At 64.1% G+C, this 57,547-nt stretch carries 50 protein-coding genes (2 of these 50 cut by a window edge); 28 read left to right on the top strand and 22 right to left on the bottom strand.

Features of this window, described 5'->3' with window-relative positions; translation table 11 throughout:
* Positions 1-652: the 5' portion of an Hsp33 family molecular chaperone HslO gene (hslO, locus tag AC1RMG_RS30495; protein WP_011058661.1), read on the bottom strand. Its footprint begins 251 nt before the window's first position; only the first 652 of its 903 coding nucleotides appear in the window; its start codon is at positions 650-652; its stop codon lies off the left edge, out of view.
* A gap of 98 nt (positions 653-750) precedes the next feature.
* Between hslO and AC1RMG_RS30490 the strand changes: the two genes are divergently transcribed.
* The gene (locus AC1RMG_RS30490) at positions 751-1,563 is read left to right on the top strand and encodes a phosphatase PAP2 family protein (protein ID WP_011058660.1); all 813 of its coding nucleotides are present in this window, start codon (positions 751-753) and stop codon (positions 1,561-1,563) included.
* Positions 1,564-1,601: 38 nt separating this feature from the next.
* Here AC1RMG_RS30490 and AC1RMG_RS30485 read toward each other — a convergent pair whose 3' ends face one another.
* Entirely contained in the window at positions 1,602-2,006 is a 405-nt protein-coding gene (locus AC1RMG_RS30485) for an RNA-binding S4 domain-containing protein (protein ID WP_011058659.1), read from the bottom strand.
* 115 nt (positions 2,007-2,121) lie between these two features.
* Between AC1RMG_RS30485 and rimA the strand changes: the two genes are divergently transcribed.
* From rimA to rimK, 3 genes are read left to right on the top strand one after another with little or no spacing between them, the layout of a single operon-like run.
* On the top strand, positions 2,122-2,901 hold the full coding sequence (gene rimA, locus AC1RMG_RS30480; RefSeq protein WP_401021919.1) for a S6 modification regulatory phosphodiesterase RimA: 780 nt from the start codon (positions 2,122-2,124) through the stop codon (positions 2,899-2,901).
* A gap of 16 nt (positions 2,902-2,917) precedes the next feature.
* Positions 2,918-3,400: a retropepsin-like aspartic endopeptidase RimB gene (rimB, locus tag AC1RMG_RS30475; protein WP_007931742.1), complete on the top strand. Its 483-nt coding sequence runs from the start codon at positions 2,918-2,920 to the stop codon at positions 3,398-3,400.
* Positions 3,397-4,302, top strand: a complete 906-nt coding sequence (rimK, locus tag AC1RMG_RS30470) for a 30S ribosomal protein S6--L-glutamate ligase (RefSeq protein WP_007931744.1) — start codon at positions 3,397-3,399, stop codon at positions 4,300-4,302. Before rimB ends, rimK begins: the two co-directional genes overlap by 4 nt.
* A 75-nt stretch (positions 4,303-4,377) precedes the next feature.
* On the opposite strand, the gene AC1RMG_RS30465 is transcribed toward rimK, so the two are convergent.
* Both AC1RMG_RS30465 and ompR read right to left on the bottom strand, forming a co-directional pair.
* Positions 4,378-5,691, bottom strand: a complete 1,314-nt coding sequence (locus AC1RMG_RS30465) for an ATP-binding protein (protein ID WP_011058657.1) — start codon at positions 5,689-5,691, stop codon at positions 4,378-4,380.
* A 105-nt stretch (positions 5,692-5,796) separates the two neighbouring features.
* Positions 5,797-6,537 carry an osmolarity response regulator transcription factor OmpR gene (ompR, locus tag AC1RMG_RS30460; RefSeq protein ID WP_011058656.1) on the bottom strand — a complete coding sequence of 247 codons (741 nt, stop codon included), beginning with the start codon at positions 6,535-6,537 and terminating at the stop codon, positions 5,797-5,799.
* 359 nt (positions 6,538-6,896) lie between these two features.
* Here ompR and AC1RMG_RS30455 point away from each other — a divergent pair, with 359 nt between their 5' ends.
* From AC1RMG_RS30455 to tauD, 7 genes are all read left to right on the top strand, one after another.
* Entirely contained in the window at positions 6,897-9,221 is a 2,325-nt protein-coding gene (locus AC1RMG_RS30455) for a Tex family protein (protein WP_011058655.1), read from the top strand.
* The gene (locus tag AC1RMG_RS30450) at positions 9,221-9,604 is read left to right on the top strand and encodes a PaaI family thioesterase (protein WP_011058654.1); all 384 of its coding nucleotides are present in this window, start codon (positions 9,221-9,223) and stop codon (positions 9,602-9,604) included. Before AC1RMG_RS30455 ends, AC1RMG_RS30450 begins: the two co-directional genes overlap by 1 nt.
* 215 nt (positions 9,605-9,819) lie before the next feature.
* Positions 9,820-11,403: a glutamate--cysteine ligase gene (gene gshA, locus AC1RMG_RS30445; protein WP_026020196.1), complete on the top strand. Its 1,584-nt coding sequence runs from the start codon at positions 9,820-9,822 to the stop codon at positions 11,401-11,403.
* A gap of 173 nt (positions 11,404-11,576) precedes the next feature.
* Positions 11,577-12,554, top strand: coding sequence for a taurine ABC transporter substrate-binding protein (gene tauA / locus AC1RMG_RS30440; RefSeq protein ID WP_011058652.1), 978 nt, complete (start codon positions 11,577-11,579; stop codon positions 12,552-12,554).
* A gap of 27 nt (positions 12,555-12,581) precedes the next feature.
* The gene (gene tauB / locus AC1RMG_RS30435) at positions 12,582-13,376 is read left to right on the top strand and encodes a taurine ABC transporter ATP-binding subunit (RefSeq protein ID WP_011058651.1); all 795 of its coding nucleotides are present in this window, start codon (positions 12,582-12,584) and stop codon (positions 13,374-13,376) included.
* Positions 13,373-14,212, top strand: coding sequence for a taurine ABC transporter permease TauC (tauC, locus tag AC1RMG_RS30430; RefSeq protein ID WP_041115196.1), 840 nt, complete (start codon positions 13,373-13,375; stop codon positions 14,210-14,212). The genes tauB and tauC overlap by 4 nt, the downstream gene beginning before the upstream one ends.
* Positions 14,213-14,336: 124 nt before the next feature.
* Entirely contained in the window at positions 14,337-15,176 is an 840-nt protein-coding gene (gene tauD, locus AC1RMG_RS30425) for a taurine dioxygenase (RefSeq protein WP_493170921.1), read from the top strand.
* A gap of 57 nt (positions 15,177-15,233) precedes the next feature.
* Here the strand turns inward: tauD and lpdA are convergent, their stop codons facing one another.
* The 8 genes from lpdA to AC1RMG_RS30385 all read right to left on the bottom strand — a co-directional run bounded on the left by lpdA (position 15,234) and on the right by AC1RMG_RS30385 (position 23,929).
* Positions 15,234-16,688 carry a dihydrolipoyl dehydrogenase gene (gene lpdA / locus AC1RMG_RS30420; protein ID WP_123431243.1) on the bottom strand — a complete coding sequence of 485 codons (1,455 nt, stop codon included), beginning with the start codon at positions 16,686-16,688 and terminating at the stop codon, positions 15,234-15,236.
* Complete coding sequence (locus AC1RMG_RS30415; protein WP_169892889.1) at positions 16,685-17,446, bottom strand: alpha/beta hydrolase; 762 nt, start codon at positions 17,444-17,446, stop codon at positions 16,685-16,687. Before AC1RMG_RS30415 ends, lpdA begins: the two co-directional genes overlap by 4 nt.
* 202 nt (positions 17,447-17,648) lie before the next feature.
* Positions 17,649-17,846 (bottom strand): rubredoxin, encoded by a 198-nt coding sequence (locus AC1RMG_RS30410; protein WP_011058646.1) that lies wholly within the window; start codon positions 17,844-17,846, stop codon positions 17,649-17,651.
* Positions 17,847-17,883: 37 nt separating this feature from the next.
* A complete protein-coding gene (locus AC1RMG_RS30405; protein WP_015633761.1) occupies positions 17,884-19,863 on the bottom strand; it encodes an alpha/beta fold hydrolase in 1,980 nt (659 codons plus the stop codon).
* Between the two features lie 18 nt (positions 19,864-19,881).
* The gene (locus tag AC1RMG_RS30400) at positions 19,882-20,202 is read right to left on the bottom strand and encodes an acyl carrier protein (protein ID WP_011058644.1); all 321 of its coding nucleotides are present in this window, start codon (positions 20,200-20,202) and stop codon (positions 19,882-19,884) included.
* A gap of 52 nt (positions 20,203-20,254) precedes the next feature.
* A complete protein-coding gene (locus AC1RMG_RS30395) occupies positions 20,255-21,211 on the bottom strand; it encodes an acyl-CoA desaturase (protein WP_015633760.1) in 957 nt (318 codons plus the stop codon).
* Between the two features lie 31 nt (positions 21,212-21,242).
* Positions 21,243-22,151, bottom strand: coding sequence for an acyl-CoA desaturase (locus AC1RMG_RS30390; protein WP_493170919.1), 909 nt, complete (start codon positions 22,149-22,151; stop codon positions 21,243-21,245).
* Positions 22,148-23,929 carry a fatty acyl-AMP ligase gene (locus AC1RMG_RS30385; RefSeq protein WP_493170917.1) on the bottom strand — a complete coding sequence of 594 codons (1,782 nt, stop codon included), beginning with the start codon at positions 23,927-23,929 and terminating at the stop codon, positions 22,148-22,150. Before AC1RMG_RS30385 ends, AC1RMG_RS30390 begins: the two co-directional genes overlap by 4 nt.
* Before the next feature lie 371 nt (positions 23,930-24,300).
* On the opposite strand from AC1RMG_RS30385, the gene AC1RMG_RS30380 reads away from it, so the two are divergent.
* Positions 24,301-25,347 (top strand): GlxA family transcriptional regulator, encoded by a 1,047-nt coding sequence (locus AC1RMG_RS30380; RefSeq protein WP_011058640.1) that lies wholly within the window; start codon positions 24,301-24,303, stop codon positions 25,345-25,347.
* A gap of 14 nt (positions 25,348-25,361) precedes the next feature.
* Here AC1RMG_RS30380 and AC1RMG_RS30375 read toward each other — a convergent pair whose 3' ends face one another.
* The gene (locus AC1RMG_RS30375; protein WP_011058639.1) at positions 25,362-26,957 is read right to left on the bottom strand and encodes a DHA2 family efflux MFS transporter permease subunit; all 1,596 of its coding nucleotides are present in this window, start codon (positions 26,955-26,957) and stop codon (positions 25,362-25,364) included.
* Positions 26,958-27,034: 77 nt separating this feature from the next.
* Here AC1RMG_RS30375 and AC1RMG_RS30370 point away from each other — a divergent pair, with 77 nt between their 5' ends.
* Complete coding sequence (locus tag AC1RMG_RS30370; protein WP_125062550.1) at positions 27,035-28,222, top strand: HlyD family secretion protein; 1,188 nt, start codon at positions 27,035-27,037, stop codon at positions 28,220-28,222.
* A gap of 95 nt (positions 28,223-28,317) precedes the next feature.
* Here AC1RMG_RS30370 and mgrA read toward each other — a convergent pair whose 3' ends face one another.
* The 3 genes from mgrA to AC1RMG_RS30355 form a co-directional block, all read right to left on the bottom strand.
* Positions 28,318-29,355: an L-glyceraldehyde 3-phosphate reductase gene (mgrA, locus tag AC1RMG_RS30365; protein WP_493170915.1), complete on the bottom strand. Its 1,038-nt coding sequence runs from the start codon at positions 29,353-29,355 to the stop codon at positions 28,318-28,320.
* A gap of 149 nt (positions 29,356-29,504) precedes the next feature.
* Positions 29,505-30,833, bottom strand: a complete 1,329-nt coding sequence (locus AC1RMG_RS30360) for an LLM class flavin-dependent oxidoreductase (protein WP_370058418.1) — start codon at positions 30,831-30,833, stop codon at positions 29,505-29,507.
* A gap of 143 nt (positions 30,834-30,976) precedes the next feature.
* On the bottom strand, positions 30,977-33,235 hold the full coding sequence (locus AC1RMG_RS30355; protein ID WP_493170913.1) for a TonB-dependent receptor: 2,259 nt from the start codon (positions 33,233-33,235) through the stop codon (positions 30,977-30,979).
* Positions 33,236-33,440: 205 nt separating this feature from the next.
* On the opposite strand from AC1RMG_RS30355, the gene AC1RMG_RS30350 reads away from it, so the two are divergent.
* Entirely contained in the window at positions 33,441-34,487 is a 1,047-nt protein-coding gene (locus AC1RMG_RS30350) for a LacI family DNA-binding transcriptional regulator (protein WP_011058634.1), read from the top strand.
* 139 nt (positions 34,488-34,626) lie between these two features.
* Here AC1RMG_RS30350 and AC1RMG_RS30345 read toward each other — a convergent pair whose 3' ends face one another.
* The gene (locus AC1RMG_RS30345) at positions 34,627-35,517 is read right to left on the bottom strand and encodes a LysR family transcriptional regulator (RefSeq protein ID WP_011058633.1); all 891 of its coding nucleotides are present in this window, start codon (positions 35,515-35,517) and stop codon (positions 34,627-34,629) included.
* A gap of 132 nt (positions 35,518-35,649) precedes the next feature.
* On the opposite strand from AC1RMG_RS30345, the gene AC1RMG_RS30340 reads away from it, so the two are divergent.
* On the top strand, positions 35,650-36,390 hold the full coding sequence (locus tag AC1RMG_RS30340; protein ID WP_019094920.1) for an SDR family oxidoreductase: 741 nt from the start codon (positions 35,650-35,652) through the stop codon (positions 36,388-36,390).
* 52 nt (positions 36,391-36,442) lie between these two features.
* Positions 36,443-36,700: a hypothetical protein gene (locus AC1RMG_RS30335; protein WP_015633747.1), complete on the top strand. Its 258-nt coding sequence runs from the start codon at positions 36,443-36,445 to the stop codon at positions 36,698-36,700.
* Between the two features lie 9 nt (positions 36,701-36,709).
* On the opposite strand, the gene betT is transcribed toward AC1RMG_RS30335, so the two are convergent.
* A complete protein-coding gene (gene betT / locus AC1RMG_RS30330) occupies positions 36,710-38,671 on the bottom strand; it encodes a choline transporter BetT (RefSeq protein WP_161466434.1) in 1,962 nt (653 codons plus the stop codon).
* 493 nt (positions 38,672-39,164) lie between these two features.
* The gene (epsC, locus tag AC1RMG_RS30325) at positions 39,165-40,091 is read right to left on the bottom strand and encodes a serine O-acetyltransferase EpsC (protein ID WP_011058630.1); all 927 of its coding nucleotides are present in this window, start codon (positions 40,089-40,091) and stop codon (positions 39,165-39,167) included.
* Between the two features lie 189 nt (positions 40,092-40,280).
* On the opposite strand from epsC, the gene AC1RMG_RS30320 reads away from it, so the two are divergent.
* From AC1RMG_RS30320 to AC1RMG_RS30270, 11 genes are all read left to right on the top strand, one after another.
* Positions 40,281-41,276, top strand: coding sequence for a D-cysteine desulfhydrase (locus AC1RMG_RS30320; protein ID WP_011058629.1), 996 nt, complete (start codon positions 40,281-40,283; stop codon positions 41,274-41,276).
* A 379-nt stretch (positions 41,277-41,655) separates the two neighbouring features.
* On the top strand, positions 41,656-42,453 hold the full coding sequence (tcyJ, locus tag AC1RMG_RS30315; RefSeq protein ID WP_011058628.1) for a cystine ABC transporter substrate-binding protein: 798 nt from the start codon (positions 41,656-41,658) through the stop codon (positions 42,451-42,453).
* Positions 42,453-43,118: a cystine ABC transporter permease gene (gene tcyL, locus AC1RMG_RS30310; RefSeq protein ID WP_011058627.1), complete on the top strand. Its 666-nt coding sequence runs from the start codon at positions 42,453-42,455 to the stop codon at positions 43,116-43,118. Before tcyJ ends, tcyL begins: the two co-directional genes overlap by 1 nt.
* Positions 43,119-43,122: 4 nt before the next feature.
* Positions 43,123-43,884, top strand: a complete 762-nt coding sequence (gene tcyN / locus AC1RMG_RS30305) for an L-cystine ABC transporter ATP-binding protein TcyN (RefSeq protein WP_493170911.1) — start codon at positions 43,123-43,125, stop codon at positions 43,882-43,884.
* Positions 43,885-44,371: 487 nt separating this feature from the next.
* A complete protein-coding gene (locus AC1RMG_RS30300; protein ID WP_011058625.1) occupies positions 44,372-45,613 on the top strand; it encodes an SfnB family sulfur acquisition oxidoreductase in 1,242 nt (413 codons plus the stop codon).
* Between the two features lie 39 nt (positions 45,614-45,652).
* Positions 45,653-46,852, top strand: a complete 1,200-nt coding sequence (locus AC1RMG_RS30295) for an SfnB family sulfur acquisition oxidoreductase (protein ID WP_103290581.1) — start codon at positions 45,653-45,655, stop codon at positions 46,850-46,852.
* Complete coding sequence (locus AC1RMG_RS30290) at positions 46,852-48,219, top strand: LLM class flavin-dependent oxidoreductase (RefSeq protein ID WP_015633741.1); 1,368 nt, start codon at positions 46,852-46,854, stop codon at positions 48,217-48,219. Before AC1RMG_RS30295 ends, AC1RMG_RS30290 begins: the two co-directional genes overlap by 1 nt.
* A gap of 112 nt (positions 48,220-48,331) precedes the next feature.
* Positions 48,332-49,141, top strand: coding sequence for a MetQ/NlpA family ABC transporter substrate-binding protein (locus tag AC1RMG_RS30285; protein ID WP_161466426.1), 810 nt, complete (start codon positions 48,332-48,334; stop codon positions 49,139-49,141).
* Position 49,142: 1 nt separating this feature from the next.
* Positions 49,143-50,267: a methionine ABC transporter ATP-binding protein gene (locus AC1RMG_RS30280; RefSeq protein WP_019095354.1), complete on the top strand. Its 1,125-nt coding sequence runs from the start codon at positions 49,143-49,145 to the stop codon at positions 50,265-50,267.
* Complete coding sequence (locus AC1RMG_RS30275) at positions 50,257-50,901, top strand: methionine ABC transporter permease (RefSeq protein ID WP_011058620.1); 645 nt, start codon at positions 50,257-50,259, stop codon at positions 50,899-50,901. Before AC1RMG_RS30280 ends, AC1RMG_RS30275 begins: the two co-directional genes overlap by 11 nt.
* A 152-nt stretch (positions 50,902-51,053) precedes the next feature.
* Positions 51,054-51,680, top strand: a complete 627-nt coding sequence (locus tag AC1RMG_RS30270) for a class I SAM-dependent methyltransferase (RefSeq protein ID WP_493170908.1) — start codon at positions 51,054-51,056, stop codon at positions 51,678-51,680.
* Positions 51,681-51,710: 30 nt separating this feature from the next.
* Here AC1RMG_RS30270 and AC1RMG_RS30265 read toward each other — a convergent pair whose 3' ends face one another.
* From AC1RMG_RS30265 to AC1RMG_RS30255, 3 genes are read right to left on the bottom strand one after another with little or no spacing between them, the layout of a single operon-like run.
* Entirely contained in the window at positions 51,711-54,797 is a 3,087-nt protein-coding gene (locus tag AC1RMG_RS30265) for an efflux RND transporter permease subunit (RefSeq protein ID WP_011058618.1), read from the bottom strand.
* A complete protein-coding gene (locus AC1RMG_RS30260) occupies positions 54,794-55,864 on the bottom strand; it encodes an efflux RND transporter periplasmic adaptor subunit (RefSeq protein WP_315869373.1) in 1,071 nt (356 codons plus the stop codon). The genes AC1RMG_RS30265 and AC1RMG_RS30260 overlap by 4 nt, the downstream gene beginning before the upstream one ends.
* A complete protein-coding gene (locus tag AC1RMG_RS30255) occupies positions 55,861-56,955 on the bottom strand; it encodes an efflux RND transporter periplasmic adaptor subunit (RefSeq protein ID WP_011058616.1) in 1,095 nt (364 codons plus the stop codon). Before AC1RMG_RS30255 ends, AC1RMG_RS30260 begins: the two co-directional genes overlap by 4 nt.
* A gap of 274 nt (positions 56,956-57,229) precedes the next feature.
* Here AC1RMG_RS30255 and AC1RMG_RS30250 point away from each other — a divergent pair, with 274 nt between their 5' ends.
* On the top strand, positions 57,230-57,547 hold the 5' end (the start) of the coding sequence (locus AC1RMG_RS30250) for an AAA family ATPase (RefSeq protein WP_493170906.1). 879 nt of this gene lie beyond the right edge of the window; 318 of the gene's 1,197 nt are visible here — the first part of the coding sequence; it begins with the start codon at positions 57,230-57,232; the stop codon falls past the right edge of the window.

Raw genomic sequence — 57,547 nt, 5'->3', positions numbered from 1 at the left:
ACAGGCGGTGGAGCACGGTTTCGTTGTCCAGGCTCAGCAGCTCATCGGCGGTCAGGGTGCTGGCCAGGGCGGTGAGGTGCTGCCAGCTGGCGTCACGCTCTTCCTGATCACGCAGGCGGTCGGCGGGCAGTTGTTGCAGGAGCAGGCCACGGGCGCTGCGGCCGTCGGCATAGAGCCAGAAACGGGTGCCGGTCTGTTGCGACATGACGAAGTAGTTGGTGAAGCATTCCGCCAGGTTGGTGCCGTCCAGGTCGACGATGCCCTGGTAGCGCTGGCCATTGGTCGGGTCCACGGTCAGGGCCAGGACGCCGTTGGGCATCAGGTCGGCGAGGGTGGCATCAGGGGCGATCTGCTCCGCGTCGTAACGGGCCAGGCCACGGATCTCGCGCTCGCTGGAGCACTCGATCATCAGCAGCGGCACCGGGCCTTCGGAGCGGGCCTGGAGAATCAGCAAGCCATCGAATTTCAGGGTGCCGACCAGCAACGATGCCGCCGCCATCAGTTCGCCAAGCAGCTGTGCAACCGGCTCGGGATAGGGGTGTTTGGCGAGGACTTCCGCGTAACTGCGCTCCAGCGCCACCAGCTCGCCGCGGGTGTCGCTCTCATCGAAGATGAAGCGTTGAGTGAAGTCGGTATCCGGCAAATCAGTCATAGGTCTGGGTATCTGAATGATGACAAAAAGGTGACAAGCACCGAAAATTGCGGCTTTGCACCATGAGGGTGCAGTTTTGCGGTGATTGGAGATATTTTATGAACAATCCGGGTTTGTTCCAAGCAAGGTGGAACCTCGGCAAGCTGGTTCTGTGCAATTTACTCCCTTTGGCCCTGCTGGGTTTCTGGTTGTGGCCCACCGGGCAGGCGCTCTGCACGGTCTTCGACGAATGGCTGTTCCACCACCTCAACGCCCCTCTGGCAAGCAACTCGACCTGGCTGCATATCTGGGCCGTGGCCAGCCTGCGGCCGTTCGATATCGTGGTGGGGCTGATCATGCTCGGCCTGCTGATTCGCGGTGACTGGGTGTTCAAGGCGGTGGACGTGCGCCGTGCCTTCTTCGGCTTTCTATCGATCCTGATTCTGATGGTGGTGATTCGCGCGCTGTTTTCCAAGCTGGTGGCCGTCATGAACTGGCAGCACAACAGCCCGTCCATGGTGCTGGAAGGCGCCGTGCACATGAGCGACTACTTCCCGGGCTGGGAAAAGACCTGGGAACTCAAGGACCGCTCCAGCCAGAGCTTCCCGGGCGACCACGCTTCGGTGCTGCTGATCTGGGGCCTGTTCATGGGGATCTTCAGCCGCAGCATCGGCCAGTTCCTGATCGTCTGGGGCCTGACCCTGCTGTTCATGATGCCGCGCCTGGTGGCAGGCGCCCACTGGGGCCAGGACGACTACATCGGCGGTGTGCTGCTGGCGGTGCTGGCCCTGGGCTGGGGCTACTACACCCCGTACGCGGCGCGGATGTCGAACTTCCTGCTGCGCCTGACCCACCCGCTGTTCAACCTGTTGAGCCGGATGCCCGTGCTCTCGCGCATGAGCGTGGTGCGCGCCAGCAGCCTGCTGCGCTAAGCAGCCCCGTAGGAGCCGGCTTGCCGGCTCCTACGGTTTCATTCGTGGTTGCTGCCGTGGAACTTGAACAGGTCCCGGCGCTGTTTCTTGCTCGGTTTACCGTCGGTGCTCACTCCTAGGGCACCAGCCTTGCGCTGGGCCGCAGCGGCTTCGCGCTTGGCGATGCTGGCCTCGGTTTCCGCATACAGAGCCTGCGCTTCAGGAGCGCCACGGCGGACGATAGAAAGGGCCTGGACCACCACGGTACGTTCGTCGAAGCCGGCGCGAATCTGGTATTCATCGCCTACCCGCGGCTCCTTGCCCGGTTTGCAGCGCTCGCCCCGGTGATGCACCTTGCCGCTTTCAATCGCTGTCTTGGCCAGGGCACGAGTCTTGTAGAAGCGCGCTGCCCACAGCCATTTATCCAGACGAACCTTGTCCTCTTCTTCCTGCTTGTGCGCCACTGGAATTCCCCTCGCTGAAAAATGTCGCAACTTTACCGCCTGCAAGCGGGCTCTCATAAACCCTGCCGCTCACCTAAAATAACCCAGGTTGCGCCCTGATACGCGAGGAGTCCCCGTGACTGACTTCCCCACTTCCCTGACCTCGCCCGGCAACCGTTGCGAAGGTTGCCAGCAAAGCCAGCCACTGGGCTTCGATTTTTCCTTCGCCTACCAGCCCATAGTCGATCTGCGGGACCACTCGGTCTTCGCCCATGAAGCCCTGGTGCGCGGGGTCAATGGCGAAGGGGCGGGAACGGTGCTGGGCCAGGTCAATGACAGCAATCGCTACCGTTTCGACCAGCGCTGCCGGACCCAGGCAATCACCCTCGCCGCCCAGTTGGGTATGCAAAGCCACCTGTCGATCAACTTCATGCCCAACGCCGTGTACCGGCCGGAACTGTGCATCCGCAGCACCCTGGAGGCGGCCCGGGCCCAGCGTTTTCCCCTGGACCGGCTGATTTTCGAAACCCTGGAAAGCCAGCACGTAGATAACTATCGCCATTTGACCAATATTCTGCGTGAATACCGCGAATTCGGCTTCAAGACCGCCATCGACGACTTCGGCTCGGGGTACTCGGGGCTGAACCTGCTGGCGGATTTCCAACCCGACCTGATCAAGCTCGACATGGCGCTGGTGCGCGATGTGGACCAGGATCGCGTACGCCAGGCGATCATCCGCGCGATTGTCACAATGTGTGCGGAGTTGGGGGTTACAGTCATCGCCGAAGGTATTGAAAGCGCCGGTGAACGGGACTTTCTCAGCGACTGTGGAATTTATCTGATGCAGGGCTACTGGTTCGCCAAGCCTGCATTCAAAGCCCTGGCCGAGGTTCCGGCCGCGGCCTGGGACAGCTAATTGCGGATTTTCCTTATTGAAGACTTTTGACCATTTGACCGTTGTCGGTCTGCGCGAGTGGGTGGCGCTCCCGGATCTGGGCGTGGCCGGCCTGCGCGCCAAGATCGACACCGGGGCCAGCACCTCCAGCCTGCATGCCACCGAGATCGAGCCCTTCGAGCGCGACGGTGAGCAGTGGGTGCGCTTCAATGCCCACCTGGGCAGTGTGGTGCAGTTGCGTCACCGGCGCTGCGAAGCACCGCTGGTGGCGATGAAAACCATTAAAAGCTCCAACGGCCAGGCCCAGGTGCGCTACGTGATCAGCACCACCCTGGCCCTGGGCGATCGGGTGTGGCGGGTGGAGTTCACCCTCGCCTGCCGCAAGGCCATGCGCTATCGCCTGCTGCTGGGTTCCAAGGCTCTGATCGACGGCCAACTGGTGGTCAATCCGGGCATCAAGTACGTACAAGACAAACCGGTGTTCCCGGTATCCACTACCTCTGCCACAGGTGTTGCATGAAGATCGCTGTGCTGTCGCGTAACCCGCGTCTGTATTCCACTCGTCGTCTGGTCGAGGCCGGCACCGAGCGTGGCCATGAAATGGTGGTGGTCGATACCCTGCGGGCCTACATGAACATCGCCAGTCACAAGCCGCAGATCCACTACCGCGGCAAGCCCCTGGAAGGCTTCGATGCGGTGATCCCGCGGATCGGTGCCTCGGTGACCTTCTATGGCTGCGCGGTGCTGCGCCAGTTCGAAATGATGGGGGTGTTCCCCCTCAACGAATCGGTGGCCATCGCCCGCTCCCGGGACAAGCTGCGCTCGCTGCAGTTGCTGTCGCGGCGTGGCATCGGCCTGCCGGTGACCGGCTTCGCCCATTCCCCGGACGACATTCCCGACCTGATCGAGATGGTCAACGGCGCGCCATTGGTGATCAAGGTGCTGGAAGGCACCCAGGGCATCGGCGTGGTGCTGTGTGAAACCGCCACGGCGGCGGAATCGGTGATCGAGGCCTTCATGGGCCTGAAGCAGAACATCATGGTCCAGGAGTACATCAAGGAGGCCGGCGGCGCCGACATCCGCTGCTTCGTGGTGGGGGACAAGGTGATCGCGGCAATGAAACGCCAGGCCAAGCCGGGGGAGTTTCGCTCCAACCTGCATCGCGGCGGCAGCGCCAGCCTGATCAAGATCACCCCGGAAGAACGCATGACTGCGCTGCGGGCGGCCAAGGTCATGGGCCTGAGCGTGGCAGGGGTGGATATCCTGCGTTCCAATCACGGGCCGCTGGTGATGGAAGTCAATTCCTCGCCGGGCCTGGAAGGCATCGAGACCACCACCGGCAAGAACGTGGCGGGAATCATCATCGAGCACATCGAGAAGAACGGCGGGCCGAACATGACCCGGACCAAGGGCAAGGGCTAGGGATCGCGTGGCCGGCCTTGCGCTGGCAAGCCAGCTCCTACGGGCTATGTGCTGCCTGCAGGAGCGAAGCCCTGATCAATCCGCATCACGGGGCAGCAGCAAGCCCAGCGGCAGGCGTACCCGCGCTTCCAGGCCACCATCGGGGCGGTTGCGCAGTTCGACATTGCCACCGTGCATGGCGGCAATCCGCTTGACGATGGCCAGCCCCAGCCCGGTGCCCTTGCCGCCCCGGGCACGGTCGCCACGGGTGAAGGGGTTGAAGATCGCTTCCAGTTCCGAAGGATCGATCCCCGCGCCACGGTCCATCACGCTGAGCACCACATAGGGCGCATTGGTGTCACCGGACACATAGGCCGCCACTTCCACTTCCGTACCCGCATGATTCAGGGCGTTACCGATCAGGTTGTTGAGCAGACGCTTCATCGACACCCGGCGCAGCGGGAACGGCTGGATCGGCTCCAGGCGCAGGTGCACCCGTTCTTCGTTCTGGTTGTAGGGCGCCGCCACTTCCTGCACCAGATCGCCCAGGTCCACCTCTTCCACCGACTCGTCGCGCCCATCGCGAATGAAGGCCAGGAACTGGTCGAGAATGGCGTCCATGTCCTCGATATCCCGCACCATGTCGTCGGTCAGGTCAGTGTGATCGCCCATCAATTCCAGGGACAGGCGCAGCCGGGTCAGCGGCGTGCGCAGGTCGTGGGACACCCCGGCCAGCATCAACTCCCGTTCTCGCCCTGCCTGTTCCACGTCCTCGGCCATCTGGTTGAACGCGCGGTAGACCTCGGTCATCTCGCTGGGCGTATCGCTGATGGGCAGGCGCACGCTGCGCCCCTGGCCCAGTTGCCGGGCGGCATACACCAGGCGCTTGAGGGGCTGGTTGAGTTGGCTGACGAAAATCCAGGCCGAGGCGGTGGACAAGAGGCCAATGGCCAGGAACCAGCCCAGCACGCTCCAGATCTTCTGCCCCCGCAGCGGGTGGGGGTACAGCGGCACCTTGAGCCAGCCGTCCCCCAGGCTCGGCGCCCGCACCCAGAGCGCCGGCGGCGCATGCATGCGCAGGCGCACTTCGGTGTCGGCGCCCAGTTCGGCCTGCATCTGCCGCTGGTAGATCTCGCTGTAGGGCCAATGCTGCTCGCCGGCCGGTACGCCGCTGCCCACCACCTTGATCAGGCCGGCAGCCTCGGCGATCTGGTCACGGTTGGATTCATCGGCGGCCCAGTAGGCGCGCAGGGTCAGGGCCACGCCGTGGCTGTACTGCCGGTCCACCAGCACGTCCTCGTTCATCAACAGATAAACCAGGGTCAATGCCTTGGAAAACAGCACCACGATCAGCACCAGCCACAGGGTGCGGGAGAAGAAACTCTGGGGGAACCACAGCGGGGTTTTCATAACAGCCACTACACACTTTGCAGGAGCGACTCGCGCTCGCACCGTTGCGGAATGCGAACGCCCGGGTCGTTACCGGCCCGGGCGTTGGCTCCTACAAATCAATGATCACTTGGTCGCGGTGCCATCCGGCACAAAGACATAACCCACGCCCCAGACGGTCTGGATGTAGCGCGGCTTGGAAGGATCGGGCTCGATCATCCGACGCAGGCGGGAGATCTGCACGTCAATGGAACGCTCCAGGGCGTCCCATTCGCGACCACGGGCCAGGTTCATCAACTTGTCCCGGGTCAGCGGCTGGCGGGCGTTCATCACCAGCGCCTTGAGCACCGCGAATTCACCGGTGGTGAGCATGTGCACTTCATTGCCGCGCTTGAGCTCGCGGGTGGCCAGGGACAACTCGTAGTCGCCGAAGGTCACGCTTTCGTCTTCGCTGCCCGGCGCACCCGGCACCGGGGCGGACTGGCGACGCAATACGGCCTTGACCCGCGCCATCAGCTCGTCGGGGTTGAACGGCTTGGCCAGGTAATCGTCGGCGCCCAGTTCCAGGCCCTTGATGCGGCTCAGCTCGTCGCCCTTGGCGGTGAGCATGATGATCGGAATCTGGTTGTTCGCGCTGCGCAGGCGGCGGCATGCGGTCAAGCCGTCTTCGCCGGGCAGCATCAGGTCGAGTACCACCAGGTTGAACACTTCGCGACCCAGCAGGCGGTCCATTTGCTCGGTGTTCGGTACTGCGCGGGCACGGTAGCCCTTGCTGACGAAGAAACGCTCCAGCAGGCTGCTCAGCCCCGGGTCGTCGTCAACAATAAGAATTTTTTCGCCTTCAGCAGTTTGTACAGTGCTGCTCATTGGATGCTCCTCTAATCTCGGTGCGCATTATGGCGTAGCTGCCGTTATACGCACCGAGTGCATTGTTAGCAGATTTTTCCTCTATCGCCAGCAAACCCGCTGTCGGCCTGAGGCTGGCGATCACCCCGCAACGGCTAACGCTGGGTATAATGCGCCGCCTTTTGTGTTGGGCAATATCTGATCAGTACGCCTGCGGCCGGTTTATTTTTTTACCCGGGCCGGCAGTATTTTTTCGATTTCACGGGTCAACAGGCAGCCTTTTGATCCAGGTGGCGGCGCGTGCCAGGCCGCTCAACCAGACTCGCCGGGCCTTATTTTCGTGCCCGCGGGCCTGCTTTCACAATTTGTCAGGTGGTTTTATGGACAGCATCAACAGCCGCATTGCCGAGGAACTCGGCGTACGCCCACAACAGGTCGAAGCGGCCGTCGCTCTATTGGATGAAGGCTCCACCGTGCCCTTCATCGCCCGCTACCGGAAAGAAGTCACCGGCAGCCTCGATGACACCCAGCTGCGTCATCTGGAAGAGCGCCTGCGCTACCTGCGAGAACTCGACGAACGGCGGATCAGCATCCTGGCCAGCATCGAAGAGCAAGGCAAGCTGACCCCGGAGCTGGCACGCGACATCAAGCTGGCCGACACCAAGACCCGCCTCGAAGACCTTTACCTGCCTTATAAGCAGAAGCGCCGCACCAAGGGCCAGATCGCCCTGGAAGCCGGCCTCGGCGAACTGGCCGACGGCCTGTTCAACGACCCGAACCTGGCTCCGGAAACCGAAGCCGCACGCTTCGTCGACGCCGAAAAAGGCGTGGCCGACGTCAAGGCCGCCCTGGAAGGCGCCAAGTACATCCTGATGGAGCGCTTCGCCGAAGACGCCAGCCTGCTGGAAAAGCTGCGCAATTTCCTCAAGCAGGAAGCGACCATCAGCGCCCGCGTGATCGCCGGCAAGGAAGAGGAAGGCGCCAAGTTCCGCGACTACTTCGAACACGATGAACCACTCAAAAGCATGCCATCGCACCGCGCCCTGGCAATTTTCCGTGGCCGCAACGAAGGCATTCTCAGCTCCGCGCTGAAAGTCGGTGACGAACTGCCGGGCACCATGCACCCGTGCGAAGGCATGATCGGCCAGCAATTCGGCATCCAGAACCAGAACCGCCCGGCCGACAAATGGCTCGGCGAAGTGGTGCGCTGGACCTGGAAGGTCAAGCTCTACACCCACCTGGAAACAGACCTGCTGGGCGAACTGCGCGATGGCGCGGAAACCGAGGCGATCAACGTCTTCGCCCACAACCTGCACGACCTGCTGCTGGCCGCTCCGGCCGGCCCGCGCGCCACCCTGGGCCTGGACCCGGGCCTGCGCACCGGCTGCAAGGTGGCGGTGGTGGATGCCACCGGCAAGCTGCTGGACCACGCCACCGTCTACCCCCATGTGCCGCATAACAAGTGGGACCAGACCCTGGGCATTCTGGCTGCCCTGTGCGCCAAGCACTCGGTGGACCTGATCGCCATCGGCAACGGCACCGCCAGCCGGGAAACCGACAAGCTGGCGGCCGAGCTGATCAAGAAATACCCGGCCATGAAGATGACCAAGGTCATGGTCTCCGAAGCCGGTGCATCGGTGTACTCGGCCTCGGAGCTGGCGGCCAAGGAATTCCCGGACCTGGACGTATCGATCCGTGGCGCGGTGTCCATCGCCCGCCGCCTGCAGGATCCACTGGCCGAGCTGGTGAAGATCGACCCCAAGTCCATCGGTGTCGGCCAGTACCAGCACGATGTCTCGCAACTGAAACTGGCCCGTGGCCTGGACGCGGTGGTGGAAGACTGCGTGAACGCCGTGGGCGTCGACGTCAACACCGCCTCCGTGGCCCTGCTGGCGCGGATCTCCGGCCTCAACGCGACCCTGGCGCAGAACATCGTCAGCCACCGCGACGAACACGGTGCCTTCAAGACCCGCGCCGCGCTGAAAAAAGTCGCCCGCCTGGGTGAAAAGACCTTCGAACAGGCCGCCGGCTTCCTGCGTGTGATGAACGGCGACAACCCGCTGGACGCTTCCGCAGTGCACCCGGAAGCCTACCCGCTGGTACAACGCATCGCTGCCGACACCGGCCGCGACATCCGCTCGCTGATCGGCGACAGCGGCTTCCTCAAGCGCCTGGACCCGAAAAAGTTCACCGACGAAACCTTCGGCCTGCCCACCGTCACCGACATCCTCCAGGAACTGGACAAGCCCGGCCGCGACCCGCGCCCCGAGTTCAAGACCGCCGAGTTCCAGGACGGTGTCGAAGACCTCAAGGACCTGCAACTGGGGATGATCCTCGAAGGCGTGGTGACCAACGTCACCAATTTCGGGGCCTTCGTCGACATCGGCGTGCACCAGGACGGCCTGGTGCACATTTCGGCGCTGTCGGAGAAGTTCATCAAGGACCCACGCGAAGCGGTGAAGGCCGGTGACGTGGTGAAAGTGAAGGTCATGGAAGTCGATATCCCGCGCAAACGCGTCGGCCTGTCGATGCGCATGGGCGACACCCCGGGCGAGAAGATCGACGGTGCCCGTGGCTCCCGCCCCGGCTCGGCGCCACGCTCCTCCCAGGGCAATGCACCGCGCAAGGAGAGTGCCGCGCCCGCCCCGAGCAACAACGCCATGGCCTCGCTGTTCGCCAACGCCAAGCAGTTGAAGAAACGCTGATGCAGATCCCTGCCGGCCTGACCGAAAGCGCCTTCAGCCAATTGCTCGGCTGCCGTCTGCAACGCCTGGAAACCGGCGAAGCGGACGTCGCCCTGGAGCTGACCCCGCAACTGCGCAATCGCGGGCAGAAGCTGCACGGCGGGGCGATCTTCAGCCTGGTGGACATTGCCATGGGGCTGGCCTGCTCCAGCACCCACGGCTTCGACCAGCAGAGCGCCACCATCGAGTGCAAGATCAACTACATCCGCGCCGTGGCCGAGGGCGAGGTGCTGTGCCGGGCCAAGGTGATCCACCCCGGCCGCCGCACCCTGGTGGTGGAAGCGGATGTGATCCAGGGCGACAAACTGGTCGCAAAAGCACAAGGCACCTTCGCGGTCCTATAGCTCCCTGTCATGTATTTGGGTTAATTTCGGCGCTGCAAAAGCGGCGTCGGAGTTTTCTGCCCGCGCTAAAGCCAGATTCAGGGATGAAGGATTGGCGTTTTCAGGCGAGTCGGCTTGACTCAAAAACCAGGCGAAAACGCCAGTTTTAACTTCACCCTTGTAGACCGTCCTGCCCACCCCCATATTGGGGCGACTGACGCGTGAAGGAATCCAACTTGAGCGAACTTCTCAACCGCCGCCTGGCTCTGCTCGGCGAGCGCGCTAACCTCTCTCTGCTCGAGCAGTGCCTGCACGGTATCGAACGTGAATGCCTGCGTGTCACCGGCGAAGGCCGCCTGGCACAGACCCCGCACCCGGAAGAACTGGGTTCCGCGCTGACCAACGAACAGATCACCACGGACTACTCCGAGTCGCTGCTGGAGTTCATCACCCCGGCCCTCAAGGACCCGGCGGACACCCTGGCCAGCCTCGACAAGATTCATCGCTTCGCCTACAGCAAGCTCGGCAACGAGTACCTGTGGAGTCCATCGATGCCGTGCCCGTTGCCGGCCGAGGAAGATATCCCCATCGCCTACTACGGCACCTCCAACATCGGTCAGCTCAAGTACGTGTACCGCAAGGGCCTGGCCCTGCGCTACGGCAAGACCATGCAGTGCATTGCCGGGATCCACTACAACTTTTCCCTGCCGGAACAGCTATGGCCGCTGCTCAAGCAGGCCGAGGGCTTTGTCGGTACCGACCGTGACTACCAGTCCTCGGCTTATATCGCGCTGATCCGCAATTTCCGTCGCTACAGCTGGCTGCTGATGTACCTGTTCGGTGCCTCGCCGGCCCTGGACGCGGGCTTCCTGCGCGGCCGCTCGCACCAGCTGGAGCAGTTGGACGCCGAGACCCTGTACCTGCCCTACGCCACCAGCCTGCGCATGAGCGACCTGGGCTACCAGAGCAAGGCCCAGGCCGGCCTGACCCCTTGCTACAACGACCTGAATAGCTACACCGACAGCCTGCGCAAGGCCGTGGCCACGCCCTACGCGCCCTATGTGGAAGTCGGCACCCACAAGGATGGCGAGTGGGTGCAACTGAACACCAACATCCTGCAGATCGAAAACGAGTACTACTCCAACATCCGCCCCAAGCGCGTGACCTACACCGGCGAGCGGCCGATCCAGGCGCTGATGGCCCGGGGTATCCAGTACGTCGAAGTACGCTGCCTGGACATCAACCCGTTCCTGCCACTGGGCATCGACATCCAGGAAGCCCGCTTCCTCGACGCCTTCCTGCTGTATTGCGCACTCAACGACAGCCCGCTGTTCGAGAACAACGAGTGCGGCAATGCCACCTCGAACTTCCTCGCCGTGGTCAAGGAAGGCCGGCGCCCGGGCCTGCAGCTGCAACGCCAGGGCCAGCCGGTGGAAATGAAGGAGTGGGCCGCCCAACTGCTGGAGCAGATCGCCCCTCTGGCCGCCCTGCTCGACCAGAGCCATGGCAGCGACGTGCACAGCAAGGCCCTGGACGCCCAACTGGCCAAGGTCAAGGATTCGTCCCTGACCCCTTCGGCCCAGGTGCTGGCGGCCATGAGCGAGCACAAGGAGAGCTTCACCCAGTTCTCCCTGCGCCAGAGCCAGGCCCATGCCGAGTACTTCCGCAGCCAGGCCCTGAGCAAGGAAGAGCAAGCCGCGTTCGAAGAAGCGGCGCGCAAATCCCTGGAACAGCAGACCGAGCTTGAACAGAACGAGGTGGGTGATTTCGACGTGTTCGTCGGTGCCTACCAGGCCAGCATCCTGGCCATCAGCAACTGACGCTTCGCCGGCAAGCCGGCTCCTACACCCCTCCCGTAGGAGCCGGCTGGCCGGCGAACAGCACGCTGAATATTCCCCTCATAAGCTAATGCAAATAAGTTATTTATTTCTGCATTCTTAGATCATTTAGTCTCCTCCCACGCCGATCACCGGCCGCCTATGAGGAGCCTCCCATGAAACTGCATTTCCCCCTTCGCCTCCTGGCGGCCGCGTCCCTGGCCGCAGCGAGTTTCTTCGCCCAGGCGGCCGACGTCACCGTCGCCTACCAGACCACCGTCGACCCGGCCAAGGTCGCGCAAGCCGACGGCAGCTATGAAAAAGCCACCCAGGCCAAGATCAACTGGCGCAAATTCGATAACGGCGCCGACGTCATCGCCGCCATCGCTTCCGGCGATGTGCAGATCGGCTACCTGGGCTCCAGCCCGCTGACCGCCGCCATCACCCGCAAGGTGCCGGTGCAGACCTTCCTCATCGCCACCCAGATCGGCGCCGCCGAAGCCCTGGTGGCCCGGGACGGTTCCGGGATCAACAGCCCTCAGGATCTGGTCGGCAAGAAGGTCGCCGTGCCCTTCGTTTCCACCGGCCACTACAGCCTGCTGGCAGCCCTGAAGCACTGGAACATCGACCCCTCGAAAGTGCAGATCCTCAACCTCGCGCCACCGGCGATCATCGCCGCCTGGAAGCGCGGCGATATCGACGCCACCTACGTCTGGGACCCGGCCCTGGGCGTGGCCAAGGAAAACGGCAAGGTGCTGATCACCTCCGGTGAACTGGCCAAGTTCGGCGCGCCGACCTTCGATGCCTGGATCGTGCGCAAGGATTTTGCCGAGAAGCACCCGGAAATCGTCACGGCCTTCGCCAAGGTGACCCTGGATGCCTACGCCCAGTACCGCAAGGACCCGCAAGCCTGGCTGGCCAACCAGGGCAACGTCGACAAGCTGGTGAAACTCTCCGGAGCCAAGGCCAGCGATATCCCGCTGCTGCTGCAGGGCAACGTCTACCCGCTGGCCGCCGACCAGGTGGTCAGCCTCGGTGCGCCGACCACCAAGGCCATCACCGACACCGCCGCGTTCCTCAAGGAGCAGGGCAAGGTCGAGGCAGTGCTGCCGGACTACGCCCCCTACGTCAGCGCCAAGTTCATCCCTGAATAACCCGCGTCAGGACAGGAGATAGCCGTCATGGCCTTGCTACAACTGGAGCGCATCAGCGCACAGTACCCCGGCGCCGCCGAACCGGTGCTGGCGGATATTTCCCTGACCCTGGGGCCACAGCAACTGCTGGTCGCCCTGGGCCCTTCCGGCAGCGGCAAGACCTCGCTGCTGAACCTGATTGCCGGCTTCGTCGAACCCAGCGCCGGGCGCATCCAGCTCGATGGCGTACCGGTGCAGGGCCCCAGCGCCGAACGCGGCGTGGTGTTCCAGGACGATGCCCTGCTGCCCTGGCAGGACGTGCTGGGCAACGTCGCCTTCGGCCTGGAGCTGGCCGGCGTGGCCCGCGACAAGCGCGAAGCCCGGGCTCGGGAAATGCTTGCCCTGGTGGACCTGGCCGGCTTCGACAAGCGCCGCATCTGGCAGCTCTCCGGTGGCCAGAAGCAGCGTGTAGGCCTGGCCCGCGCCCTGGCAGCCGACCCGCGGGTGCTGCTGATGGACGAACCCTTCGGTGCCCTGGATGCCTTCACTCGCGAGCAGATGCAGGAGCTGTTGCTGCAAGTCTGGCGGCGCACTGCCAAGCCGGTGTTCCTGATTACCCACGACATCGAGGAAGCGGTGTTCCTGGCCACCGACCTGATTCTCCTGGCGCCCAACCCGGGGCAGATCGTCGAACGCCTGAACCTGGACTTCGGCCAGCGCTACGCCGCCGGCGAGTCGGCGCGGGCGATCAAGTCCGACCCGCGGTTCATCGAAACCCGCGAACACGTGCTGGCCCGGGTGTTCTCCCAGCGCAGCGCCACCCAGCAGCAGGAGCGGCCATGAGCAGCTACGAGATTCCCGCCACCGCCACCGGCGATGCCAACCCCAAAGCGCCACAAATCGCGCGCCGCAGCCTGAGCACCCGCTGGATCAGCGTGCTGACCCTGGTGGTCCTGCTGGCCTTGTGGTGGGCCGTCACCGCCACCGGCCTGATCGAGCCGCTGTTCCTGCCGCCCCCTTCTGCGGTGCTGCAAAAGGGCTGGTTGCTGGCCACCAGCGGCTACATGGATTCCACCCTATGGCAGCACCTGGCGGCGAGCCTGCAACGCATCGGCCTGGCCCTGGGCTTTGCCGTGCTGACGGCGATTCCGGTGGGCATCGCCATCGGCGCCAACCGCATCGCCCGTGGCGTGCTCGACCCTTTGATCGAGTTCTACCGGCCGATTCCGCCCCTGGCCTACCTGCCGCTGATCGTCATCTGGTGCGGCATTGGCGAGCTGTCCAAGGTGCTGCTGATCTACCTTGCGATCTTCGCCCCGATCGCCATCGCCACCGCCACCGGCGTGCGCACCGTGGACCCGGCGAAGCTGCGCGCCGCCCAGTCTCTGGGGGCTACCCGGGCCCAGCTGATTCGCCATGTGATCCTGCCCAGCGCCTTGCCGGACATCCTCACCGGCGTGCGCATCGGCCTGGGCGTGGGCTGGTCGACCCTGGTGGCGGCAGAGCTGATTGCCGCCACCAGCGGCCTGGGTTTCATGGTGCAGTCCGCCGCGCAATTCCTGGTCACCGATGTGGTGGTGCTGGGGATCCTGGTGATTGCCCTGATCGCCTTCGCCATGGAAATGGGCCTGCGCGCCCTGCAGCGCAAGCTGGTGCCCTGGCATGGCCAGAGCCACTGACTGGCGCCTGCCTTGCGTCGATTGCCCCGGTTGTCTGTAGCCGTGCATGCCAGCGATTTCAAGATTGATGCAGATAAACCGAATCCGACCACGCCGACGTCCGGCGCCGTACAAGAGAACGACCATGAGCCTGACCATCACTCCTCTAAGCTCCGCCCTCGGCGCCCAGATCGGCGGCATCGATATCAGCCAGCCCTTGAGCATCGAACATCGTGACGCCATCGAGCAGGCGCTGCTCAAGCACCAGGTACTGTTCTTTCGCAACCAGCCGGTCACCCCGCAGCAGCAGGCGCGTTTCGCCGCATGCTTCGGCGACCTGCACATCCACCCGATCTACCCCAATGTGCCGGAGCAGCCGGAGGTATTGATCCTCGATACCGCCGAGACCGACGTGCGCGACAACGCCATCTGGCACACCGACGTAACCTTTCTGCCGACCCCGGCCCTGGGCGCGGTGCTCAGCGCCAAGCTGCTGCCGGAGTTCGGCGGCGATACCCTGTGGGCCAGCGGCATTGCCGCCTACGAGGCGCTGTCGGAGCCAATGAAGAATCTGCTGCAGGGCCTGACCGCGACCCACGACTTCACCAAGTCCTTCCCTCTGGAGCGCTTCGGCAACACCCCCGAGGACCTGGCGCGCTGGGAAGAAACCCGGCGCAAGAACCCGCCGCTGTCGCACCCGGTGATCCGCACGCACCCGGTGAGCGGGCGCAAGTCGCTGTTCGTCAACGACGGCTTCACCACCCGGATCAATGAGCTGTCGGAGAGCGAAAGCGCAGCCATCCTGCACCTGCTGTTCGCCCACGCCACCCGCCCGGAATTCACCATTCGCTGGCGCTGGCAGGAGAACGACATTGCCTTCTGGGACAACCGCGTGACCCAGCACTATGCGGTGGACGACTACCGTCCACAGCGCCGGGTGATGCAGCGCGCGACCATTCTTGGGGATGTGCCGTTCTTGCGCTGAAACGCGGGGATGCAGCAAACCCCGGCCGCGCTGCATGAGCGGGGCCGGGGCCACTGGCTATTTGACGCCGGCGGGGGCTTTCTTCTTGCGATTGCCGATATGGATCGCCTGGCCATTCACGGCCAGCGCGGCTTCATGCAGGGCTTCGGACAGGGTCGGATGGGAGAACACCATCATCCCCAGGTCCTCGGCGCTGGTGCCGAACTCCATGCCGATGGCCCCTTCCTGAACCAGCTCCGCCGCGCCCGGCCCGATCACATGCACGCCCAGCACGCGGTCGGTGCCTGCATCGGCAATCACCTTGACCAGCCCGGCGGTGTCGTTGGCCGCCATGGCCCGGCTGCTGGCAGCGAACGGGAAGGTGCCGATGTTCAACTCGACGCCCTCGGCCTTGAGGGCCTGCTCGGTCTGGCCGACCCAGGCGATTTCCGGGTGGGTGTAGATTACCGAGGGGATCAGGTCGTAGTTCAACGGGTGCCGATGCCCGGCAATCCCCTCGGCCACCATCACCCCCTCTTCAGAAGCCTTGTGCGCCAGCATCGGGCCGCGTACCACGTCGCCAATGGCGAACACCCCGGGAACGCTGGTGCAGCACTGGCCATCGACGTGGATGAAACCGCGTTCGTCCAGGTGCACGCCGCTGTCGGCGGCCAGCAGATCGGTGGTCAGGGGGCGGCGACCGACGGCGACGATCAGCCGGTCGAACACCTGCTGCTTGTCCTCGCCGGCCTCACTGAGGCTGACCTTGACGCTGTCGCCCTGCACTTCGCAGGCCGTCACCCGGGCGCCCAGGCGGATATCCAGGCCCTGCTTGCCGAGGATCTTCTGCGCCTCCTTGGCGATCTGCGCATCCACCGCCGGGAGGAAGCTGTCAAGGGCTTCCAGCACTGTGACTTCAGCCCCCAGGCGTGCCCAGACCGACCCCAGTTCCAGGCCGATGACGCCGGCACCGATCACCCCGAGGCGCTTGGGCACCTGGGTGAATTCCAGGGCGCCGGTGGAGTCCACTATCACCTCGCCGGCCAGGGGCGCCGCGGGAATGTCGATCGGCCGCGAGCCGGGAGCCAGGATGATATTGCCGGCGCTGATGCGTTGCGTGCTGCCATCGGCGGCGGTGACTTCCACTTCCTTGTTGGCCAGCAGCTTGCCGTGACCTTCCAGCAGGGCCACGCCATTGGCCTTGAACAGCGAGGCAATGCCGCCGTTGAAATTGCGCACCACGTTGTCCTTGCGCGCCAGCATGGCCGGCACATCCATCTGCGGATTGCTGATGCCGATGCCGTGCACTTCGAAGCCGTTGCGCGCTTCGTAGTAGTGGTGGGAACTGTCCAGCAGTGCCTTGGAGGGAATGCAGCCAACGTTCAGGCACGTCCCGCCCAAGGCGGTCTTGCCATCCTTGCCCTTGTAGCGCTCGATGCAGACTGTCTTGAGCCCCAGTTGCGCGGCCCGGATGGCGGCGACATAGCCGCCGGGACCCGCACCAATAACGATCACATCGTAACTTTCACTCATAGGTTGCCGTCCTTTGCACAGACAAACTCGACCACGGCCTCCATGGTCGCGCTGTCCTTGAGAATTTTCAGATGGCCCAACCCGCGAGTCTGCAAGACCCGCCGGTGTCGCAAGCCTTCGGCGAAGGATTGCAGGTCATCTGCCGGGACTTCCTGATCCTGCTGGTCATGCACCAGCAGCACCGGGACCTCCACCTGGCGCCCATAACGGCTGACCGCCAGGCTGGCCATGTCCTTCTGATAGCGTTGCTCAACCAGAAGTTGCATGCGTTGCCTGACGTCATCGTTGATCCACAAAAATGCGCCAAAGCGCCGGACCACGTTTTCGATATCGGCCGGCGCGGCCACCAGGACCGCCCGCTGGAAACCCTTGCCGACCGGAGTGCTCAAGGCATACCCGGCGGCAGCGCCGCCCAGGGAGTGACCAATCACGGTGTCGAAGGGCCCCAGTTGCTTTTGCACCTGGTCGAGCATGCTGACGAAGGTCGGCAGCGAGGCCTGCCGACCGCCGCTGCCGCCATGGCCGATGCAGTCGAAGGAGAGGACCTCGCAGCCCTCCTCCAGCAACAGCGGGATCAGGTACTGCCACTGGGTGCTGGCGCCACTCCAACCGTGCACCAGCACCACCCGGCGCCGGACCTGCGGTGGAGTCCAGCGAAAGCAGCGCAGGCGCCCCTGGTCGGTTTCCAGGTCCTGCACCGTGGCGCTGGGCAAGGTCTGCGGAAAATGCTGGCGCAGCCGTTGTGGCGTCGTGAACATCTTCAGCGCCCGTGCTGCAGCGCGCTGGGGAAAAAGCCGCGACTCGATCCAGAAGCTGCAGCGAAGCAGCCCCAGAACCCCGTTGTAAATGCCCTTGAAGAGCATCTTCCTGAAGCTGTTGCGCCGGCCCCTGGCAGGTGCCGGCCTTGGCTCTTGGGTCGCCATCTTCCTTCCTCATCGACTACAGAATTCAAGCGCTGGGCTACAGCTTCACCATGTTGAAGTCCAACTTGCTCACGCCGCATTCCGGGCAGGTCCAATCCTCGGCAATGTCGTCCCAGGCGGTGCCCGGAGGCACCCCCGAATCCGGATCGCCAAGGCGTTGATCGTAGATCCAGCCACAGATCAGGCACATCCACAGGCCGGATTCGGCCACAGCGTTTTCAGCGTAGGTGCTCATGGGTGGTCAACCATCATCAAAGGGTTATGCGTTGTTCTCATGCGCTGGCCTGAGCCACTTCGGCCACCTTGACGTTCTCCACGAGGAACTGCGCCACCTGCTCCAGTACCGCGGCATCGGAGAGGATCCGCACATGCCCGAGCCCGGACACCGGCTCCAGCTTGGCCCATGGCATCAGCGTGGTGATCTGCTGCGCTTCGCAGAACGGCACGATCGGGTCGTTGAGGTCATGCAGCACCAGGGTTGGCAGTTGCAGGGCGTTGCCCAGCGCCGGGATATCCCAGTGCTCCACCGGCACGCCGTTGCGTTTCCACAGTTCCCGGTGCATGGCCTGGACCACCGCCGGCTTGAGCTTCAGGTAGCCGTTGGCCCAGCGCTGGATCACCACCGGCAGGTTGGCCGGCGAACCCAGCAGGCACAGGGCCTTGATCCGATGAGTCTCGGCCAGTTCGGCCAGGGCTCCGGTGGCGGCGATCCCGCCCAGGGAATGGGCAACGATACCCACCACGTCACCGAGGGCGACAATCGCCGCTTTCACCGCGTCCTTGAACTCGGTCATGGTGCTCAGCGAGCCCGGCGAGATGCCGTGGGCCGGCGCATCGAAGGTCGCGACCTTGAAGCCCTGGCGCTGCAGGACCCGGGTGAAGGAATACAGGCTGCGGCTGTCCGCACCCCAGCCATGGACCAGCAGGATGGTCTGGTTGCCCGTGCCCCACTGATAGCCATGGGGAACGCCGGGGATACCCTTGATATGGAAACGCTGGGCGCCCAGGGGGCTCATTTCCTTGTCCGGCTGCTTGATGTATTCCCGGGTGTAGCCGAACAGGTCGGTGGCCTTGGCCCCGGCGGTCTCCAGCGACACCGATCCCAGCACGCCCATGTAGCTGCGCAGCATCTGCTGCTTCATGGTCAACGGGCCGTTGGCGGCCCGGGCTCCGGGGGTGCTCGGGTCACCGGCCGCCTGGGCTGGTTGGTCGAAGGACTCATAGAAACCGTTCACCGGGTCGTACAGGTGGCAGCTACGCGCCACGTGCCACACGTCCTGCACGGTCATGGGCTTTTCCCGGACCATGCCGGGGAAGGCCGTCTTCAACGCGGCCTGGGCTTCGGGCAGGTTGTAGTGGGGAATGATCGGCGCCACATGGTGCGCGGTGTGCACCGAAATGTAGTGGGTCAGGAACAGCAGCCACTTGGGGTACATGTAGTCGGTGGTCAGCAGCAGGCGGCTGCTGTTGAAGCTCCAGTGTTCCTTGGTGAGGAACGGGGTCTCGTCGCTGATGTGGTGCATCATGGTGGTCAGGCTGAACCAGGCATGGGTCGCCAGCCACGGGGCGATGAAGTACAGGAACAGACCGGTGAAGCCGGTGAAGTAGACCAGGGTCGGCAGGTAGATCAGCGCAGCCACCACCATGAACAGGATCGAGCGACGCACTTCGTTGCGCGCTTCGAGCTTGTGGAACATCGACGGACGGAAGCCCGAGTGACGCTGGTAGTTGACCGTGCCCAGCCAGAACAGCCAGGTGCGGGTGCTGCTGTAGACCAGCTTGTCCCACCAGGGCATGGCGTCATATTGCACGCGCAGCACCGGGCGCCAGTCGACGTCCATTTCCAGGTTGTTGGTGTTGGCGTGGTGCATGTTGTGCATGTGGCGCCAGCCGTGGAACGGGTACAGCAACGGCAGCAGCGCGATGTGCCCGAGGATGTGGTTGAAGCTGCGGTTGCGCGAGAACGAGTTGTGCCCGCAATCGTGAGCGACACAGAACAGGCCCCAGCCGCCCAGGCCCGCCACCAGCCACAGCGGCAGGTAGAACATCCAGTGCACGTGGGCGACCGCCACGATGGCACCGATGTAGAGCATGTAGCTGACGACGAAGCTGAGCATCCCGCGCCATACCCGCGGCTGATACAGGTGCTTGGGGATTGCGTCGGTCAGACGCAGGCCCTCGATCTCCTGAGAGCGTCGGAGCAGGTCATTGAATTTATCGTTTTTTTGCGAGGGCATCTGTGCAATGGCCATGGCCAAGCTCCTGCGAAGTCAAACTTCGGATGTGGTCAGTTCATTGGCCAGGTATTTGGACAGGTCATCGATGCTGGAGTATTCGAACAGCAGGGCCGGCGACAGGCGCTGCTCCATGAACTTCTCCAGGTCACCCGCCACCTTCACCGCTACCAGCGAATCGAGGCCGTAGGACTCGAAACTGCGGGCGGTATCGACCTGGGAAGGATCGATCTTCAAGAGCGCGCCCATCTTCTGCACCAGCCAATGCTTGATGCTGTCCTCGTTGAGTTCGACCGCCGCCTGTTTTTTCTCTGAGAAGCTCAGAGTGCTCAGCAAATTGGAGATGAAATTGGACATAGGATCTTCCTTGATGAGTGAGGTGGTTAATACGATCAGCCGATTGGGCGTTTCAGGACGAGGCCTGGCGCTTGCGGACTTTGTCGATCATTGCCTGGGACGGGGAACGCAGGTCTGAGACCAGTCTCAGCTTGCCCATTAACGCCAGTGTCCAGCCCGACAGGTCGGGCTCCCACCAGTGCACGCCATGCCGGTACCAGGCAGGGAATGCGTGGTGATTGTTTTGCAGCCCCTCGCCAAAGGTGAGGAAGGCCACGATCCAGTTGTTGGTGCTCTGGTCGTGGGTCACGAACGGGCGAGCGCCGTAGCGGTGGCAGATGGAGCCCACACACCAGGCCGCCTGGTTGGCGACGAAGATCCGCGCCAGGCCGCCGAAGATCAGGCCGCTCCAGGCACCGGACCAGCTCTGGCTGACCAGCCCGCCGATCACCCCTGGCAGGATTACCCCCAGGGCCACCCAGAACAGGTAGGTCTGGTTGTAGAAGAACAGCCGGCGGTCGCGCAGGATGTCCGGGGCGAAGAAGTTCCAGCTCGACATGTCCGGGGCCAGCATCCACGGCATGTGCGCATGCCACAGCCCCTTGGCCCGTTGCCAGCGGCTCTGGCCCATGAGGTTGGGGGAATGCGGGTCACCGTGCTGGTCACTGTAGGTGTGGTGCCGGCGATGGGTGGTGACCCAGAACAGGATCGGCCCCTGGGCCGCCATGCAACCGGCGATCAGCATCAGGCTGCTCATCAGCCGCGAGGTCTTGAACGCACGATGGGCCAGGTAACGGTGGTAGCCCATGGAAACCCCGAACATCTGCACCGCATAGAACACCGCGAAGAGGATGAAATCCAGGGCATGGACCTGGCCGGTGAACCATAGTCGGATTGCCTCGAAGGTCCCGAACAGGGGCACCAGCATGACTGCCAGCGCGATCCGCGCCTTGGTCCTGGCCGCACTCGGGCTCAGCTGGGCAACCCCGCCGACCTCTGGTGTCGCTGTATTGGTGAGTATCTCGTCCATGAATTGCTTCCTGTGAGGTAGGGACCGGCAATCAGCTTTCTGAAGGTTCTGCAGCCACGGTCGGGCCGGGCCGTTTGACATCCCAGGCCAGGCCGCAGAGGGCGAGCAGCTCGATGAACAGGCCGCCAATATCCAACTGCCAGGGTTTCAGGCCGGCATGGGCCAGCGCCGGGAAGGCGTGGTGGTTGTTGTGCCAACCGCCCCCTACCGTCGGAATCGCCAGCCAGAACACGTTGCGGCTGGTATCCCGGGTCTTGTGGTCGCGGCCGCCAACCCGGTGGGCAAAGGAGTTGATGCACCAGGTGGCGTGGTCCACCAGGAAGATCCGCACGAAGCCGCCCCACAGCAGGCCGCTGAGCGCGCCCTCCCAGCTGCGGGTTATCAGCCCGCATGCCAGGCTGGGCAGCAGCAGGCCGAGGATGATCCACAGGTAGTAGCGCTGGTTGATCTGCATGATCAGTCGATCGCGCAGCAGGTCCGGCACGAACTGGCTCCAGTTCTGCTTGCGCAGGCTGAACAGCCAGCCCAGGTGAGCGTGCCACCAGCCCTGGATATTGCCGATAAAACCCGCCTTGAGCGGACGCGGCGAATGCGGGTCGCCTTCCTTGTCGGTGAAGGCGTGGTGCTGGCGATGGGTCGCCGCCCAGAACAGGATCGGGCCCTGCGCCGCCATCGAACCGGCGATGCCGAAGAATGCGGTGATCACCGGGCCGGCCTTGAACGCATGGTGGGAAAAGAACCGGTGCATGCCCACTTCCACTCCCAGGGCGGTCAACAGGTACATGCTGGCCAGCGCGCTGATTTCCAGCCAGCCGATGCCCTGATGCCAGGCCAGCACCAGGGCCACCACGGTGCCCACTGCCGGAGTTGCGACCGTCAGCCAGGCCAATTGCCGCTCGCGCTGGCCGGTGCGGTCGATATGAGGATTCATGGCCGTCATGACAGGGCATCCGTAGCAGTTTTAAGGGTAGGTGCCGCAGCCGCGCGACTGGCGCCATAGCGCGCCAGCGTGTCGTTGAGCAGGGCCTTGCGGGTGGCCTGGCGCTGGACCTTGCCACTGGTGGTCAGTGGAATGCCGCCCATGGGCGCCAGGTGGATGCGCGCCGGGGCCACGCCGAACTGGCTGACCAGCGCACTGGTGATCACCTGGCGCAGCTGTTCCTGCTGGGCTTCATCGAGTTTCTCGCTGCGCTTGACCTCGGCCACGATCGCCAGTTGTTCCTGCTGGCCGTTATCGATGCCCACCGCCACGCAGCCGTTGCTGCGGATGCGCGGGTCGGCGCTTTCCACCGCCAGCTCCAGGTCCTGGGGATACAGATTGCGCCCGGCAATGATGATCAGGTCCTTGAGGCGCCCGGTGACGAACAGCTCATCGCGGTGCAGCGCGCCAAGATCGCCGGTGCGCATGAAACGTCCATGGATGCCCGGCAGGCTGGCGCGAAACACCTGCTGGCTCAGCGCTTCCTTGCCCCAGTAGCCGGCGCCCACGTTGTCGCCCTGGACCCAGATCTCGCCGATCTGGCCGTCGGCCACCGGTTGCAGGCTGACAGGGTCGACAATCGCCACGCGCAGGCCCGGGGCGACCCTGCCGCTACTGACCAGCGGTAGGGCCCGGGCATCCTCGGCATCGACGATGGCCAGGGTGCCACTGGCGAGTTGGTCCCGATCCACCTGGGTATTGAACGCCGGCTCATCGTGGCGCTTGCCCGAGACCAGTACGGTGGCCTCGGCCAACCCGTAGCAGGGGCCCAGGGCCGCCGGGTTGAAGCCGGCGGCGGCAAAACGTTCGGAGAAGCGTGCCAGGGTGCTCTGGCGCACCGGCTCGGCCCCGCAATAGATAGCCTTGAGCTTGCTCAGGTCGAGCTCTGCCAGTTCCTCGTCGGTGATGTTTTCGACACACAGGTCGAAGGCGAAGTTGGGCGCGATGGTGACGTCGGCGCCGTACCTGGACACCGCATCCAGCCAGCGCAGCGGCCGCTGGACAAAGTGCCCGGGGCTGATGAGCACGGTAGGGAAGGCATCGAAGATCGGCTGCAGGATTCCGCCCATCAGGCCCATGTCGTGATAGGGCGGCAGCCAGCTGCAACCCACGCGATTCCTGGCCGGGCCCATCCACTGGCTGGCACTGCGGCAATTACTGTAGAGGTTGTCGTGGGTCAGCATCACGCCCTTGGGCGCCGAGGTGGAGCCCGAGGTGTATTGCAGCAGGGCCAGTTGGCCGTGGGCGAGCGCCTGCCCGCGCCAGGATGAATTCGCCTCGGCCAACTGCTCCGGGTCAACCCACTGGGGCGCGGGCAAATCACCCTGGAGCAGAGCGTTGACCCGCTCCTGGGACCGCATGAAGCGCGAGCTGGTGAGCACCAGTTGCGGATGGGCATCAGCGCAGATCAGTGCCAGCCGCTCCAGCCCCCGGGTCCCCACTGGGGGAAAGGCCGGGATCGCCACGGCACCGGCCAGCAGCAGGCCGAACAGTGAAACGATGTAGTCGATACCGGTCTCGAACAGCATCAGCACCCGTTTTTCACGGGGCTCGAAGATCTGCAGCGCGGCGGCCAATCGTTGACTACGCTTCCACAGTTCGGCGTAGCTGATCGACGCCTCCTCCCGCTCGCCATCGAGCAGATGGATGAAGGCAATGGCATCGGGTTGCCGCCATGCGCGATAGGCCAGTACTTCGGTAACCGAACTTAAACATTCGATGCCCGGGACTTCAGCCAACGGCAGATCATCAACTGCTACATGCGCTGAGATGGCTGGATTGACATCATTAAGATAATCACGAGGCACGGCGTAGTTCATTCAAAATCCTTTTTAAATGGAGAGCCATATATTGACCTGAAGGTCGTTTATTATTTTCAGCACTAAGGAACCGAACAAACGCCCCTAAGAAGGGGAGCTCTTACTAGGCAGTAGACAAAGATGTCATTTTATTGACAGAGCAACGCATTCACTTGATGAATGCATATTTTTTTATGTCCCACAGGGAATAGCGTGGGCAGGAAAGTGAAATCTGGATGCGTTGAGAAGTCTGCCACCAGCTTGTATATTTTGCTAATGCACAAATGGACACTTACAGGGAGAAAATGGACATGGATGTGCTCACGCTTATTGCGCTGGAAGGTGCCATGGGATCGAGTGTCGCGATCACCCTGGATGTGCTGCGAACAGCTAACCAGGTCGCCGAAGTCATGGGCCGGCCAACCATCACCTGGAAGATTATCGGCAGCAGCGAATCGGTTCGCATGCGCAACGGCATGCGCCTGGATGCCCAGCCACTGGACAAGGTCCAGGCCATCGAAGGCAGCATGCTGGTGATCCCGGGACTGGGGCTGGAGAACACCCAGGAGCTGGATTTCTTTGGCTGTCGCCGGGAAAAAAGGCTGCCTGGGCTCAGCCTGTCCAGCGAACTGATCACCCGGCTCGGGCACGCCGATATCCGCAAGCTCAGCCAGTTGGTGCATGACCATCACCGCCGCGGGCAGCAGACGGCGGCGTCCTGTTCAGCAGTTTTCGTCCTGGGTGAGGCGGGGGTTCTGGAGGGGCATACGGTCACCACTCATTGGCAACTGTATGAAACTTTCAAAGAGCGTTATCCCGAAGCGATACTCGACACAAAACGCATGCTTATTCATGACGGAAATATGATTACAGCAGGCGCAGGCATGTCGCAAATGGATCTAATGCTCTACATATTGCGTAATAAGATGGGCAATCAGATTGCTGAATTGACCATGCGTTATCTGTTGATAGATGGTCGACCGGCGCAATATCACTACATGGCCCTGTCCAACTTGCAAACGGAAAACCGTGAAGTTTTGTTAATGGAGAAGTTCATCGAGGATTGCCTGCCCAACGTTCCGCCACTGAGCACCATTGCCGAACATTTGCGTATAACCGAGAAGACCTTATCCCGCAGAATTCGTAGCGCCACGGGAAAGCCGCCCATGGCCTTCATTCAGAAAGTTCGCCTGCAACATGTTCAAAGCTTATTGGAAACCACCAATATGAGCATTGAAGAAGTTGCTTTCAAAGTGGGCTATGCCGATTCCACCGCTCTACGCCGCCTGATGTGGAAAAACATGGGCTGCACCCCCAGCCAGTTGCGCAAGACCCGCTCCGGGCCGCCGATCATCTAGGCCCCGGCTGCTTATCACTTCTCCTCCTCGGCTGCGCCTGGCGCGGCCGGGGGCACCTTGCACAACGGCACCAGCAACAACGCCACCACGAACATCATCGCCATCAGGCGGAACACATCGCCAAAGGCCAGGGTCAGCGCTTCACGCCCCACCAGGCGGCCGAGAATGCCCTGAGCCATCAGGAAAGCGTGGCTGGCATCCGGTGTATCGGCGGCAATCTTCAGCGCCAGTTGGCCCATGAGTTCCTGGGCGGCGACAGCCTTGCTCCCCAGCGACTCGGACAGGCGCAGGACCTGAGTCCGGGCATCGTCCTGCAGCCAGGTGTTGACCGTAGCAATACCAATGGCGCCGCCCAGGTTGCGCATCAGGTTGAACAGCCCGGAGGCCTGGCGCAGTTCAACCCCCTGGAACGAGCTCAAGGCCATGTTCACGCTCGGCACGATGCACAGCATCAGGAACAGCCCACGCGCCACCTGCGGCACCAGCAACTCATCGAATCCCCAGTTGGAGGTGACCCGGGAAGTCAGCCACAGGCTCAGCGCCAGGCCGAGGAAACCCACCGAGATGATCAGGCGCCGATCAACTTTTTCCGAGGCCCGGGCAGCAATAATCGTACTGACCAACTGCCCGATACCCACGACAAAAACCGTGGTGCCGATTTCCAGGCTATCGAAGCCACGCACCCGGCCAAGAAACACCGGCACCAGGTAGGTCGACGAATAAAGGCCAAAACCGATCACCAGGTTCAACAGGCAGGCAATGGAAAAGGTGCGGTCGCGAAACGGCACCAGGGACACGATCGGGTTGTTCGAATACAACGAGCGCTCGATGAACAAACCAAAGGACACAAGGGACACCCAGGCCGCGATGACGATCCCGGTATCGCTGAACCAGTCCTTGCGCGGCCCCTCCTCCAGCACGTATTCAAAACACCCCAGGGCCAGCGCCATGGCGACGAAATGCAGCCAGTCGATACGCCGCAGCATGGACAGGTCCGGGCGATCCACATCGATCAGCAACGCCGCACCGATGCAGATCACCAGCCCCGGCAGCACGTTGATGAAGAAGATCCAGCGCCAGTCCAGGTAGAAGGTCACCAGGCCGCCCACCGTGGGGCCCAGGGTCGGTGCCAGCACCGCGGTCATGCCAAGGATTGCCGGGACCATCGCCCGCTGCTTGCCTTCGAACAACACGAACCCCACGGCGAATACCGTGGGCACCATCGCCCCGCCGGCAAAGCCTTGCAGGGCCCGCAGCACGATCATCGACTCGATGTTCCAGGCCATCCCGCAACCCACGCTGAACAGGGTAAAGAACGCCGCGCTGGCAGCGAACAGCCAGCGGGTGGAAATCGCCTGGGCGAGAAACGCCGAGAAGGGAATCATGATCAGTTCGGCAATCAGATAGGCGGTCTGCACCCAGCTCACTTCATCAGGGCCGGCACTGAGCCCGGCCTGCACGTCGTTGAGCGAGGCCGCCACGATCTGGATGTCGATCAGCGCCATGAACATGCCGAAAGCCATGATCGTGAAGACCAGAAACTTGCGCTTGGTGGACTGTTGGCCGGGCTGGGCACCCGCTTCGGAGAGGTCAGTTGCGCTTGTCGTCACGGTAGGTACTTCCCTGTAGTATTGCGACCGACATGTGAATATTATGATCGTAATTCAAAACAGCATGGAGCTTCAACATGGAGCAGAGCACCCAGACTCAGAACGCCATCCTGCAAGCCGCCCAAGAGTCCGAGAAGCCGCGCAAGCGTTCCAAGCGCCCGCTGATCGCCGGCGCTATCGCCCTGACATTGGTAGCAGTCGGGGTTGGCTGGGTGCTGATGGCGCCGTCGACGCAGGCCACGGACGATGCCTACATCGCCGCCGATGCGACCTCCGTCGCGCCGCGGGTCCATGGCCTGGTGACAGAGGTGCTGGTCAAGGATCACCAGAACGTCACCGCCGGGCAGCCCCTGGTGCGCATCAACAGCGAAGAGTTCGACAGCCGGGTATCCCTGGCCGAAGGCGATCTGGCGGACAACCAGGCCCAGGTCGCCCTGGCCGAGGCCGCGCTGACCATCCAGGACGCCGAGCAGCGCCTGGCCAGTGCCCGCGTGCAGGCGGCGCGCACCTCGATCCGCACCAACCAGGCCGAATCCAAGCGTGCCGGTGCGGAGCGCAATCGCTTCGATACCCTGGTCACCACCGGCGCCGTGGCGCGCAACGAGGTGGAGAAATACAGCACCCAGGCCATCTCCGCCGAACAAGGCCTGGCCTACGCCCAGGCCATGTTGCAAGTGGCGGAGAACGACCTTGCGGTCACCACCGCGCAACGGCAACGCCTGCAAGCGCAATTGCAGATGGCCAAGGCCAAGGTGGTAACCGCCAAGGCGCGGCTGGAACTGGCCCAGCAGGACCTGCGCCACACCACCATCTATGCACCGATGGACGGCACCGTCGGCAATCGGCAGATCCAGGTTGGCGATTACGTGCAACCGGGTTCGCGCCTGCTGACCCTGGTGCCGCTGCATGACCTCTATGTACTGGCCAACTTCAAGGAGACCCAGACCCAGCACATGTACCCGGGGCAATCGACGCAGATCAAGATCGATGCCCTGCCAGGCGTCAGCATCACCGGCACCGTGGAAAGCCTGGCTCCGGGTTCAGGCTCGACCTTTGCCCTGCTGCCCTTCGAACCGGGCACCGGCAACTTCACCAAGATCGTCCAGCGGGTGCCGGTGCGCATTCGCTTCGACGCCAACCAGTCCGGCCTCGAACGCCTGCGGCCGGGCCTGTCGGTGACCGCCAAGGTCGACCTCGATGATCCCCAGGACCGCACCGTGGCCGGCAGTCCGTCCTCCTTGAAAGTCAGCAGCACGACCAGGTAACGACGCCTGCCGCCCCGCTCCAGGCGGCAAAGCCAACAGCCCCCGGCAGATCGCTCTGCCGGGGGCTGTTTTATCGGTGCAGGAGCAGACTTACCTCACTCTGCCGTCGAAGGTTTTTCCCACAGGTTGATGCGCCCTTCTTTGGCGAAATGATCGATTTCCGCCAGTTCCTCGACACTGAAGCTCAAGTTCTGCAACGCCCCGACGTTCTCGATGATCTGCTCCGGCCGGCTGGCACCGATCAGCGCCGAGGTCACCCGCGAGTCGCGCAGGGTCCAGGCCAGGGCCAGTTGCGCCAGGCTCTGGCCGCGGTTCTTGGCGATCTCGTTGAGCGCGCGGACATGGGCGATATTGGCATCCGACAAGTGCGAAGCCTGCAACGAGCCGCCCCCCGGACGATTGACCCGCGCATCCTCGGGAATGCCATTGAGGTACTTGTCGGTAAGCAGGCCCTGGGCCAGCGGCGTAAAGGCGATGACCCCGGCGCCGAGCTCCTCGGTGGTGTCCAGCAGGTCCTTCTCGACCCAGCGGTTGAGCATGTTGTAGGCCGGTTGATGGATCAGCAGCGGCACCTTCCACTCCTTGAGCAACGCGGCGATTTCCCGGGTCTTGGCCCCCGAATAGGAAGAAATACCGATATACAGCGCCTTGCCCTGCTGCACGGCGGCGGCCAGGGCGCTGGCGGTTTCCTCCAGCGGCGTATCCGGGTCGAAGCGGTGGGAATAGAAGATATCCACATAGTCCAGGCCCAGGCGCTGCAGGCTCTGGTCGAGGCTGGCCAGCACGTACTTGCGCGAACCGCCGCCCTGGCCGTAAGGCCCGGGCCACATGTCCCAACCGGCCTTGCTGGAGATGATCAATTCATCGCGATAGGCCTTGAAGTCTTCACGCAGCAGGCGGCCGAAGTTGATTTCGGCGCTGCCGTAGGGCGGGCCGTAGTTGTTGGCCAGGTCGAAGTGGTTGATCCCCAGGTCGAAGGCGGTGCGCAGCAAGGCACGCTGGGTGTCGATCGGCGTGCTGTCGCCAAAGTTGTGCCACAGCCCCAGGGACAGCGCCGGCAGTACCAGGCCACTGCGGCCGACACGGCGATAGGGGATGGAGTCGTAGCGGTTTTCAGCAGCTATGTAAGTCATCGAATCCTCTCTGAGTCAGGTCTTTCCAAAACGACTAACGTCGATCAAAGCGCCCCACGGTAGGAGCCGGCTTGCCGGCCAAAGGCCCGCAAGCCTTAACCACCACGAGCGCCTTCGCTGGCAAGCCGGCCCCTGCGCCAGCCGCGTTGTCACACAAACTGATTTTTCGGTCGCGCCAACCCCAGGTTTTCCCGCAGGGTTCGGCCCTCGTATTCAGTTCTGAACAGCCCGCGCCGCTGCAGTTCCGGAATCACCCCGCCGGCAAAGTCCCGTAGCCCACCAGGGAGATGCGGCACCAGCACATTGAAACCATCGGCCGCGCCCTCCTCGAACCAGGCTTGCAGTACGTCGGCTATCTGCCCGGGCGTACCGATCAGGCTGTAGTGCCCACGGCCACCGGCAATCCTGCGCCCCAGCTGGGCCAGGGTCAGGTTGTCCTTGCCGGCCAGCTCGGTGAGCAATTGCTGGCGGCTCTGCTGGCCGCTCTCGGTCAGTGGTAGCGCCGGCAACGGTGCATCCAGCGGGTAGCCGGACAAGTCGAAGTTGCCCAGCATCCTCCCCAACAGGGCCACGCCCACTTCGGGCTCCACCAGGTCCTGGAAGGCTTCGAACTTTTCCCGGGCCTGACTTTCACTGTCCCCCACCACCACGAATACCCCAGGCATGATTTTCAGGGATTGCGTACTACGATCGTACTGCTTCAGGCGTCCTTTCAGGTCGGCATAGAAGGCCTGCGCGGCGGCCATGGAAGGCTGGGCGGTGAATACCACTTCGGCGGTCTGGGCCGCCAGCTCACGACCGCTCTCGGAAGAACCGGCCTGGACGATCACCGGGTATCCCTGGGGTGGGCGCGCCACATTCAATGGCCCTTTGACCTGGAAGAATTCACCGCGATGGTCCAGTAAATGCTGCTTGTCTGGGTCGAAATACTCGCCACTGGCCTTGTCGCGGACAAAGGCGTCGTCCTCCCAGCTGTCCCAGAGCCCGGTGACCACCCGATGGAACTCCCGGGCCCTGCGATAACGTTCCGCGTGCCCAAAATGTTCCTCCCGACCGAAATTCCGCGCTTCGGCAGCATTGTCGGAAGTCACCAGGTTCCACCCCGCCCGACCACCTGAAAGATGGTCCAGCGACGCGAATTTACGTGCTACGTGGTACGGTACGTTATAGCTCGTAGTGCTAGTGGCAATTAGCCCTATTCGCTCGGTCACGGCCGCCAGGGCCGCCAGTAACGTCAAGGGTTCGAAGTAATCGGAGCGGGCCATGCGGCTGGCGATGGGGCCGGTAGGGGCTGCCAGGCTGTCGGCGACGAACAGTGCATCGAAGCGCGCGGCTTCGGCGATCTGCGCCAGTTCTTTATAGACGGCAAAATCCAGCCCTGCCTGGGCCGGAACATCCGGATGACGCCAGGCAGCAACGTGGTGACCGGTGGCCATGAGAAAGGCGCCGAGCTTGAGCTGGCGAGTGGAACGGGACATGGATCACTCCTTGTTTCATGCTGCAAAAGGGACACCGCCAAAGCCCGCTGTAGGAGCGGGCTTGCCAGCGAAAGCGCCCTCGGGACCTGCTCCCAGCTCGCCGACCCATTCGCCGGCAAGCCGGCTCCTACAACGGCAGGGCATCAGAAATCCTTGCGCAACTGCACGCCGAAATAACGTTCGTCATCCCGGGGCACGGCGCGGTAGATGTAGTTGCCGCCACTGGCCAGCAAGGGCGAATAGGACTTGTCGGCGAGGTTCTTGCCCAGCAACGCCACGCGCCAGCCATCGTTGTAGTCGGCCAGGGCAATGCTGGCGTTCCAGATGCCGTAGGCGCCCTGGCGGGTGTCGAGGTTCTGGCTGATGTCGTACTGCACTTCGCTTTGCCAGCTGTAGTCAGTGCCCAACTCGATATCCAGGCCGTTATCCAGGGGAATGCTGTAGTCGGCGCGCACGTAGCTTTTCCAGTCCGGGCTGAAAGGCAACGGCTTGCCGTTGACGTTGCACGAAGCCGCCGCGCCCGCCGGGCAGGCGAATTCGTCGATGCGCGCCCGGGTGTAGGCCAGGGCCCCGGAGAACTTCAGTTGCTGGGTGGCCTGCAGGGCGTAATCCAGTTCCACGCCCTCGCTGCTGACGCTCCCGGCATTGATCAGGCGGGTCACTACCTGCCCGGCCACGGTGTCGAAGAAGTTGGCCTGGTAGTTGTCGTATTCGCTGTGGAACACCGCGAGGTTGGTGGTCAGCCGGTTGTTCCAGCTGCTGGCCTTGATCCCCACCTCCCAGGTGTTGGAGGTTTCGGGTTTCAGTGCTTGGGTGTCCCGCGGCTGCATGTTGAAGAACACGTTGTAGGCCGGGCCCTTGTAGCCCCGGGAATAGGTCAGGTAGCTGGTGACCGTGGCGCTGAGGTCATATTGCAGGCCCAGGCGCCCGGACCAGCCATCCTCGTCCACCGAGCCGGAACTCTGGGTGCCCGGCTGGATACCGCTGACCGTGGTCGCCGAAGTCGAGACCCGGCGGTGATCGTACTTCAGGTCATCGTGGGTCCAGCGCAGGCCGGCGATGCCACGAAAGTCCTCGGTGAAATTCAGGGTGCTCTCGCCAAATACCGCGTAGCTGTCGTTGGTGGTGCTGTAGTCGGCAATGCCCCGGTTGGCGCCGGTGGTCGTGGTCAGGGTGCGCTGGTAGGTTTCTTCATCCTTGCCGTGCATGTAGAACAGGCCGCCGACGTACTCCAGGAACCGCCCCTTGGGCGATGCCAGGCGCAGCTCCTGCGAGTACTGGTTGTAGTCCAGGTCACCCTTGTCGGCGGTCCCGGGGAACGCCGCAGTGACCGTGCCAAGACGGTCGCCGTCCTGGTACTGGGTATTGTTCCAGCCGCGCCAGGCGGTGATCGAGGTCAGGGTGTAGTCGCCCAGGCTCCAGTCCAGCTGGCCGGAAAGGCCCTTGTTGATATCGTCCACATGGGTACGGGTGTCGGTGTTGATGTCCCGGTTGTCGCTGCTGGCGCGCACGGGGTTCAGGGCCTTGGCGAAGGCGGGTGTCAGGGCCTTGCTCACCACCCCGTTGGGGGCGTCATCATGGGATTGCATGTAGTCCGCCGCGAAGGTGAACTTGAGGTCCTCGCTGGGGGTGAACTCCAGCTTGCCGCGCACGCCCTTGCGGTTGTAGCCGTTGACCTCCTGGCCGTTGTGGCGGTTATCCACATTGCCGTCGTAACTGCCGAACAAGGTGGTGAACGAACCCTTGAGGGTGTCGGGAATCAGGCTGCCGCCAATGCCGAAACGGGTGCGGCTTTCATTGCCGCTGTAGTAGGCCTGGTCGATGTAGCCATGAGTCTCGGCGGTAGGCGCCTTGGTGATGACATTCAGCACCCCGGCCGAGGCGTTCTTGCCGAACAGGGTGCCCTGGGGCCCGCGCAGGACTTCGATCCGTTCCAGATCCAGCAGGTCCAGGGTGGCCTGGCCGGGGCGGCCGTAGACCACGCCGTCGATCACCGTCGCCACCGTGGGCTCCACCCCCGGTGAGGTGGAAATGGTGCCCACGCCACGGATGAACAGCGAGGTGTCCTTGTTCGAGGCACCCGTGCGGAAGTTCAGCGATGGCACCTGCTGCACGATGCTTGCAACGCCGTTGCGGTTATCCCGCTCCAGTTGCTCGCCCTCCACCACCGAGACCGCCACCGGGACTTTCTGCAGCGATTCCTCGCGGCGGGTGGCGGTGACGGTCACCGACTTCAGGGTCGGTTCCTGATCCTGCGCGCTGGCGCCGCTGTCAGCGGCATAAGCCGCCGGCAGCGGCAAGGCGGCCAGCCCCGCCAGCAACCAGCCCAGATGGGGTCGCAATGGCTTGGCACCACGGATCGACTGCGTGAGACTGTGCTGTTCCCCAAGAAAGTTCTGCATGCTGCACCTGCTGAAAAATGCCCCGAACCGCTGCCGATCTGTGCCGGCAGCGCCTGAAAACTGTCTTGGGCATTCGCTCGAGCGAGTAGCAGACATGGCGCTTTGTTAGCGCTAACATCGCCAGTATCGACAGGCTCTTGATAGAGCGTCCAATACTGAAAAATTACTTTTATATGCCTTTTTGTTCAGCCAAAGGAATGCGCTCATGAGCTCTGACCAAGCGCCTGGCCGCAAGCGCCGCGGCGCCGGCCGCGTAACCCTGAACACCGTGGCGCGCCAGGCCGGGGTGTCGGCGATCACCGTTTCGCGCTATTTCAACCAGCCCGACAGTGTTTCCCCCGAGCGCCGTGAACGCATCGCCGCGGTGGTCGCCGAACTCGGCTATGTACCGAACCTGGTGGCCGGCGGGCTGGCCTCGGCCCGCGGGCGGATTGTCGCCATGGTCATCCCGAACATTTCCGGGCCGATTTTCGCCCAGACCATCCAGGGCTTCAGCGACACCCTCAGCCGCCATGGCTACCAACTGCTGCTGGCTTCCAGCTACTTCGACGCAAGGCAGGAGGAGAGCGCGGTAAGGGCCTTTCTCGGCTGGTCGCCGGCAGCCCTGGTACTGACCAGCCACTTCCATAGCCCGGGCACGGAAAAGATGCTCGCCGACACCGAGATCCCGGTGATCGAAACCTGGGACTACCAGCCCCAGCGCCAACCGCTGCAGATCGGCTTTTCGCACTTTCAGGTAGGGGTCACGGCCGCTCGCCACCTGCACGCCAAAGGCTACCGGCGCATCGCCTTCGTGCAGAACAGCGCCCCGGGAGACTTCAGTGCCCTGGAGCGGCGCGACGGCTATCTGGCAACGCTGGCCGAGTTGGGGCTGGCGCCCCGGGTGTTTGCCCCGGATGCCGACCGCGCGCCCTTCGAGGCCGGCAAACAGGCCATGGAAGCGCTGATGGGCAGCCCGGAACGCCCCGACGCGATCATCTTCGCCAACGACAACCTGGCAGCCGGCGGCCTGCTGGCGGGGCAACGAGCCGGGCTGAAGATCCCCGAGGAATGTGCGGTGCTGGGCTTTGGCGACTACCCCTTTGCGCAGATGCTGCTGCCCAGCCTGAGCACCATCCAGCCACCGGCGCTTCAGATCGGCGTACTGGCCGCGACCCGGGTGCTGGAGAGCCTGGGAGTTCTGCCAGTGGCAGGCACGGTGCAACGCCTGAACCTGCTGCAATGCCGGCTGATCGAGCGCGAAAGCAGTTGAGCCCACCGCCCCTCAGGCAGAGAGCTCGCGCAGCGCCCCATACGCCACCGGCGTAGTCGGGGTTGTCCAGGTGATCCACTGGGTTGATCAATACGCTGGCGGCCCATAGCTCCTGCGCATGGCGTGCCATCGGGGGGCGTCAATGCGCCTCGGTAAACACCTGCGCCAGCCAGTCGACAAATACCCGCACCCGCGGCGACATGTGCCGACTGTGGGGGTAGACCACCGACACCGGCATTGCCGGGGGCGGCGTGTGACAGAGAATCTCGCGCATCGACCCCTGCTCGATCTGCCGCGCCACGTGATAACGCGGACACTGGATGATCCCCAGCCCCGCCAGGGCCGAGGCGCCGTAGATCTGCGCACCGAACACCGACAAGGCGCCATCGATGGCCACTTCGCGCACCTGCCCCTCGACCAGGAACTCGAAGGGGAACGAGCGGGTGGCGGTACGCGAAACGTAGTTCACCGCCCGATGCGCGCCGAGTTCGTCCAGGCTCTGCGGTTCGCCGTATCGCGCCAGGTAGGCGGGGCTGGCGCAGGTCACCTGCTGCAGGTTCGCCACCCGCCGGGCAATCAGCGAGGAGCCTTCCAGGTTGCCGGCACGCAGCACGCAGTCCACGCCCTCGGCGACCAGGTCGACAAAGTGGTCGGCCTCGCTGATGGCCAGTTCGATCTGTGGATAACGTTGCATGAACTCCCCCAGCCGCGGGATCACGAAGTGCTTGGCCAGGGTGCCGTGCATGTCCACCCGCAAGCGCCCATGGGGCTCCACAGTGCGAAACGCCAGTTCAGCCTCTTCCAGCTCCGCCAGCAGTTGCACGCAACGGGGGTAATAGGCCTGGCCATCCAGAGTCGGGCGTACCCGGCGGGTGCTGCGCTCCAGCAGCCGGGTGCCGAGCCAGGCCTCGAACTGGTTGAGGGTGTGGGTCAGGGTCGCCCGGGGCAGGTTCAGGTCATCGGCGGCTAGAGTGAAGCTGCTGCGCTCGTAGATCCTTACGAACACTTTCATCCCTTTGACTTGGTCCACAGGTGGCTCCAGAAGCTCGATTGTTGGCGAATATTGAACAGTCAAGGCAACTCTGGCGCATTTATCCAGCACGGTAAATCCGTGAACCTGTTGCCCAGACAAGCCGTTCAACCTCCATGAAGGACTGACCCCATGACCGCTCAAGCCGCAAAAGTCGCCATTGTCACCGGAGCCTCCCGAGGCATAGGCGCAGTGATCGCCCGCCAGTTGGCCAAGGAGGGTTACGCCGTGGCGATCAACTACGCCAGCAGCAGCGAGGAAGCTTCCCGGCTGGTGGTGGAACTGCGCCAGGCCGGGCACCGGGCCATAGCGGTCAAGGCCGACGTGGCCAGCGCCAGCGATGTGCGCCGGCTGTTCGAAGAGACCGAGACCCAACTGGGCAAGGTCGATGTGCTGATCAACAACGCCGGCATCCTCAAGGTGCTGCCCCTGGCCGAGCACAGCGACGAGCTCTACGAGCAGACCTTCGCCATCAACACTCGCGGTACCTTCAACACCCTGCGCGAAGCCGCCGGGCGCCTGAATGACGGCGGCCGTATCGTCAATTTCTCCAGCAGCACCGTCGGCCTCAACCTGCCGGGCTACGCGGTGTACATCGCCAGCAAGGCGGCGGTGGAATCCCTGACCCAGGTGTTTGCCAAGGAGCTGCGCGGGCGCCAGATCACGGTCAATGCCGTGGCGCCGGGGCCGGTGGCCACCGAACTGTTCCTCAAGGACAAGACTGCCGAGCAGGTGGCCAGCTTCGCCAGGATGCCGCCCCTGGAACGCCTGGGGCAGCCGGAGGATATCGCCAGCATCATCAGCTTCCTGGCGAGCCCGGCGGCGGCCTGGGTCAACGGGCAGATCCTGCGGGCCAATGGCGGGCTGGTTTGACGCCTATGCTCGATACATGCGCCGGCACACCGGCTCCCGGGGAGTACCCATCATGCACACCACCATCATCATCACCTTTGGCCTGATCCTGCTGGCACTGGTGCTGTTTATCGGCGAGCGACTGGGTTTCAGCCGCCAGACCCTGGGCTATGGCTTCTCGGGGCTGTGGCTGGCGTTGACGGTCATCAACGGTGCGGTGGGCATGGTCACCGCCCACCAGCCCCTGCGTTCGGAGCTGGCGGTCGGCAGCCTGGTGTTTGCCGTGCCGGTGCTGGCCCTGGTGTTCTACCTGTTGCTCACCAAGGCCTGAGCGAACGGCTCAGCGCACCAGATGCAGGAACTGCATATGGCGTTCGTACTGGTCGAGGATGTCGTTGATGATCTGTTCCTTGGTGTAGCCCATCAGGTCGTAATCCTGACTGCCCTCGGCCAGATGCACCTCGGCCCGGTAGTAACGGCGGTTGCGCAGCTCCTTGGGCCCCATGCCGCCACGGGCGAAGGACGGGGTGAAGTAACCGCGCATCTGCACCTGATAGATGAACGGGTGCTGGTCGCCATGGCCGATTTCCAGGCTCACGCTGTCGTTGGCCGGGTCGGGCTGGGTCACCACGTTCAAGCCCTTCTCGACGAACACCGCGGTCACCTCTTCGATGGCCGGGCGCACTGTCTGGTCGAGGAAGCGATACACCTCATCCCGTGACGGGAAATGCACCGCCTGGCTCAGGCGCTGGCGCCAGCCGCCCTTGCCCCGCCGCGAAGGCGCAACCGGCGCCAGGGAATGCAACTGGGCGATGCGCCGCTGGGATTCCAGGTAGAACGCCTTGTGCAGCCCCCACATCATCAACAGCAGGATCAGCGAGAACGGCAGCGAGGTCAGCACCACCGCCGACTTCAGCGAATCGATGCTGCCGGCGAACAACAGCGCACTGGTGACCAGGGCGGTCATCGCCCCCCAGAACACCCGCAGCCATTTCGGCCCGTCTTCATCGGCGTTGCCGCCTTTGGCCGACAGGGTCGAGAGCACCACGGTGCCGGAATCCGCCGAGGTGACGAAGAACACGAAGCTGATGAACACCGTGACCGCAATCACGGTCTTGCTCCAGGGGTAGGTTTCCAGCAGCAGGTAGAGGGTCATCGACGGGTTGTCGATAGCCGACATGCCCAGGGCGCTCATACCGTGGTTGAGCACCTGGTCGATGGCGCTGTTACCGAAGATCGACATCCACGCCAGGGTGAAGCCCAGGGGAATCAGCAGTACGCCGAACACGAACTCGCGGATGGTCCGGCCCCGGGAAATCCGCGCGATGAACAGGCCCACGAACGGCGACCATGCAATCCACCAGGCCCAGTAGAACACCGTCCAGCCGCCCAGCCAGTCGCTGGGCTTGTTGTAGGCGTAGACGTCGAAGCTCTTGGTGGGCAAGGCGCCCAGGTAGTCGCCCAGGTTCTGGATCAGGGTGTTGAGCAGGTGCTGGGTGGGCCCGGCGAACAGCACGAACAGCAGCAGCGCCACCGCCAGCAGCATGTTGATGTCGGACATCACCCGCACGCCCTTGTCGACCCCGGACACCGCGACAATGATCGCCGCGCCCATCATCAGGGTGATCAGGCCAACCTGGATCCACTGGGTGTGGGCGATGCCGAACAGGTAGTCGAGGCCGGAGTTCAGGTGCAGTACGCCAAAGCCCATGTCGGCGCCCAGGCCGAACACCGTGGCGATGATGCCGAAGCCATCCACCGCGTAGCCGATAGGGCCGTTGATGCGCTTGCCGATCAGCGGGTACAGCGCCGAACGCAGGGCCAGCGGCAGGTTGTGCCGGTAGGCGAAGTACGCCAGGGCCATGCCGACGAAGGCGAACACGCCCCACCCGTGCAGACCCCAGTGCAGGAACAGCAGCTGCATGCCCTGGCGCGCCGCCTCGGCGGTGCCGGCCTCGCCCTGGGGCGGTTGCAGCATGTGGGTCAGGGGCTCGGAAACGCAGAAGAAGAACAGCGTGATGCTGATCCCGGCGGCGAACAGCATGCCGGCCCAGGACAGGTAACTGAACTCGGGTTCGTCGTGGTCGGCACCGAGCTTGATCTTGCCGTAGCCGGACAAGGCGGTGACCACCACGAAGACCAGGTACAGGGTCATCGCCAGCATGTAGTACCAGCCGACCGTATTGGCCGCCCAGTTTTGCGCCGCCAGCAGCCAGGCGCCGGCCTGTTCCGGCATGGAAATGACCACCACGCCGAAGATCAGGATAAAGCTCGCGGCGAAGTAGAACACCGGAGGGTTCATGCGAATCAGAGCATTCGCGGAGGTGGATGGTGCACTCATGAACGGTGCACCTCGAAGGGATGAAACATGGCTGAAATAGACGGACTCAGCAAAGGCAAGCCTCCTGTTGTGAGCGGGCAGCGAACCACCGGTTTAACTTGAACAAGCGTTCAAGTTAAACATGGATAGGGGGCTCAGGACTAATCGCAGGGCTCAGCGGTACCTTTTGTACGCTAGCTCAGGGAAGGGTATGACGTGTGTCGGACGCAATCGTTCAGCAGAAAAAGCCCCTTGCCGGGCCGGCCTCTCTCCCGTAGGAGCCAGCTTGCCGGCGAAGAGGCCCGCAAGCCCTGCATCGCCCTCAGGGACGCCTTCGCTGGCAAGCCAGCGCCTACAACAGGCGGGCGTACACCTTCTTCCGTAGGAGCCGGCTTGCCGGCGAATAGGCCGGCAAGTCCTGCATCGCTCTCAGAGACGCCTTCGCTGGCAAGCCAGCGCCTACACAAGCCAGCGCCTACTTCTGCGAGCCGTCGTCGTGCTGCAGGTTGGCCTGGGTCAGGTTGCAGCCGGCCGGCACGCTGCGGGTCAGCCAGACGTTGCCGCCAATGGTCGAGCCCTTGCCGATGGTAATGCGCCCCAGGATGGTCGCGCCGGCGTAGATCACCACGTCGTCCTCGACGATCGGGTGGCGCGGGTGGCCCTTCTGCAACTGGCCGTCCTCGTCCGCCGGGAAGCGCTTGGCGCCCAGGGTCACCGCCTGATAGATGCGCACCCGCTCGCCGATGATCGCGGTCTCGCCGATCACCACGCCGGTACCGTGGTCGATGAAGAAGCTGCGGCCGATCTGCGCACCCGGGTGGATGTCGATGCCGGTGGCCGAGTGGGCGATTTCCGAGCTGATCCGCGCCAGCAGCGGCAGGCCGGCGCGATACAGATGGTGCGCCAGGCGGTGGTGGATCACCGCCAGGATGCCGGGGTAGCACAGCAGCACCTCATCCACGCTGCGGGCCGCAGGGTCGCCGTGATAGGCCGCCAGCACATCGGTGTCCAGCAGCACCCGCAGGCCGGGCAGGGCCAGGGCGAAATCCTGGATCAGGCGGATCGCCCGGGCGTTGACTTCGGCATCGGCCTCGCCGCTCTGCCGGGCCACATAGCGCAGCTCCAGGCGCGCCTGGGCCAGCAAGGCGTTGAGCGCCGCGTCCAGGGTGTGGCCCACGTAGAAATCCTCGCTCTCTTCGCGCAGGTCCACCGGCCCCAGGCGCATGGGAAACAGGGCACCGCACAGGGCCTCGAGGATTTCCGCCATGGCCGCCCGCGACGGCAGCTCACGCCCGCCCTGCTCGCCGCTGACCCGACCGTTGCGGGTACGCCACTGGTCACGGGCATCACGCAGTTGGCCAACGATGGTCTGCAATTGCCAATGGCTGGAACGCTCGCTCACGATAAGACTCCTTACTCGGGCGGCCGGACAATCGGGCCGCGCAAACGGCGATCACTTTACGCCCGGCAACGGCGGCGCTTAAGAACTAATTGTCTGGTCTCAAGCACTTTTTCGCATAAGCGATTGGCGGTTGCCCGGGCAAAAAGGGCTGCCTATAGTCCTTGCACCTTCCCTGTTCCGTGCGGCCCCATGATCAAACAACAGCTCGCCCGCTTTAATCGTCTCGACCTGCTCAGGTCTACCACCGCCCTGGAAAAACTCGAACGCCTGTCGGCCTGGATCGGTCGCGATGTCTACGTCAAGCGTGACGACAGCACACCCCTGGCCATGGGCGGCAACAAGCTGCGCAAGCTCGAATACCTGGCCGCCGATGCCCTGGCCCAGGGCGCCGACACCCTGATCACCGCCGGTGCCATCCAGTCCAACCATGTGCGCCAGACCGCAGCCCTGGCCGCCAAGTTGGGGCTGGGCTGCGTGGCCCTGCTGGAAAACCCCACCGGCACCCAAGACCCCAACTACCTGGGCAATGGCAACCGCCTGCTGCTGGACCTGTTCGACGCCAAGGTGGAGCTGGTGGAAAACCTCGACCAGGCCGACGAGCAACTGCACGCCCTGGCCGCGCGCCTGCGCAGCAACGGCAAGAAACCCTACCTGGTGCCCATCGGCGGCTCCAATGCCCTGGGGGCCCTGGGCTACGTGCGCGCCGGCCTGGAGCTGGCGCAGCAGATCGAAGACAGCGGCCTGGAGTTTGCCGCCGTGGTCCTGGCCTCCGGCAGCGCCGGCACCCACAGCGGCCTGGCCCTGGCCTTGAGCGAAGTGCTGCCGCAACTGCCGGTGATCGGGGTCACCGTGTCGCGCAGCGAAGAAGACCAGCGGCCCAAGGTCCAGGGCCTGGCCGAGCGCACCGCTGAGTTGCTGGGAGTGAAGCTGCCCGACGCTTTCAACGTGCAGTTGTGGGACGAGTACTTCGCCCCGCGCTACGGTGAACCCAATGCCGGGACCCTGGCGGCGGTCAAGCTGCTGGCCAGCCAGGAAGGCCTGTTGCTGGACCCGGTATACACCGGCAAGGCCATGGCCGGCCTGCTGGACGGGGTCGGTCGCCAGCGCTTCGACGATGGCCCGCTGATTTTCCTGCACACCGGCGGCGCCCCGGCCCTGTTCGCCTACGCCGGCGCCTTCTCGTAGCAGCGCAAGCCTTGCATTGCCCTCGATGCCACCTTCGCTGGCAAGCCAGCTCCTACGGGGTCAGGGCAATGGAGTTCTTTGTAGGAGCCGGCTTGCCGGCGAAGAGGCCCACGAACCTTGCATCGCCCTCGATGCCACCTTCGCTGGCAAGCCAGCTCCTACGGAAGGATGGTGCAAGGAGAACCAAACAAAAAGGAATAACAAAGTAAATTTATATTATTTTTAAACCTATAAATGCCATCTTATAGTCGCGCCGCAGGCCCAATTGCCACGAGACGCGCCACGCGCATTTAAGGCAGGATAAAGCACAGTTCGCGCCTCACCGATTGACCTGCAACTCCACCCGCATCGTGCATAAGAAAACACACAGGGGCTTGTCATGAATTTTTCCGTACTGCGTCGCAATCTGCTGATTGGCACACTGGGCCTGGCCTTGGGTGCCGGACTGATGGGGCAAGCGGTTGCCGGCGAGCAACTGCAGAAAATCAAGGATGCCGGAGTCATCAACGTCGGCCTGGAAGGCACCTACCCACCGTTCAGCTATGTGGACGAAAACGGCAAGCTGACCGGCTTCGAGGTGGAATTCTCCGAAGCCCTGGCGAACAAGCTCGGGGTCAAGGTCAAGCTGCAGCCGACCAAGTGGGACGGCATTCTCGCCGCCCTGGAGTCCAAGCGCCTGGACGCCGTGGTGAACCAGGTGACCATCTCTGAAGAGCGCAAGAAAAAGTACGATTTCTCCATCCCCTATACCGTCTCCGGCATCCAGGCCCTGACCCAGAAGAAGGACGAAGGCAAGTTCAAGACCGCCGCCGACCTGGGTGGGCACAAGGTCGGCGTGGGCCTGGGCACCAACTACGAGCAGTGGCTCAAGGACAACGTGCCCACCGCCATCATCAAGACCTACGACGACGATCCGACCAAGTACCAGGACCTGCGCGTAGGCCGTATCGAAGCCATCCTGGTGGACCGCCTGGCGGCCTTCGAGCTGATCAAGAAAACCAAGGACACCCTGGTGGTATCCGGCGAACCCTTCTCCCGCCAGGAAGCCGGCGTGGCCCTGCGCAAGGGCGAACCTGAGCTGCTGGCGGCGGTGAACAAGGCCATCGAGGAACTGCGGGCGGACGGCACGTTGAAAAAACTCTCGGAAAAATACTTCAACGCTGACGTCACCCAATAATGGAAGCAGGCCTGCAACTGGCGCTGGAATCAGCGCCATTTCTTCTCAAAGGCGCGTACTACACGGTCATCCTCAGCCTCGGCGGCATGTTCTTCGGACTGCTGCTGGGCTTTGGCCTGGCCTTGATGCGCCTGTCACACCTGGCCCTGGTGAGCTGGATCGCCCGCATCTACGTGTCGTTCTTTCGCGGCACGCCGCTCTTGGTGCAGCTCTTCGTGATCTATTACGGCCTGCCGCAACTGGGGCTGGAACTGGACCCGCTGCCCGCGGCACTGATCGGTTTCTCCCTGAACATGGCGGCCTATGCCTGTGAAATCCTCAGGGCTGCCATCGGTTCCATCGAGCGTGGCCAATGGGAAGCCGCCGCCAGCATCGGCATGACCCGCGCGCAGACCCTGCGCCGGGCGATCCTGCCCCAAGCCATGCGCACGGCCCTGCCGCCGCTGGGCAACAGCTTCATTTCCCTGGTCAAGGACACGGCCCTGGCCGCCACCATCCAGGTGCCTGAACTGTTCCGCCAGGCGCAGCTGATCACCGCCCGCACCTTCGAAATCTTCACCATGTATCTTGCCGCCGCCCTGATCTACTGGATTCTCGCCAGCGTGCTCGCGCACCTGCAGAACCGGCTTGAAGAGCGGGTCAATCGGCACGACCAGGAGTCCTGAAGCCATGATCGTGGTGGAAAAACTGACCAAGCAGTTCAAGGGCCAGACGGTGCTCAATGGCATCGACCTGGAGGTCAAGGAAGGCGAAGTGGTCGCCATCATCGGCCCCAGCGGCTCGGGCAAGACCACCTTCCTGCGCTGCCTGAATTTTCTCGAAGAACCCACCAGCGGCCGCATCCGCATCGGTGACATCAGCATCGACAGCAGCATCCCCCTGAGCCATCAGCAGGGCCGGATCCGCCAGTTGCGCCAGCAAGTGGGCTTCGTGTTCCAGAACTTCAACCTGTTCCCCCACCGCACCGCCCTGGAGAACGTCATCGAAGGCCCGCTGGTGGTGAAGAAGACCCCGCGGGAGCAAGCCGTCGCCCTGGGTCGCGCGCTGCTGGCCAAGGTCGGGCTGGCAGGCAAGGAAGATGCCTACCCCAGGCGCCTGTCCGGCGGCCAGCAACAGCGGGTAGCGATTGCCCGGGCCCTGGCCATGGAACCGCGGGTGATCCTGTTCGACGAACCCACCTCGGCCCTGGACCCGGAGCTGGTGGGCGAAGTACTGGCCACCATCCGCAGCCTGGCCGAAGAGAAACGCACCATGGTCATCGTCACCCACGAGATGGGCTTTGCCCGGGACGTGGCCAACCGGGTGATCTTCTTCGACAAGGGGGTGATCGTCGAACAGGGCGAAGCCAAGGCGCTGTTCGCCAACCCCCAGCACGAACGCACCCGACAGTTTCTCAGCAAGTTCCTCGGCGCAAACCACGCCCCCTTGTAGGAGCCGGCTTGCCGGCGAAAAGGCCCTCGAGCCTTGCATCGCCCTCGCGGACGCCTTCGCTGGCAAGCCAGCTCCTACAGCAGATCACGCCCCCTCCCCCGTAGGAGCCGGCTTGCCGGCGAAAAGGCCCTCGAGCCTTGCATCGCCCTCAAGGACGCCTTCGCTGGCAAGCCAGCTCCTACGTGCAGGCACGGGGTGGTTTTGGGGAGGCATTCGTCGCGAGAACCACAGCTGTGGAAGCACGCTAAGGCCTTGATCCATAACGCCTGCGGGCTTCGATTCAACCCTTCTATTCATATTCCTAAAAGTTAGTTTATTTAATTTTTATACGCGCATAGGGTATATGCACCGGACCACCGGACATTCTTGATTCTGATTTCGCCGCATGACGCGGCCTATCCAAAAGATGTGAGGTAGGTATGGTCCGGAACACAATCACCCCAGTGCAGATCGCCAGGGCATTGCGTGCAGCCAAGGAGTGGCACTGATGTCCAGTCTGATCGAAGCCCAGGTCCAGAGTGACCTGGATATCGCTCCCCTTTTGCTGCCCGCTCGGGTTCTGCGCAACGACGCCGAAGCCCTTCAGGCTGCCCATGAATTGGCCGACGCGGCCCGCCAGCAGGCCGCCCAGCGCGACCGCCAGCGCAAGCTGCCCTGGGCGCAGATCGAACAATTCACCCGCAGCGGCCTGGGCAGTATTTCCGTGCCCCGCGCCTACGGCGGGCCACAGGTTTCCTTCGTCACCCTGGCCGAAGTCTTCGCCATCATTTCCGCGGCCGACCCGGCCCTGGGGCAGATCCCGCAGAACCAGTTCGGCATCCTCGGCCTGATTCTCGGCTGCGGCACCGAGCGGCAGAAGAAACAGCTGCTGCAGAGCGTCCTGGAAGGCTGGCGCATCGGCAACGCCGGCCCGGAACGCGGCACCAAGAACACCCTGGAACTCAAGGCACGGATCACCGCCGACGCCGACGGCCACGTGATCAATGGCCAGAAGTTCTACTCCACCGGCGCCCTGTTCGCCCACTGGGTGGCGGTCAAGGCACTCAACGAGGAGGGCCGCCAGGTGCTGGCCTTCGTCCGTCGTGGCACCCCGGGGCTGCGCATCGTCGACGACTGGTCGGGCTTCGGCCAGCGCACCACCGCCAGCGGCACCATCCTGCTCAACGATGTGCGGGTGGACGCCGAGCTGGTGCTGGACAACTGGCGGATCAACGAAACACCGAATATCCAGGGCGCGGTATCCCAGCTGATCCAGGCCGCCATTGACGCCGGCATCGCCCGGGAAGCCGTGGCCGACGCCATCCGTTTCGTTCGTGAACGAGCACGCCCGTGGATCGATGCCAACGTCGAGCGGGCCAGCGATGACCTGTATGTGATCGCCGACATCGGCAAGCTGCAGATCGAACTGCACGCCGCCGAAGCCCTGCTGCGCAAGGCCGGGCAGGTGCTGGACCAGGTCAGCGCGGCGCCGATCACTGCCGAGTCCGCGGCCCGCGCCTCCATCGCCGTAGCCGAAGCCAAGGTGCTGACCACCGAGATCTCGCTGCTGGCCAGTGAAAAGCTCTTCGAGCTGGCTGGCAGCCGCGCCACCCTCGCCGAATTCAACCTCGACCGTCACTGGCGCAACGCCCGGGTACACACCCTGCACGACCCGGTGCGCTGGAAGTACCACGCCGTGGGCACCTATCACCTGAACGGCACCTTGCCTGCCCGGCACTCCTGGATTTAACCGCCCAGAACGCTTTTGACCAGATCTCTGGAGAAACACATGTCTCTTTCCCAACACGTCGCGGTCATTACCAGCGATGAGCAAGCCCTGATTGTCGCCAGCGACCTGGCGGAAGATTTCAAGCGCGACAGCGCCCTGCGCGACCGCGAGCGGCGCCTGCCGCACCCCGAGCTGGAAGCCTTTTCCCGCTCCGGCCTGTGGGGCATCAGCGTGCCCAAGGAATACGGCGGCGCCGGGGTTTCCAACGTCACCCTGGCCAAGGTCATCGCCCTGATCGCCGAAGCCGACGCCTCCCTGGGGCAGATCCCGCAGAACCATTTCTACGCCCTGGAAGTGCTGCGGGTGAATGGCAGCGAGCCGCAGAAGCAGCGGCTGTATGCCGAAGTCCTGGCCGGCCGGCGTTTCGGCAACGCCCTGGCCGAGCTGGGCACCAAGACCGCCCACGACCGCACCACCCGCCTGAGCCGCGACAGCAACGGCCCGGGCTACCGCATCGACGGGCGCAAGTTCTACGCCACCGGCGCCCTCTACGCCCAGCGCATCCCCACCTCGGTGGTGGATGAACACGGCGTGCAGCAACTGGCCTTCGTCCCCGCCGACGCCCAGGGCCTGGACGTGATCGACGACTGGAGCGGCTTCGGCCAGCGCACCACCGGCAGCGGCTCGGTGCAATTCGACAACGTGTGGGTGGACGAGGCCGACGTGGTGCCGTTCCAGAGCGCCTTCGAGCGCCCGACCCCAGTCGGCCCGCTGGCGCAGATCCTCCACGCCGCCATCGACACCGGCATCGCCCGCGCCGCCTATGAAGACGCCCTGCGCTTTGTGCGCACCAAGACCCGGCCGTGGATCGACTCCGGCAACGACAAGGCCACCGACGACCCGCTGACCATCAAGAGCTTCGGCCACCTGAGCATCCGCCTGCACGCCACCGAGGCCCTGCTGGAACGCGCCGGGGAGTTCCTCGACAAGGCCCAGACCCAGACCAACGCCGACACCGTGGCCGCCGCGTCCATCGCCGTGGCCGAGGTCCGCGCCTTGAGCACGGAAATTTCCCTGGCCGCCGGCAGCACCCTGTTCGAACTGGCGGGCAGCCAGGCGACCCTGGCCGAGCATGGCCTGGACCGCCACTGGCGCAATGCCCGGGTACACACTCTGCACGACCCGGTGCGCTGGAAGTACCACGCGGTGGGCAACTACTACCTGAACCAGCAGAACCCGCCGCTGCGGGGGACCATCTGATGGCCGCGCCACAAACCACCAAGAAGAAGATCCTGCTCAACGCCTTCAACATGAACTGCGTCGGGCACATCAACCACGGCCTGTGGACCCACCCGCGGGACAACTCGACCCAGTACAAGACCCTCGAGTACTGGACCGAGCTGGCCCAGTTGCTGGAGCGCGGGCTGTTCGACGGGCTGTTCATCGCCGACATCGTCGGGGTCTACGACGTCTACCAGAATTCGGTGGACGTGCCCCTCAAGGAGTCGATCCAGCTGCCGGTGAACGACCCGCTGCTGCTGGTCTCGGCCATGGCCGCGGTCACCAAGAACCTGGGGTTCGGCCTCACCGCCAACCTCACCTACGAGGCGCCCTACCTGTTCGCCCGGCGCCTTTCCACCCTCGACCACCTGAGCCGTGGCCGGGTCGGCTGGAACATCGTCACCGGCTACCTGGACAGCGCCGCCCAGGCCATGGGGCTCAAGGAGCAGATCGAGCACGACCGCCGCTACGACCAGGCCGACGAGTACCTGGAGGTGCTGTACAAACTCTGGGAAGGCAGTTGGGAGGACGACGCGGTCCTCAATGACCGCGAGCAACGCATCTATGCCCAGCCGGAAAAAGTGCACAAGGTCGAGCACCAGGGCGAGTTCTACCAGGTCAGTGGTTACCACCTGTGCGAACCGTCGCCGCAACGCACCCCGGTGCTGTTCCAGGCCGGCAGCTCGGACCGCGGCCTGCTGTTCGCCGGGCGCCACGCCGAGTGCGTGTTCATCAGCGGGCAGAACAAGGCCGCGACCAAGGCCCAGGTGGACAAGGTCCGCGCCAGCGCCGTGGCTGCCGGGCGCAATCCCGAGGACATCAAGGTGTTCATGGGCCTCAACGTGATAGTCGGCGAGACCGAGGAACTGGCCTGGAAGAAGCACGCCGAGTACCGCAGCCACGCCAGCGCAGAGGCCGGGGTGGCGCATTTTTCCGCGTCCACCGGGATCGATTTTTCCCAGTACGAGATCGACGAGCCGATCCAGTACGTGAAGAGCAATGCCATCCAGTCGGCCACCAAGAACCTGCAGAACAACGACTGGACCCGACGCAAGCTGCTGGACCAGCACGCCCTGGGCGGCCGCTACTTCACCGTGGTCGGCTCGCCGCAGCAGGTGGCCGACGACCTGGAATCCTGGATCGCCGAAACCGGCCTGGACGGCTTCAACCTGACCCGCATCGTCACCCCGGAAAGCTACGTCGACTTCATCGACCTGGTCATCCCCGAACTGCAGCGCCGCGGCTCCTACAAGACCGCCTACGACGATGGCACCCTGCGGGAAAAGCTCTTCCGCCAGGGCCGCAAGCTGCCCGAACAACACACCGGCGCGGCCTACCGCCGCTAAACGCTTCGCCGGCAAGCCGGCTCCTGCACACCTCACTGTAGGCGCTGGCTAGCCAGCGAAGAGGCCCGCAACCACACCCCATTCCCTGGCCCCGACTCGGACCCTGACCCCTATGAAAACCAAACGCCTGCGCCACCCGCTCAAAGCCCTGGCCCTCGCCCTCGGCCTGTTCAGCAGCGCCGTCTTCGCCGCCGACGCGCCGCTCAAGGTCGGCACCACCGCCGCCTTCGCCATTCCCCTGGAGGCCGCCGTGGAAGAGGCCGGCAAGCAGGGCCTGAAAGTCGAGCTGGTGGAGTTCACCGATTGGATCGCGCCCAACGTCAGCCTGGCCGCCGGTGACATCGACGTGAACTACTTCCAGCACATCCCGTTCCTGGAAAACGCCAAGGCCGCCGCCGGTTTCGACCTGGTGCCCTTCGCCCCGGGCATCATCAACAACGTCGGCCTGTACTCGAAGAAATACAAAAGCTTCGACGAACTGCCACAAGGCGCCAGCGTGGCCATCGCCAACGACCCGATCAACAGCGGGCGCGGCCTGCAACTGCTGGCCAAGGCCGGGCTGATCACCCTCAAGCCGGGCGTTGGCTACAAGGCCACCGAAGAAGACATCGTCAGCAACCCGAAGAAGATCAAGATCCTCCAGGTCGAAGCCGTGCAACTGGTGCGCGCCTATGACGACGCTGACCTGGTCCAGGGCTACCCGGCCTACATCCGCCTGGCCAAGACCTTCGATGCCGGCTCGGCGCTGCTGTTCGACGGCCTGGACCACAAGGAATACGTGATCCAGTTCGTGATCCAGCCCAAGAGCCAGAACGACCCGCGGCTGATCAAGTTCGTCGACATCTACCAGCACTCGCCTGCCGTTCGCGCCGCTCTGGATAAAGCCCACGGCAAGCTCTACCAAGCCGGTTGGGAAGGTTGAGATGAGTGTCGCGACGCTACAGCGCAAGCTGCCGGAAGCGGCGCCCCGGCGCGCCGAGCAGACCGAGCTGCACCCCGAACTGAATCGCGCCCAGGTGCGCTTTATCGGCCTGGGCAAGACCTACCAGGGCCAGCAGGGTCCGGTGCAGGCCTTGCACGATATCGACCTCTCGATCCAGCGCGGCGAGGTGTTCGGCATCATCGGCCGCAGCGGCGCCGGCAAGTCGTCGCTGATCCGCACCATCAACCGCCTGGAGCAGCCCAGCAGCGGCCGGGTGCTGATCGACCAGGTGGACATCGGCGACTTCGACGAAGACCGCCTGGTGGCCCTGCGCCGGCGCATCGGCATGATCTTCCAGCACTTCAACCTGATGTCGGCCAAGACCGTGTGGCACAACGTCGAGCTGCCGCTGAAGGTGGCCGGGGTACCCAAGGCCGAGCGCGAGCGCAAGGTGCGCGAGCTGCTGGAGCTGGTGGGCCTCAAGGACAAGCACCGGGCCTACCCGGCGCAGTTGTCCGGCGGCCAGAAGCAGCGGGTGGGGATCGCCCGGGCCCTGGTCCACGATCCCGAGATCCTGCTGTGCGACGAGGCCACTTCGGCCCTGGACCCGGAAACCACCCAGTCGATCCTCGGCCTGCTGAAAGAGATCAACCAGCGCCTGGGCCTGACCATCATCCTGATCACCCACGAGATGGCGGTGATCCGCGATATCTGCGACCGGGTGGTGGTACTGGAGCACGGGCGCATCGTCGAGCAGGGGCCGGTCTGGGAAGTCTTCGGCAACCCGCAGCACGAGGTCAGCAAGACCCTGCTGGCGCCCCTGCAGCACGGCCTGCCGGAAGAACTGCAGAACCGCCTGCAAAGCCATCCGACGTCTTCCGATGCGGCGCTGGTGCTGAGCCTGCGCTTCACCGGCAGCAGCCATGAGGAACCGGACCTGGCGGCGCTGTTCGGCGCCCTGGGCGGCCGCGTACGCCTGCTGCAAGGCGGCGTGGAACGCATCCAGGGCCACGCCCTGGGGCAATTGCTGCTGGCGGTCCAGGGCTCGTCCCTGGAGGCTGCGCAACTGCGCCAGCGCGCCGGGCAATGGGCACAACAGGTGGAGGTACTGGGCTATGTGGTTTGATCGCTTGTTGCAGGGCATTCTCGACACCCTGCTGATGGTCGGCGTGTCCTCGCTGATTGCCCTGCTGGCGGGGATTCCCCTGGCGGTGATCCTGGTCACCAGCGGCAAGGGCGGGATCTACGAGGCGCCGAACCTGAACCGGGCGCTGGGGGCCTTTGTGAACCTGTTCCGCTCGATCCCGTTCCTGATCCTGATGGTGGCGCTGATCCCCTTTACCCGGCTGATCGTCGGCACCACCTACGGCGTGTGGGCCGCCGTGGTGCCGCTGACCATCGCCGCCACGCCGTTCTTTGCGCGGATCGCCGAAGTCAGCCTGCGTGAGGTCGACCACGGCCTGATCGAGGCCGCCCAGGCCATGGGTTGCCGACGCTGGCATATCGTCTGGCACGTGCTGCTGCCCGAGGCGCTGCCGGGCATCGTCGGCGGCTTCACCATCACCCTGGTGACCATGATCAACTCCTCGGCCATGGCCGGGGCGATTGGCGCGGGCGGCCTGGGGGACATTGCCTACCGCTACGGTTATCAGCGTTTCGACAGCCAGATCATGCTCACGGTGATCGTGCTGCTGGTGATTCTGGTGGCCGCGATCCAGCTGGGTGGCGACCGTCTGGCGCGGGTGCTGAACAAGCGCTGAGGGCTGTGGTGTCCGTTCGGACGCCTTCGCGAGCAAGCTCGCTCCTACCAAGGACGGTGATCATCCCGTAGGAGCGAGCTCGCTCGCGAACAGGCCGCCAGGCCGTCATTGGCGGTATATTGGCCGCCTCCTCTCTAGCCACGCAGCCCGCCATGAAGCTCGCCCCCGACGATCTCGACAGCATCACCGCCACCACCCTCGGCCACTACCAGCAGGTGGCCGAAGACTTTCGTGAAGGCACCCGCGACCACGATGTGAGCCAGAACATCGACGCGCTGCTGCGGCATATCCAGGGCCCGGCGCCGTTCAGCGTGCTGGACTTCGGCTGCGGCCCGGGGCGTGATCTGCAAACCTTCACCCGCCTGGGCCATGTCGCCGTCGGCCTCGACGGCTGCGAGCGCTTCGCCCAGATGGCCCGGGAAGACAGTGGCTGCGAGGTCTGGCAGCAGGACTTCCTCAAGCTCGACCTGCCGGCTGAACGCTTCGACGGGATCTTCGCCAACGCGGTGCTGTTCCACATTCCCCGCCAGGAACTGCCGCGGGTGCTCAAGCAACTGCATGCCAGCCTCAAGGACGGTGGCGTACTGTTCAGCTCCAATCCCCGGGGTGACAACCAGGAAGGCTGGAACGGCCCGCGCTATGGTGCCTACCACGACCTGGCGGCCTGGCAGGCGTTGCTGACGGATGCCGGGTTCGTCGAGCTGGAACACTACTACCGCCCCGCCGGCCTGCCTCGGGAACAGCAACCGTGGCTGGCCAGCGTCTGGCGCAAGGCCTGATCCCCCTGCGAGGAGCCGGCTCGCCAGCGCCTATGAGGCCGTGGGCCGGGTGCGCTCGGTGTCCTTGCTCGGTTCCTTGATCTTGTACCAGGCCACGTACAGCGCCGGGAGGAACAGCAGGGTGAGCAAGGTGGCAACGATGATGCCGCCGATCATGGCGTAGGCCATCGGCCCCCAGAACACTTCCCGGGCAATCGGGATCATCCCCAGGCTGGCCGCCGCCGCGGTCAGCAGGATCGGCCGCCGTCGATGGTGGGTGGCTTCCAGCACCGCGTCCCAGGGGTGATAGCCCTCGCGCTCGTATTCGTCGATCTGGGTCACCAGGATCACCGAGTTGCGGATGATGATGCCGATCAGCGCCAGGATCCCGAGGATCGCCACAAAGCCCATGGGCGTGCCCGTGGGCACCAGGGCCAGGACCACGCCGATCAGCCCCAGGGGCGCCACGCTGGCCACCAGGAACAGCTTCTGCACGCTGTGCAGCTGGATCATCAGGAAGGTCGCCATGAGGAACAGCATCAGCGGCACCACCTTGGCGATCGGCCCCTGGGCCTTGCCGCTTTCCTCCACGGTGCCGCCGGTGGCCACCGAATAGCCGGCGGGCAGTTGCGCGGCGAAATGGTCGATGTCCGGCTTCAGTTGCTTGACCAGGTCGGTGGGCTGGATCGCATCGCGCACCGCGGCCTTGATGGTGATGGTCGGCTTGCGGTCGCGACGCCACACCAGCGGCTGCTCCAGCTCGTAGCGCACGCTGGCGAACGCCAGCAGCGGGATCGAAGTGCCGTTGGGGGTGACGATCTGCAGGTTCTGCAGGGTTTCCGGGGAGCCGCGCTCGTTGTCGTCGGCGCGACCGACCACGTTGATCAGGTAGATGTCGTCATGCACCTGGGTCACGGTGGAGCCGCTGACGATGCTGTTCATCAACTGCGCCACGTCTTCGGAGGACAGCCCCAGTTGCCGCGCCTTGTCCTGGGCGATGTCGATGCGCAGCACTTTGCCGGGCTCGTTCCAGTCGTAGATGATCTCGCCGATGTGCGGGTTCTTGTCCAGCTCGGTGGCCAGTTCGATGGCGTGCTTGCGCACCTGGTCGATGTCCTTGCCACTGACCCGGTATTGAATCGGCCGCCCCACCGGCGGGCCCATTTCCAGGGCCTGCACATAGCTGCCGATGCCGACGAAATCTTCCCGCAGGCGTTTCTGCAAACGCTGGGTCAGGGCCGTGCGCTGCTCCAGGCCCTTGCTGACGATCACCAGCTGGGCGTAGTAGGGGTTCTGCAGTTGCTGGTCCAGGGGCAGGTAGAAACGGATCGCGCCCTCGCCGATGTAGGTGCTCCAGCGCTCGATGTCCGGGTCGTCCTTGAGGGTGGCCTCCAGGCGGTCCACGGCCTGGCGGGTCTCGTTGATCGAAGCGTTCTGCGGCAGGTTGAGGTCAACGAGGATCTCCGGCCGGTCCGATGACGGGAAGAACTGGTTCTGCACGAAACGCATGCAGAACACCGAAGCCACGAACAGCAGCACGGTGATGCCGATGGCCCACCAGCGGTTGCGCATGGCCCACAGCAGGCCACCGTTGAAGGCGCGTCCGATACGCCCCGGCTCATCGGAATGGGGTTTGACGTTGGTGCTGAGGATGTGGATGCCGATCACCGGGGCAAACAGCACCGCGACTATCCACGACACCAGCATGGCCACCGCGATCACCGCGAACAGGGTAAAGGTGTACTCACCGGCAGAACTGGCGTTGAGGCCGATGGGCACGAAGCCGGCCACGGTCACCAGGGTCCCGGTGAGCATGGGAAAGGCGGTGGAGGTGTAGGCGAAGGTCGCTGCCTGCTCCTTGCTCTCGCCCTTCTCCAGCCGCGTGACCATCATTTCCACGGTGATCATCGCGTCATCCACCAGCAGCCCCAGGGCGATGATCAGCGCCCCCAGGGAGATCCGCTGCATGGTGATGCCGCTGTACTCCATGAACACGAAGACCATGGCCAGCACCAGCGGAATCGAGCAGGCCACCACCAGCCCGGCGCGGACCCCGAGGCTGATGAAACTCACCACCAGCACGATGATCACCGCCTCGAACAGGGCACTGGTGAAACCGCCCACTGCCTCTTCCACCACCTCGGCCTGGTCGGAAACCTTGTGCACCCCGACGCCCACCGGCAGGTCGGCGGTGAGCTGGTCCATGCGGGCGTGCAAGGCCTTGCCGAAGTCCTGGATGTTGCCGCCCTTCTTCATGGCGATCGCCAGGCCGATGGCCGGCTTGCCATTGAAGCGGAACAGCGGCGTGGAAGGGTCGACATAGCCGCGGCTGATCTCGGCGATGTCCGCCAGCCGGTAGAAGCGGTCGTTGAGCCGCAGGTTGACCGTGGCCAGGTCCTTCTCCGAGGCGAACTGCCCGGACGTGCGCACCGAGATGCGCTCCGGCCCTGCCTCGATCACCCCGGCCGGGGTCACCGCGTTCTGCGATTGCAGGCTCTGCAGGACCTGGCGCTGGTCGATGCCCAGGGCCGCCAGCTTGCGGGTGGAGAAGTTCAGGTAAATGACTTCGTCCTGCTCGCCGACCATCTCCACCTTGCCCAGGTTCGGCACCTCACGGATCTGCGCCCGTACCTGTTCCACGTAGTCGCGCAGCTGGCGCATGCTCAGGCCATCGGCGGTGAAGGCGTAGATCGAGCCGAACACATCGCCGAACTCATCGTTGAACCCCGGGCCCTGCAGGCCCTGGGGAAAGTCGCCGCGGATGTCGTTGATCTTCTTGCGCACCTGGTACCAGATCTCGGGAATGTCCTTGGCACTGGTGGTGTCGCGCAGGTAGACGAAAACCGTCGATTCGCCGGGGCGGGTGTAGCTTTTCACGTAGTCCAGCGAGTCCAGCTCTTCGAGTTTCTTCTCGATGCGGTCGGTGACCTGCTTCAGGGTTTCTTCCTGGGTCGCACCGGGCCAGCGGGTCTGGATGACCATGGTCTTGATGGTGAAGGAGGGATCTTCCTCGCGCCCCAAATTCATGTAGGAAAACACGCCCATCAGCAGCGCGACGAACATCAGGTACCAGACGAAGGACTGATGCTTGATCGCCCACTCGGACAGGTTGAAGCTCCCTTTGCTGTCGGGCGTCATTGTGCGCGGTCCTCATCGATTTTGACTTTCTGCCCCGGCTTGAGGCTGTTGACCCCGGCACTGACCACCCGCTCGCCGGGCTTGACGCCCTGGCTGATCAACGCCGAAGCGCTGTCGCGGCTGAGCACCGTGACCTCGCGCGGAGCCACCGTCTGGCTCTGGGGGTCGACGACCCAGATCCGGGTCTTGCCCTGCACCTCTTGCAGGGCGGTCAGCGGCACCTCGGTGCGCGGCTCGATGGCGGTGCTCAGGGTCACGCTGATGGCGGTGCCCAGGCGAAAGGCTTCGGGGGTGTCCTTGAGGGTCAGGCGGGCGCGGCGGGTACGGGTCGCGCTCTGAGCCTGGGGTTCGATCTCGCGCACCGTGGCAGTGGTGTTGATGCTTGGGTCCAGCTGTGCCGCGACCTTGAATTCCACACCGGCCGGCAACTGGTCCACCAGGCTGGCCGGCAGGTCGATCACCGCTTCCTTGATCTCCGGCCGGGCCAGGGTCACCACTTGCTGGCCGGCGGTCACCACCTGCCCGGCCTCGGCGTTCCAGGCGGTGATCACGCCGCCGTGATCGCTGCGCAGTTCGCTGTAGTTGAGCTGGTCCCGGGCCTGGCGCACCGAGGCCTTGGCCTGGTCCAGGGAGGCACCGGTGGTCTTCAGGTCGGTCTGGGCGATGTCCAGTTGCGCCTGGGCGCCCACGCCGCGATCGAACAGTTCCTGCTGGCGCCGGGCATTGGCCTGGGCGTTGATCCACTGCGCCTCGACCTTGGCCAGGTCGCCCTGGGCGGCCCGCAGCTGGTTCTGCTGGTCGGTGGGGTCCAGAGTGGCCAGCAAGTCCCCGGGGCCCACTTCGGCGCCGACATCGACATTGCGGTTGGCAATGCGCCCCGGCACCCGGAAGCCCAGGTTGGTCTCGTAGCGGGCCTGGATGGTGCCCGCAAAACGCCCCAGGCTTTCCTCGGCCTGGGGCGCCACCCGGAACGACAGCACCGGGCGCACCGGCTCCGGCGCCGGCTCTTCCCTGGAGCAGCCCAGCAACAAGGCGCTGGCACACAACAACGGCAGCAGGCGCTTCATGGCTGTGCTCCCTGGTCGCTCGTTTGCGAGGCGATCTCCACGAACATCCCCGGGTGCAGCAACTGCCCACCCGCCACCACCACTTTCTCGCCGCCCTTGAGGCCGTCGCTGATGATCACCTTGCCGGTGAGGTAGCGCCCGACCTTCACCGTGTGCAGGGCCGTCTTGCCGTCCTCGCCCACCAGCCACACGGCAGGCTCGCTGAGATTCTTGGTCAGGGCCGACCAGGGCAGCACCACACTGGCCTTGCCATGGGCCCGGGCGGTGGCGCTGACCACCGAGCCCAGGTCCATGCCCGCCGGCAACGAATCGAGCACCACCTTGACCTGCACCGTGCCGCTCTGGGCCGAGACCACCGGCGTCACCTCGCGCACCTTGCCGGTGGTGGTCACCTTGGGGTTGTCCAGCAGGCTGATGTGAATGGTTTCCTGGCCCGGTGGCTGCATCAGCAGCGACTCGTAGACGTTGAACACCGCATCGCGCTCGCCATCCCGGGCCAGGCTGAAGATCGGCACCGTGGCCTGCACCACCTGGCCGACCTCGGCCTGGCGCGCGGTGATCACCCCCGGAGCCTCGGCCACCAGCTCGGTGTAGCTCAGTTGCTCGCGGGCGTTGGCCAGTTGCGCCTGGGCCGCGCTCAGGGCGCTCTGGCTGCTGCGCAGGGCGGCCTGGGCCGAATCGTATTCACTCTGGCTGGTGTAGCCCTTGGGCAAGAGCTTCTGCTGGCGGACAAACGCCGCGCCGGCCTGCTTGACCCGGGCCTGCTCGGCGAACACCGAGGCCGCGGCAGAATCGACATTGGTCTGCAGGTCCTTGGGATCGAGCTTGGCCAGTACCTGTTGCGCGGTAACCCGATCGCCGACATCGACCATGCGCTGGATGATCTTGCCGCCGACGCGGAACGACAGTTCGGTCTGCACCCGGGCCTGGACGTCACCGGTCAGGGTCACCGAAGGGGCGAAGTCACTGCTCTGCACCTCCAGGATGCGCACCCGCGGGCGCTCCTTTTCCCCGGGCTTTTCCGCCCCGCAGCCGCCAAGCAGCAGCAACAGGGTCAATCCCACTATCCACTTCGAATTGAACGCAGCCATGCAGGCTCCTTTTGCGTGATGCTGTCTCGCCAGTGACGTTACGACTGTGAGCTTAGAACAGGGTTCAACCGCTGCACGCCAGTCTCATCAGAGAGGGTTTCGGTGGCGCGGAGCCTGCTCCCGCTGGCCGGCCGGCGCCCCGGGGCGCAGCAGCCGCAACGGCCCTCGACGCGCTCTATCCTGGCAAGCACAACGTCGGTTTCGAGGGCCGCCGCAAGCAAGCTGCGGCTCCACAAATCAGGCACACTGCGCACCACGCAACAGGAGACCCGGCATGCTCAAGACCCTGGCGGTGGCCAACTACCGCTCCATCAACAAACTGGTGATCCCCCTGGGTCGGCTGAACCTGGTCACCGGCGCCAACGGCAGCGGCAAGTCCAACCTGTACCGCGCCCTGCGCCTGCTGGCGGAGACCGCCCAGGGCGGCGTGGTCAACGCCCTGGCCAAGGAAGGCGGGCTGGAATCGACGTATTGGGCCGGGCCGGAACAGATCAGCCGACGCATGAGCCAGGGCGAGGTGCCGATCCAGGGCGGGCCGCGCAAGGCCGCCAGACGCCTGCAACTGGGCTTTGCCGGTGAGGACTTCGGGTAC

It is taken from the genome of Pseudomonas sp. GW822-FHT04H02 (assembly GCF_058800645.1).
This window is presented reverse-complemented; position numbering and strand designations above follow the sequence as displayed.

Bases quoted from the DNA above. Each gene is read 5' to 3' on its own strand.
- AC1RMG_RS30415 (WP_169892889.1), bottom strand. From the start codon at position 17,446: ATGTTCACGACGCCACAACGGCTGCGCCAGCATTTTCCGCAGACCTTG.
- AC1RMG_RS30380 (WP_011058640.1), top strand. From the start codon at position 24,301: ATGGATGTGCTCACGCTTATTGCGCTGGAAGGTGCCATGGGATCGAGT.
- AC1RMG_RS30280 (WP_019095354.1), top strand. From the start codon at position 49,143: ATGAGTGTCGCGACGCTACAGCGCAAGCTGCCGGAAGCGGCGCCCCGG.
- AC1RMG_RS30410 (WP_011058646.1), bottom strand. From the start codon at position 17,846: ATGAGCACCTACGCTGAAAACGCTGTGGCCGAATCCGGCCTGTGGATG.
- tauD (WP_493170921.1), top strand. From the start codon at position 14,337: ATGAGCCTGACCATCACTCCTCTAAGCTCCGCCCTCGGCGCCCAGATC.
- AC1RMG_RS30260 (WP_315869373.1), bottom strand. From the start codon at position 55,864: ATGAAGCGCCTGCTGCCGTTGTTGTGTGCCAGCGCCTTGTTGCTGGGC.
- AC1RMG_RS30290 (WP_015633741.1), top strand. From the start codon at position 46,852: ATGGCCGCGCCACAAACCACCAAGAAGAAGATCCTGCTCAACGCCTTC.
- AC1RMG_RS30465 (WP_011058657.1), bottom strand. From the start codon at position 5,691: ATGAAAACCCCGCTGTGGTTCCCCCAGAGTTTCTTCTCCCGCACCCTG.
- tauA (WP_011058652.1), top strand. From the start codon at position 11,577: ATGAAACTGCATTTCCCCCTTCGCCTCCTGGCGGCCGCGTCCCTGGCC.
- tauC (WP_041115196.1), top strand. From the start codon at position 13,373: ATGAGCAGCTACGAGATTCCCGCCACCGCCACCGGCGATGCCAACCCC.
- AC1RMG_RS30255 (WP_011058616.1), bottom strand. From the start codon at position 56,955: ATGGCTGCGTTCAATTCGAAGTGGATAGTGGGATTGACCCTGTTGCTG.
- AC1RMG_RS30340 (WP_019094920.1), top strand. From the start codon at position 35,650: ATGACCGCTCAAGCCGCAAAAGTCGCCATTGTCACCGGAGCCTCCCGA.
- AC1RMG_RS30405 (WP_015633761.1), bottom strand. From the start codon at position 19,863: ATGGCCATTGCACAGATGCCCTCGCAAAAAAACGATAAATTCAATGAC.
- AC1RMG_RS30490 (WP_011058660.1), top strand. From the start codon at position 751: ATGAACAATCCGGGTTTGTTCCAAGCAAGGTGGAACCTCGGCAAGCTG.
- AC1RMG_RS30360 (WP_370058418.1), bottom strand. From the start codon at position 30,833: ATGTCCCGTTCCACTCGCCAGCTCAAGCTCGGCGCCTTTCTCATGGCC.
- AC1RMG_RS30350 (WP_011058634.1), top strand. From the start codon at position 33,441: ATGAGCTCTGACCAAGCGCCTGGCCGCAAGCGCCGCGGCGCCGGCCGC.
- AC1RMG_RS30335 (WP_015633747.1), top strand. From the start codon at position 36,443: ATGCACACCACCATCATCATCACCTTTGGCCTGATCCTGCTGGCACTG.
- AC1RMG_RS30370 (WP_125062550.1), top strand. From the start codon at position 27,035: ATGGAGCAGAGCACCCAGACTCAGAACGCCATCCTGCAAGCCGCCCAA.
- tcyN (WP_493170911.1), top strand. From the start codon at position 43,123: ATGATCGTGGTGGAAAAACTGACCAAGCAGTTCAAGGGCCAGACGGTG.
- AC1RMG_RS30270 (WP_493170908.1), top strand. From the start codon at position 51,054: ATGAAGCTCGCCCCCGACGATCTCGACAGCATCACCGCCACCACCCTC.
- AC1RMG_RS30450 (WP_011058654.1), top strand. From the start codon at position 9,221: ATGCAGATCCCTGCCGGCCTGACCGAAAGCGCCTTCAGCCAATTGCTC.
- rimK (WP_007931744.1), top strand. From the start codon at position 3,397: ATGAAGATCGCTGTGCTGTCGCGTAACCCGCGTCTGTATTCCACTCGT.
- betT (WP_161466434.1), bottom strand. From the start codon at position 38,671: ATGAACCCTCCGGTGTTCTACTTCGCCGCGAGCTTTATCCTGATCTTC.
- AC1RMG_RS30285 (WP_161466426.1), top strand. From the start codon at position 48,332: ATGAAAACCAAACGCCTGCGCCACCCGCTCAAAGCCCTGGCCCTCGCC.
- tauB (WP_011058651.1), top strand. From the start codon at position 12,582: ATGGCCTTGCTACAACTGGAGCGCATCAGCGCACAGTACCCCGGCGCC.
- AC1RMG_RS30400 (WP_011058644.1), bottom strand. From the start codon at position 20,202: ATGTCCAATTTCATCTCCAATTTGCTGAGCACTCTGAGCTTCTCAGAG.
- AC1RMG_RS30320 (WP_011058629.1), top strand. From the start codon at position 40,281: ATGATCAAACAACAGCTCGCCCGCTTTAATCGTCTCGACCTGCTCAGG.
- tcyJ (WP_011058628.1), top strand. From the start codon at position 41,656: ATGAATTTTTCCGTACTGCGTCGCAATCTGCTGATTGGCACACTGGGC.
- lpdA (WP_123431243.1), bottom strand. From the start codon at position 16,688: ATGAGTGAAAGTTACGATGTGATCGTTATTGGTGCGGGTCCCGGCGGC.
- AC1RMG_RS30390 (WP_493170919.1), bottom strand. From the start codon at position 22,151: ATGACGGCCATGAATCCTCATATCGACCGCACCGGCCAGCGCGAGCGG.
- ompR (WP_011058656.1), bottom strand. From the start codon at position 6,537: ATGAGCAGCACTGTACAAACTGCTGAAGGCGAAAAAATTCTTATTGTT.
- AC1RMG_RS30395 (WP_015633760.1), bottom strand. From the start codon at position 21,211: ATGGACGAGATACTCACCAATACAGCGACACCAGAGGTCGGCGGGGTT.
- AC1RMG_RS30275 (WP_011058620.1), top strand. From the start codon at position 50,257: ATGTGGTTTGATCGCTTGTTGCAGGGCATTCTCGACACCCTGCTGATG.
- AC1RMG_RS30455 (WP_011058655.1), top strand. From the start codon at position 6,897: ATGGACAGCATCAACAGCCGCATTGCCGAGGAACTCGGCGTACGCCCA.
- AC1RMG_RS30265 (WP_011058618.1), bottom strand. From the start codon at position 54,797: ATGACGCCCGACAGCAAAGGGAGCTTCAACCTGTCCGAGTGGGCGATC.
- AC1RMG_RS30295 (WP_103290581.1), top strand. From the start codon at position 45,653: ATGTCTCTTTCCCAACACGTCGCGGTCATTACCAGCGATGAGCAAGCC.
- AC1RMG_RS30355 (WP_493170913.1), bottom strand. From the start codon at position 33,235: ATGCAGAACTTTCTTGGGGAACAGCACAGTCTCACGCAGTCGATCCGT.
- tcyL (WP_011058627.1), top strand. From the start codon at position 42,453: ATGGAAGCAGGCCTGCAACTGGCGCTGGAATCAGCGCCATTTCTTCTC.
- AC1RMG_RS30300 (WP_011058625.1), top strand. From the start codon at position 44,372: ATGTCCAGTCTGATCGAAGCCCAGGTCCAGAGTGACCTGGATATCGCT.
- mgrA (WP_493170915.1), bottom strand. From the start codon at position 29,355: ATGACTTACATAGCTGCTGAAAACCGCTACGACTCCATCCCCTATCGC.